This window comes from Acrocarpospora phusangensis, from assembly GCF_016862995.1.
GTDB lineage: Bacteria > Actinomycetota > Actinomycetes > Streptosporangiales > Streptosporangiaceae > Acrocarpospora > Acrocarpospora phusangensis.
Window position 1 is genome coordinate 57672 of record NZ_BOOA01000020.1, and the last position, 57459, is coordinate 115130.

The 57459-nt window shown below is 67.2% G+C and carries 51 protein-coding genes, 4 tRNA genes and 1 pseudogene (1 of these 56 cut by a window edge); 28 read left to right on the forward strand and 28 right to left on the reverse strand.

Translation table 11 applies throughout. The features are described from left to right. Both Aph01nite_RS14395 and Aph01nite_RS14400 read left to right on the forward strand, forming a co-directional pair. Positions 1 to 979: the 3' portion of a hypothetical protein gene (locus Aph01nite_RS14395; protein WP_204041366.1), read on the forward strand. Its footprint begins 386 nt before the window's first position; 979 of the gene's 1365 nt are visible here — the last part of the coding sequence; its start codon lies off the left edge, out of view; it ends in the stop codon at positions 977 to 979. 1284 nt (positions 980 to 2263) lie between these two features. Beyond that, positions 2264 to 5440, forward strand: a complete 3177-nt coding sequence (locus Aph01nite_RS14400) for a coiled-coil domain-containing protein (RefSeq protein WP_204041367.1) — start codon at positions 2264 to 2266, stop codon at positions 5438 to 5440. A gap of 161 nt (positions 5441 to 5601) precedes the next feature. On the opposite strand, the gene Aph01nite_RS14405 is transcribed toward Aph01nite_RS14400, so the two are convergent. After that, a complete protein-coding gene (locus Aph01nite_RS14405; RefSeq protein ID WP_204041368.1) occupies positions 5602 to 8109 on the reverse strand; it encodes a hypothetical protein in 2508 nt (835 codons plus the stop codon). Positions 8110 to 8623: 514 nt separating this feature from the next. Next, the gene (locus Aph01nite_RS14410; protein WP_204041369.1) at positions 8624 to 10033 is read right to left on the reverse strand and encodes a hypothetical protein; all 1410 of its coding nucleotides are present in this window, start codon (positions 10031 to 10033) and stop codon (positions 8624 to 8626) included. A 293-nt stretch (positions 10034 to 10326) separates the two neighbouring features. On the opposite strand from Aph01nite_RS14410, the gene Aph01nite_RS14415 reads away from it, so the two are divergent. The 9 genes and pseudogenes from Aph01nite_RS14415 to Aph01nite_RS14455 all read left to right on the forward strand — a co-directional run bounded on the left by Aph01nite_RS14415 (position 10327) and on the right by Aph01nite_RS14455 (position 16626). Then, complete coding sequence (locus Aph01nite_RS14415; protein WP_204041370.1) at positions 10327 to 10737, forward strand: 6-pyruvoyl trahydropterin synthase family protein; 411 nt, start codon at positions 10327 to 10329, stop codon at positions 10735 to 10737. Then, entirely contained in the window at positions 10734 to 11480 is a 747-nt protein-coding gene (locus Aph01nite_RS14420; protein WP_239161683.1) for a 7-carboxy-7-deazaguanine synthase QueE, read from the forward strand. The genes Aph01nite_RS14415 and Aph01nite_RS14420 overlap by 4 nt, the downstream gene beginning before the upstream one ends. Positions 11481 to 11531: 51 nt before the next feature. Continuing rightward, positions 11532 to 12170, forward strand: coding sequence for a GTP cyclohydrolase I (folE, locus tag Aph01nite_RS14425; RefSeq protein ID WP_204041371.1), 639 nt, complete (start codon positions 11532 to 11534; stop codon positions 12168 to 12170). Further along, entirely contained in the window at positions 12167 to 12991 is an 825-nt protein-coding gene (locus Aph01nite_RS14430) for a hypothetical protein (protein WP_204041372.1), read from the forward strand. Before folE ends, Aph01nite_RS14430 begins: the two co-directional genes overlap by 4 nt. Beyond that, positions 12988 to 14067 (forward strand): hypothetical protein, encoded by a 1080-nt coding sequence (locus tag Aph01nite_RS14435; protein WP_204041373.1) that lies wholly within the window; start codon positions 12988 to 12990, stop codon positions 14065 to 14067. The genes Aph01nite_RS14430 and Aph01nite_RS14435 overlap by 4 nt, the downstream gene beginning before the upstream one ends. Then, complete coding sequence (locus tag Aph01nite_RS14440; RefSeq protein ID WP_204041374.1) at positions 14064 to 14756, forward strand: dTMP kinase; 693 nt, start codon at positions 14064 to 14066, stop codon at positions 14754 to 14756. Before Aph01nite_RS14435 ends, Aph01nite_RS14440 begins: the two co-directional genes overlap by 4 nt. Before the next feature lie 372 nt (positions 14757 to 15128). Beyond that, positions 15129 to 15359 (forward strand): annotated as a pseudogene (locus Aph01nite_RS42620) (DUF2797 domain-containing protein); the annotation flags it as partial. A gap of 199 nt (positions 15360 to 15558) precedes the next feature. Then, entirely contained in the window at positions 15559 to 15714 is a 156-nt protein-coding gene (locus Aph01nite_RS14450; protein WP_204041375.1) for a hypothetical protein, read from the forward strand. 60 nt (positions 15715 to 15774) lie between these two features. Next, positions 15775 to 16626 carry a class I SAM-dependent methyltransferase gene (locus Aph01nite_RS14455; protein WP_204041376.1) on the forward strand — a complete coding sequence of 284 codons (852 nt, stop codon included), beginning with the start codon at positions 15775 to 15777 and terminating at the stop codon, positions 16624 to 16626. A 19-nt stretch (positions 16627 to 16645) separates the two neighbouring features. On the opposite strand, the gene Aph01nite_RS14460 is transcribed toward Aph01nite_RS14455, so the two are convergent. From Aph01nite_RS14460 to Aph01nite_RS14480, 5 genes are all read right to left on the reverse strand, one after another. Beyond that, a complete protein-coding gene (locus Aph01nite_RS14460; protein WP_239161685.1) occupies positions 16646 to 17176 on the reverse strand; it encodes an NUDIX hydrolase in 531 nt (176 codons plus the stop codon). A 210-nt stretch (positions 17177 to 17386) separates the two neighbouring features. After that, on the reverse strand, positions 17387 to 17554 hold the full coding sequence (locus tag Aph01nite_RS14465) for a hypothetical protein (RefSeq protein ID WP_204041377.1): 168 nt from the start codon (positions 17552 to 17554) through the stop codon (positions 17387 to 17389). Between the two features lie 185 nt (positions 17555 to 17739). Then, positions 17740 to 19107, reverse strand: coding sequence for a site-specific integrase (locus tag Aph01nite_RS14470; RefSeq protein ID WP_204041378.1), 1368 nt, complete (start codon positions 19105 to 19107; stop codon positions 17740 to 17742). A 223-nt stretch (positions 19108 to 19330) separates the two neighbouring features. Beyond that, a tRNA-Lys gene (locus tag Aph01nite_RS14475) sits at positions 19331 to 19405 on the reverse strand. A 75-nt stretch (positions 19406 to 19480) separates the two neighbouring features. Continuing rightward, complete coding sequence (locus tag Aph01nite_RS14480; protein WP_204041379.1) at positions 19481 to 20635, reverse strand: acyl-CoA dehydrogenase family protein; 1155 nt, start codon at positions 20633 to 20635, stop codon at positions 19481 to 19483. 85 nt (positions 20636 to 20720) lie between these two features. Here Aph01nite_RS14480 and Aph01nite_RS14485 point away from each other — a divergent pair, with 85 nt between their 5' ends. Further along, entirely contained in the window at positions 20721 to 21131 is a 411-nt protein-coding gene (locus tag Aph01nite_RS14485; RefSeq protein WP_204041380.1) for a PspC domain-containing protein, read from the forward strand. On the opposite strand, the gene Aph01nite_RS14490 is transcribed toward Aph01nite_RS14485, so the two are convergent. Beyond that, the gene (locus Aph01nite_RS14490; RefSeq protein WP_204041381.1) at positions 21128 to 22414 is read right to left on the reverse strand and encodes an MFS transporter; all 1287 of its coding nucleotides are present in this window, start codon (positions 22412 to 22414) and stop codon (positions 21128 to 21130) included. The two genes, Aph01nite_RS14485 and Aph01nite_RS14490, sit on opposite strands and share 4 nt — an antisense overlap. 94 nt (positions 22415 to 22508) lie before the next feature. Beyond that, positions 22509 to 22850: a metallopeptidase family protein gene (locus tag Aph01nite_RS14495; RefSeq protein ID WP_204041382.1), complete on the reverse strand. Its 342-nt coding sequence runs from the start codon at positions 22848 to 22850 to the stop codon at positions 22509 to 22511. Here Aph01nite_RS14495 and Aph01nite_RS14500 point away from each other — a divergent pair. The 4 genes from Aph01nite_RS14500 (at position 22762) to Aph01nite_RS14515 (ending at position 24857) form a co-directional block, all read left to right on the forward strand. Further along, positions 22762 to 24519 carry a metallophosphoesterase family protein gene (locus tag Aph01nite_RS14500; RefSeq protein WP_239161686.1) on the forward strand — a complete coding sequence of 586 codons (1758 nt, stop codon included), beginning with the start codon at positions 22762 to 22764 and terminating at the stop codon, positions 24517 to 24519. The two genes, Aph01nite_RS14495 and Aph01nite_RS14500, sit on opposite strands and share 89 nt — an antisense overlap. Further along, positions 24520 to 24592, forward strand: a tRNA-Glu gene (locus tag Aph01nite_RS14505). It abuts the gene before it with no gap. A 96-nt stretch (positions 24593 to 24688) separates the two neighbouring features. After that, positions 24689 to 24763 (forward strand) — tRNA-Asp (locus tag Aph01nite_RS14510). A 20-nt stretch (positions 24764 to 24783) separates the two neighbouring features. Then, positions 24784 to 24857 (forward strand) — tRNA-Phe (locus tag Aph01nite_RS14515). Positions 24858 to 24935: 78 nt separating this feature from the next. On the opposite strand, the gene Aph01nite_RS14520 is transcribed toward Aph01nite_RS14515, so the two are convergent. After that, positions 24936 to 25328: a tyrosine-type recombinase/integrase gene (locus tag Aph01nite_RS14520; protein WP_204041383.1), complete on the reverse strand. Its 393-nt coding sequence runs from the start codon at positions 25326 to 25328 to the stop codon at positions 24936 to 24938. A gap of 318 nt (positions 25329 to 25646) precedes the next feature. Then, positions 25647 to 26063, reverse strand: a complete 417-nt coding sequence (locus tag Aph01nite_RS14525; protein ID WP_204041384.1) for a caspase family protein — start codon at positions 26061 to 26063, stop codon at positions 25647 to 25649. Positions 26064 to 26476: 413 nt separating this feature from the next. On the opposite strand from Aph01nite_RS14525, the gene Aph01nite_RS14530 reads away from it, so the two are divergent. Beyond that, positions 26477 to 27505 (forward strand): S1 family peptidase, encoded by a 1029-nt coding sequence (locus tag Aph01nite_RS14530; protein ID WP_204041385.1) that lies wholly within the window; start codon positions 26477 to 26479, stop codon positions 27503 to 27505. 153 nt (positions 27506 to 27658) lie between these two features. On the opposite strand, the gene Aph01nite_RS14535 is transcribed toward Aph01nite_RS14530, so the two are convergent. Continuing rightward, complete coding sequence (locus tag Aph01nite_RS14535; protein ID WP_204041386.1) at positions 27659 to 27904, reverse strand: hypothetical protein; 246 nt, start codon at positions 27902 to 27904, stop codon at positions 27659 to 27661. Positions 27905 to 28147: 243 nt separating this feature from the next. Here Aph01nite_RS14535 and Aph01nite_RS14540 point away from each other — a divergent pair, with 243 nt between their 5' ends. Continuing rightward, the gene (locus Aph01nite_RS14540) at positions 28148 to 29011 is read left to right on the forward strand and encodes a hypothetical protein (RefSeq protein ID WP_204041387.1); all 864 of its coding nucleotides are present in this window, start codon (positions 28148 to 28150) and stop codon (positions 29009 to 29011) included. Positions 29012 to 29055: 44 nt separating this feature from the next. Here Aph01nite_RS14540 and Aph01nite_RS14545 read toward each other — a convergent pair whose 3' ends face one another. Then, complete coding sequence (locus Aph01nite_RS14545) at positions 29056 to 29733, reverse strand: helix-turn-helix domain-containing protein (protein WP_204041388.1); 678 nt, start codon at positions 29731 to 29733, stop codon at positions 29056 to 29058. Between the two features lie 246 nt (positions 29734 to 29979). On the opposite strand from Aph01nite_RS14545, the gene Aph01nite_RS14550 reads away from it, so the two are divergent. Further along, positions 29980 to 30600: a pentapeptide repeat-containing protein gene (locus Aph01nite_RS14550; protein ID WP_239161688.1), complete on the forward strand. Its 621-nt coding sequence runs from the start codon at positions 29980 to 29982 to the stop codon at positions 30598 to 30600. A gap of 194 nt (positions 30601 to 30794) precedes the next feature. On the opposite strand, the gene Aph01nite_RS14555 is transcribed toward Aph01nite_RS14550, so the two are convergent. After that, on the reverse strand, positions 30795 to 31439 hold the full coding sequence (locus tag Aph01nite_RS14555) for a hypothetical protein (protein WP_204041389.1): 645 nt from the start codon (positions 31437 to 31439) through the stop codon (positions 30795 to 30797). A 278-nt stretch (positions 31440 to 31717) separates the two neighbouring features. Here Aph01nite_RS14555 and Aph01nite_RS14560 point away from each other — a divergent pair, with 278 nt between their 5' ends. Genes Aph01nite_RS14560 through Aph01nite_RS14565 form a run of 3 tightly spaced genes read left to right on the forward strand, consistent with a single transcriptional unit; the run spans position 31718 to position 33804 of the window. Continuing rightward, positions 31718 to 32437, forward strand: coding sequence for a GAF and ANTAR domain-containing protein (locus Aph01nite_RS14560; RefSeq protein WP_204041390.1), 720 nt, complete (start codon positions 31718 to 31720; stop codon positions 32435 to 32437). Beyond that, positions 32412 to 32888: an STAS domain-containing protein gene (locus Aph01nite_RS41420; protein WP_239161689.1), complete on the forward strand. Its 477-nt coding sequence runs from the start codon at positions 32412 to 32414 to the stop codon at positions 32886 to 32888. Before Aph01nite_RS14560 ends, Aph01nite_RS41420 begins: the two co-directional genes overlap by 26 nt. After that, positions 32776 to 33804 (forward strand): quinone-dependent dihydroorotate dehydrogenase, encoded by a 1029-nt coding sequence (locus Aph01nite_RS14565; protein WP_307836778.1) that lies wholly within the window; start codon positions 32776 to 32778, stop codon positions 33802 to 33804. Before Aph01nite_RS41420 ends, Aph01nite_RS14565 begins: the two co-directional genes overlap by 113 nt. 1 nt (position 33805) lies before the next feature. On the opposite strand, the gene Aph01nite_RS14570 is transcribed toward Aph01nite_RS14565, so the two are convergent. From Aph01nite_RS14570 to Aph01nite_RS14585, 4 genes are all read right to left on the reverse strand, one after another. After that, positions 33806 to 34657 (reverse strand): carbohydrate ABC transporter permease, encoded by an 852-nt coding sequence (locus Aph01nite_RS14570; protein ID WP_239161690.1) that lies wholly within the window; start codon positions 34655 to 34657, stop codon positions 33806 to 33808. A 1-nt stretch (position 34658) separates the two neighbouring features. Next, positions 34659 to 35705, reverse strand: a complete 1047-nt coding sequence (locus tag Aph01nite_RS14575) for a carbohydrate ABC transporter permease (RefSeq protein ID WP_239161691.1) — start codon at positions 35703 to 35705, stop codon at positions 34659 to 34661. A gap of 68 nt (positions 35706 to 35773) precedes the next feature. Continuing rightward, entirely contained in the window at positions 35774 to 37030 is a 1257-nt protein-coding gene (locus Aph01nite_RS14580; protein WP_204041392.1) for an extracellular solute-binding protein, read from the reverse strand. A gap of 35 nt (positions 37031 to 37065) precedes the next feature. Then, the gene (locus Aph01nite_RS14585) at positions 37066 to 38079 is read right to left on the reverse strand and encodes a LacI family DNA-binding transcriptional regulator (RefSeq protein WP_204041393.1); all 1014 of its coding nucleotides are present in this window, start codon (positions 38077 to 38079) and stop codon (positions 37066 to 37068) included. Positions 38080 to 38228: 149 nt separating this feature from the next. Between Aph01nite_RS14585 and Aph01nite_RS14590 the strand changes: the two genes are divergently transcribed. Continuing rightward, a complete protein-coding gene (locus Aph01nite_RS14590; RefSeq protein ID WP_239161692.1) occupies positions 38229 to 40316 on the forward strand; it encodes an amylo-alpha-1,6-glucosidase in 2088 nt (695 codons plus the stop codon). Here the strand turns inward: Aph01nite_RS14590 and Aph01nite_RS14595 are convergent. From Aph01nite_RS14595 to Aph01nite_RS14610, 4 genes are all read right to left on the reverse strand, one after another. Next, on the reverse strand, positions 40309 to 41943 hold the full coding sequence (locus tag Aph01nite_RS14595) for a beta-N-acetylhexosaminidase (RefSeq protein WP_204041394.1): 1635 nt from the start codon (positions 41941 to 41943) through the stop codon (positions 40309 to 40311). The genes Aph01nite_RS14590 and Aph01nite_RS14595 overlap by 8 nt on opposite strands. Positions 41944 to 42082: 139 nt before the next feature. After that, positions 42083 to 42910, reverse strand: coding sequence for an N-acetylmuramoyl-L-alanine amidase (locus Aph01nite_RS14600; protein ID WP_204041395.1), 828 nt, complete (start codon positions 42908 to 42910; stop codon positions 42083 to 42085). A gap of 97 nt (positions 42911 to 43007) precedes the next feature. Beyond that, positions 43008 to 43256 carry a hypothetical protein gene (locus tag Aph01nite_RS14605; protein WP_204041396.1) on the reverse strand — a complete coding sequence of 83 codons (249 nt, stop codon included), beginning with the start codon at positions 43254 to 43256 and terminating at the stop codon, positions 43008 to 43010. Positions 43257 to 43332: 76 nt separating this feature from the next. Beyond that, a complete protein-coding gene (locus tag Aph01nite_RS14610) occupies positions 43333 to 44448 on the reverse strand; it encodes a LacI family DNA-binding transcriptional regulator (RefSeq protein WP_204041397.1) in 1116 nt (371 codons plus the stop codon). 130 nt (positions 44449 to 44578) lie between these two features. Here Aph01nite_RS14610 and Aph01nite_RS14615 point away from each other — a divergent pair, with 130 nt between their 5' ends. Beyond that, the gene (locus Aph01nite_RS14615; RefSeq protein ID WP_239161693.1) at positions 44579 to 45316 is read left to right on the forward strand and encodes a TetR/AcrR family transcriptional regulator; all 738 of its coding nucleotides are present in this window, start codon (positions 44579 to 44581) and stop codon (positions 45314 to 45316) included. A gap of 119 nt (positions 45317 to 45435) precedes the next feature. Here Aph01nite_RS14615 and bldC read toward each other — a convergent pair whose 3' ends face one another. Together bldC and Aph01nite_RS14625 are read right to left on the reverse strand one after the other, a co-directional pair. Beyond that, entirely contained in the window at positions 45436 to 45639 is a 204-nt protein-coding gene (bldC, locus tag Aph01nite_RS14620) for a developmental transcriptional regulator BldC (RefSeq protein ID WP_013133571.1), read from the reverse strand. A gap of 321 nt (positions 45640 to 45960) precedes the next feature. Further along, the gene (locus Aph01nite_RS14625) at positions 45961 to 46815 is read right to left on the reverse strand and encodes a DUF8083 family protein (protein ID WP_204041398.1); all 855 of its coding nucleotides are present in this window, start codon (positions 46813 to 46815) and stop codon (positions 45961 to 45963) included. A gap of 129 nt (positions 46816 to 46944) precedes the next feature. Here Aph01nite_RS14625 and Aph01nite_RS14630 point away from each other — a divergent pair, with 129 nt between their 5' ends. Continuing rightward, the gene (locus Aph01nite_RS14630) at positions 46945 to 48039 is read left to right on the forward strand and encodes a Leu/Phe/Val dehydrogenase (RefSeq protein WP_204041399.1); all 1095 of its coding nucleotides are present in this window, start codon (positions 46945 to 46947) and stop codon (positions 48037 to 48039) included. 151 nt (positions 48040 to 48190) lie between these two features. Next, positions 48191 to 48424 (forward strand): DUF3073 domain-containing protein, encoded by a 234-nt coding sequence (locus Aph01nite_RS14635; protein WP_204041400.1) that lies wholly within the window; start codon positions 48191 to 48193, stop codon positions 48422 to 48424. A gap of 1070 nt (positions 48425 to 49494) precedes the next feature. Here the strand turns inward: Aph01nite_RS14635 and purM are convergent. Together purM and purF are read right to left on the reverse strand one after the other, a co-directional pair. Beyond that, entirely contained in the window at positions 49495 to 50520 is a 1026-nt protein-coding gene (gene purM, locus Aph01nite_RS14640; protein WP_204041401.1) for a phosphoribosylformylglycinamidine cyclo-ligase, read from the reverse strand. Further along, positions 50517 to 51953: an amidophosphoribosyltransferase gene (gene purF, locus Aph01nite_RS14645; protein ID WP_204041402.1), complete on the reverse strand. Its 1437-nt coding sequence runs from the start codon at positions 51951 to 51953 to the stop codon at positions 50517 to 50519. The genes purM and purF overlap by 4 nt, the downstream gene beginning before the upstream one ends. A 194-nt stretch (positions 51954 to 52147) precedes the next feature. Here purF and Aph01nite_RS14650 point away from each other — a divergent pair, with 194 nt between their 5' ends. Continuing rightward, the gene (locus tag Aph01nite_RS14650) at positions 52148 to 53248 is read left to right on the forward strand and encodes a hypothetical protein (protein WP_204041403.1); all 1101 of its coding nucleotides are present in this window, start codon (positions 52148 to 52150) and stop codon (positions 53246 to 53248) included. Between the two features lie 2 nt (positions 53249 to 53250). Here Aph01nite_RS14650 and Aph01nite_RS14655 read toward each other — a convergent pair whose 3' ends face one another. Further along, positions 53251 to 53691: a sterol carrier family protein gene (locus Aph01nite_RS14655; RefSeq protein WP_204041404.1), complete on the reverse strand. Its 441-nt coding sequence runs from the start codon at positions 53689 to 53691 to the stop codon at positions 53251 to 53253. A 195-nt stretch (positions 53692 to 53886) separates the two neighbouring features. Here Aph01nite_RS14655 and Aph01nite_RS14660 point away from each other — a divergent pair, with 195 nt between their 5' ends. Further along, on the forward strand, positions 53887 to 55983 hold the full coding sequence (locus Aph01nite_RS14660) for a PhoX family protein (RefSeq protein WP_204041405.1): 2097 nt from the start codon (positions 53887 to 53889) through the stop codon (positions 55981 to 55983). Positions 55984 to 56036: 53 nt separating this feature from the next. Here Aph01nite_RS14660 and Aph01nite_RS14665 read toward each other — a convergent pair whose 3' ends face one another. Beyond that, positions 56037 to 57437, reverse strand: coding sequence for a DHA2 family efflux MFS transporter permease subunit (locus tag Aph01nite_RS14665; protein WP_204041406.1), 1401 nt, complete (start codon positions 57435 to 57437; stop codon positions 56037 to 56039). Positions 57438 to 57459: the final 22 nt, after the last annotated feature.

The following is a 57459-nucleotide window of genomic DNA, read 5'->3' on the forward strand; positions in this document are numbered from 1 at the left end:
ATATGTCATCAAACCGGCTGGATTGGTTGGTGCGCTGGCGGCCCAGCGTGTGGTTGAGCATGGTGGAATTGACGAAATGGTGTTGCTCTTAGACCGGACACGGGCTGCACTTCAAATGGACCACCCCGATCCACGAAGGGTACTCAACCACCTGCAGACATGTCGCTTCACGCTGACTGTTTTTGCAAGAGACCTACAACGTTGCGTGGCAACAGGAACTTCGGCTGAGCTCATAACTACGGGACGTCAGCACGACCACAGTGGTTACACCCAACAAGTGGCTGACCTCAACGCGCTTGTGACCTCCCGCTTTGCGGGCGTCTATGAGCTCGAGGACGCGGGCGCAGCTCTTATAGAAGCTGAACAGTTCTATCGGGCCCAGGTTCGTGCAGCCATCGGCAAGGTTCTTGCTCAGGGTGGTGCGAGTCTCAATTTCGACGTCCTGACACCACGCGAATACGAGGACGCAGCGATCACGAGCAGCCTCGATGCTCTCGCCGCAGTGGGCGCCCATCTCGTCGCGGATGCTCCAGAAATTGTGATCGATGTCAGCCTGATGATCAACGCTCTGGACCACTACCGGCCACGGTCGAAGCATCGGATTCGCCCACCTGAACCACCTGCGGGCGCTCACGACCCCGATCCAATTGCCGCAGTCGAACAAGCAGCGAGGGAGGCAAAGCGCCGTCGGCGGCTTGGCCTGGAAGCACTACTTGGCGGAAGATCCGAAGCTGATTTAACCGAGGCGATGAAGACCAGTTGGCCGGCGGCACTCCAAATACTCACGGACGCGATGGCTTTGGATTCCGACAAAGACGAGCCCTTCGTGCTGACCATCGACGAGCATCTGCTGGTCGATCGAGAGGCACCGGTTACCTACCTGCACCCTGCACGGCTGATTCGCACCGATGTGATGCCGGAAAGCTTGGAATCAAAAATCGACCAATTGAACACCACGGACGGCGGTGACCGTGACTAGCGATCAGGCCGAGGCGGCTCGGTACACCGAGTGCCCTGTGCAAGGGCAAGCCTCTGTGGGTCCTGGTGCGCTAATTCTTGCCCGTATCCGAGCAGGCGGCGATATCGAGCTGCCGAGTGACCGCTCAGCGCTGGCTCAGGCGGCCCAGGCTGCCGCCGCGTCGGACAGGCGGCTTGGTGAACTGGAGGTAGGTCCCAATCGAACGATCCTCGTCAGAGGATGGCTCGACGATGCGGCGCCCAACCCCAACCTGCACCCTTCTGCTCCAGCTCCTACCCTGTCGCCCATCTCAAACCTGGTCTGGGCAGCCTGCCTAGGCGCGGCATGGCCAGAACCAGAGTCGGATCCGTTCCCGGGGCACCCATTTTCCCGCCATTCGATCCTCACGACCTGCACTGACCTCGGCGCCGACCGAAATACCGTCGTATCGGCGTTGGACACCACGTTGCCCGGAGCTGGCCTTGTCAGGTGGAGCGGAGCTCGAGGAACGCTAGGACCAGCCGCTGCTGCTCTTCCACTGACCACGTGGGCCCAACTGCGACGGATCCATGACCGTCTGCCTCAACCGACGGATTCCGATTCCGCGTCGGCGAGTGATGAGCAGGAGACGGGCTCGCTACCTGCACTATCCGTGGCAGGCGTCCGATGGTTAACTGCCGAGGGGCGAGCGCCGGCGAGCGACTTCGACACCACGGTGCGAATGATCGTGTGCGCGTTAGATATGGCTGACGGTTCGGTTGACCGAGACGATCTGCCGATGCTCGCCGATCCGACAATCCAGTCAACGGTTGAGTCAACGCTCGCGCAATCTGGCCGAAGTCTCATTTCGCTGAGTGCGCGCGAATGGATCACCGGATATCCGGACCCGATAGCGGAGGCACTTGTCTGTGAAGGGACCGGAACCCTGCATCCCACACAGCGAGCAGTACTCGCCCTTGTACTCATTCATACGGTAGCGATTCCGCGGAGTAAGAACCCTCGCCTTGACGATAGATGGACCAGCAAGAATGGCGTCCAACTCGACAAGATAATCGCTAACCGGGCGATCAATCGCACAGCCGCCACGAACGCTTTACGCGCACTTCGTCGCGCAGGCTTCATCGCGAGCGCTCAGAGTGGTGGATACGTTCCTGGTCCTGCCCTATCTCGGCTGACCGCGAAACAACGAAACATGCTCTGGGAAGACATGATCGTACTTGGCAGGCCTCACGGCAACATGGCTCAACGCATCAGAGACGCACGCAATGACGTTACCGGAGTTAACGAGGGAGCTGGGAAGAGTCGATGACTGCGGAACTGTTGCCAGGCCTGGCCAGGCCTAAGCGTGGAGTAATTGGAACGCGCCAGCTTGTACTGATTCAGACGCTAGACATTGCACGGCTCACCAGCCATCCGGTAGGGCTGATACCCGAAACGTTTATTGCCGTTACGGGAATGGGGCCGGTCGATTCAAACGAGTCGGGAAAGACCAGCTTCCTGGCCGCAGTTGCTCTGCTACTTGGCGATCCCGAGTGGCGCGTAGGCGGTAACGGCGCCGCCGGGGTCGCGGCGTTGTTGTTTGAACCGGTCACTGCCGGAATCGCCACCGGAGCCAGTGCTGCCACCGAAGGCTATATTGCAGGAATCTTCGCTGACCCCGATCGTATCCCAGAGTCCGCGCATACGGTCTGGATGAAGATCTCCTCTAGTGCCCCCTATATTCAGGTGCGGCACGCTGCTGGAGTTCATCTGGCGAGAGGGATAGACGACCGGGAAAGGCACGCAACGGCGCCCCAAGTGTTCCGCTCTCTGGCTGGTGACGTACTGGGCGGAGGTGAATTTGCCGAAGTTCTGTACGGCCGAAGTCCTCGCGTCCTGGCGTACGTCGCTAGCCGAGGCCAAGTCCGCTCTCGCCCTTCCTTATTAAAGCTGGATGCGGGTACGTTCACACCTGAGCAAATCGGAGATTCCCTCATTGCCCTCACAGGCAGGGCGACGCTCTTCGAAAGGGATGAGGAAGACCGCCGCGGCCTCGCCGCTAAGCAAGCCGAGTTGAACACGCACAGGGAAAACGACCGGGTGTTCACGGACAAGGAAGATAAGATTCTCAGGCAAGTTGACGCGCGTGAGGATCTTCGAAATCTGATACGCAGCGCTGTCAGGCTAAGAAGCGCCAGCCTTGCCCGCTCAGTGATAGACAGCCATGCACGAGCAGAATCGGCCAAGTATCTCCACGAGAGAGATACCAAGGTTCGCAGTCGTTTGGCGAACGATGTCGAATTCCTCGCCGGGAAGCGGACGGAACTCGGCAGCATTAAAGGGCTTCAACAAGCTCTAGACAAAGCCAACGATGATTTCGAAAGGGCGGCCGGAGCCCACGAACAAAGCCTTCAAACCGATGGGCAACTTGCGCAAAAAGAGGCCGGCCTGAACGAGCAGATTGACGAGACCCGCCGTGCAGCCAACGGGTATAACCTCGCGACCGAGTTGAGTGCAAAGGACGCAATCGCCAAGAGTGAACTGCTTCTTGAAGCCGTGGGTGAAGCGAAGGGTGATCTAAAGGCCGCAACGGAGGCGCTCGGCGAGGCCCGCCAAGCAAGAGAGCAGGCTGAATCAGGACAGTTCGGTTCAGCCGGTGAGGCCATTCGCCGGCTGGAACAGGAGAATATCGAAGCCACCTCTCTTGTCGCCTCGGTTCGCCTTCATGCCTCACATCGACACACCTGGGAAGCGCGACTCGCCCCCTGGCAAGACGCCATCCTGATCGCCCGAGACGATCTGGCTTCCGCTCTACCCCTACTGCGTGACCGTCCGGGAACGATCCTGATCTCTGAACCATCTGAAGATCCGGATGGTAGTCAACGCGACAGATTGATTCTCCCAGAGGGTATAGCATCGGCTCCCGCCCGTGCTGCTCATTTCTTGAACTCTCTATGCAGTCAAGAAGCTACAGGCGAGCCAATCTTCCATGTTAAAGATGAAAGTTCCGGCATTCGCATTGTCGGTGAGTTTGAGACGCCGATTGTTGGACATGACGACTTGATAGCCCATTGGGACCGGCGAGTTGCCGATGCGACTCGAGCCCACGGCGGTTACTTGTCGGCCCTGAAGCAAGCCACCGCGCACTCAGACTTGGCGAAGTTAAATGCCGAAAGAGCTCAGGCGGCCGAGAGACTGGCCGACCTCCTGGGCAAGAAGGGAGTGGCGCAGCAACAACTCAGTGCCCACCGAACCGAAGTGATGCCATTATTGCGAGGAGCTCGTGACACGATGGCGCTCGCACTCAAAGCGGCGAATAAGGCGGTCGACGACTATACAAATTCTCTCAACGAGATCAACAGCAAACTGCTACAGGCGCAATCGGCTCTCCGTGAAAGGGATGCCGCCATCGCCAAATACGAGGCGGCCATTCGTCCCGACGATACCGTCCTAGCAGTGTGGGGGCGCGGACTTGACGCTGCGCTACGTGAGCTTGGCTGGCCCGGGCTGGAGGTCGACGAGGAGTATGACGTCCTTATCGACCAGGCTGAGCCACCTGTGCGCAGTGTCGACGGCGGGGACATAGAACGAAGAAGCGCTTCGCTGCTGCTACGAACCGCCAATGACAAACTCGTTGAGGCGGTCGCCAGATTTCGCGTATACCCAGAGGCAGGTGGAGCTCCGCCGACTGATGTCGCCGATAGCGTAGCTGCCTACTTGACGAGTCGAGACAACGCAGAAGGCCCTTCTGCCGACCTTTTGGCCAGCACGCTCGGTGTTCTCACGGGCTGGCTTGACGACTTCGCTGAGCGAGATGCATCAGCTCATGACGATGTCTTGCGCGGTCGTATGCAACGTGCGCAGGTGACAGAGTTCGCCGAGGCAAAATGCCGCGAGCTTGAAGAGGCTTTGGGGGTGACCCAAGGTGCGATCCGCCAGCGTGCATCATCAGCACTTGACCGGATCAGTCAGGCCCTTGACTCACTCAACCGCCGGGCACCTAATGGGCTGGGTGCCAGACTGGACTATTCCATCACGCCGCCGAGCGCTCCGGACAAGAAGTGGGTCTGCCAGGTCACGCCGAGATGGCGGCGAAATCCGGCGGGGCCGATGCTTGCGTACGACAACGTAACCAATACTGCACAAGAAAAACTCTTCTCAATTCACCTCGTCCTGGCAGCGTTGCTGGCAGCCCCAGACTCTCGAGGGCGAGCACTGATTCTCGATGAACTGGGCGATTCGCTAGGCTCGGAGCACCGCAGGGAAGTTCTCGATGTAATTGCCGCCGTTGCTCGCGAACACGGAATCATGATCCTTGCAACTTGCCAGGATGCAATCATGACCGAGGCTGGTCCACACTGTAGGGAGATTTTATACTTTCACTACCCATCGAAATCTGAGGCGCTGAACCGCCCAACAAGAATGTTCGGGTTCGACCACTTAGGTAATCGAGTTGAGCTGACGGCAGAGGCGCTGATGGAGGGGCGGAACTTGTTCAGCTAGAGGCGGGTTTTCAAAGCAGGAGCCGGTTCCGAATGGGGATGGGTGCGGCACACAATACCAACCCAAAGTGTCAGTTAGGTTCGATGTGATGTCCATGCGAAACAATGGCTCTGGCCGATTAAGGATGCAAGCCTGCCAGAGCTAGGGCGATGACCTCCTCATCAGCGATCTTTCGGCCAAGGAGTAAGAAGCCCGGTTTCAGCGTCAAGTTCCATATCGGTCACCGTTGCTGTGCCTAGTCCACAGATGAGGCGTGCCTGCGGAGCGGGCATAGTCCACGGGCGCTGTCTTATCTCCTGGCGTAGGGCGTCGACGCTCGCCTGTTGCCACTTCGCGTCGGTTGTTGCTAGGAGAATCTGGTCCGCTTGGATCTGCTCCGCGAGAAGCGCTCGTTTGGCGATTGCTTGTCGAAGCGTTTTTCCCTCACCGAGTGATCCAGTGCGCTTCGCCTCTGCTGTGATGATTTTCCCGTCACGGAGAGCAACCAGATCGCACTCTGCGAGGGGACCGCTGTCATCTGAGAGTTCAAGCTCTGCGGCATCGTTGTATTCACGACTGCCGCTACGCAGGTGATGGGAGAGCAGGAGCGGAATTTCCCCGTCCTGAGCGAGATGCTCGCGGACGGTTGGATGTAGGTCGTAGTACCATTGCGGCTCGTCTTCTGGCTTTCGCCAACGGGCCTGGGACAATGAATTTGCTGCGGAGCATCGGGGGCACCGGTTCATCTGTGCAAGGTCGCCGATTTCCAGGAAAGCCGGTCTCCCGCACAGTTCGCAGCCCAAGATGAGGCCACGCCGAAGAATCCCTCGTGTCAGCATTTCGTCGACCTGCTCACGAAAAACCTGAGTGGAGCCTTTGTCGGCTTCGCCGTAATGGAGCACTCCGGAGAAGGTGAGGTAGGCCTCCCATAGATGTTGGCCGGCACCTGTGGCGAGAACGTCACCGTTGGCTTCGCTTAGCGCGAGTGTGGATTTCTTTGCGGTTGGGCGAAATTTTCGCAGAACTGGCAACATCGGTCCTGCGAATTGGCTTGCGAGGGTGGCGCGATCTCCCCATAGCTGTCGCATTACTTCGACCCGGCGCCCGGCGGCTGAGAAGCGCATTCTCCGGTCGGCTTGCCTTGCCATTAGGTCGGCCCACCTGGCGAGCCCGGGAACGCGTAGTCGAGGGCGAGCCAGCCGAGAGACTGGTGACGTGCCGGCGGCGATGAAGTTGAAACGCTCTGACTCGTAGACGATGCCGTCGCGTCCGTTTCGAACCCATGTTAGGTAAGGGTCTTGGCCTTCTGCCAAGACTGCGTGACCATCGAGTCCGCGACCGCGAGGAGAAACCGTCTCGATTAGTTCGACATCGACCTGCCAGTGAAGGTTGGCCGAGCCTGCCAGTTCGGGCTGGTTGATCGCCGGGGGCGGGCAGATTACGGCCATCTCAACGTCGCCGGCCTCGTTACGTTTGATCGGGATGGCGTAGTCCTGATCGAACTGGCCGTCAACAGCCGAGTACTGCATCCTATCGGTCGGCCACGTGACAGCGCCCCCAAGCACATGCTCCTCAAACTGCTTAGCAAGCCGCTCGTGGTCGCCCTCACTCCAGAAAGTGGGCTGCCGAAGTTCGGAGAGGACCACATCAATCGATGGCGCCTCGAGTGATGTCGTCGCCACGATCACTTTCCCGCCCCGAAGGACGTGCTTGGAAAGCGTCGAACGAAGTCCAAAAATCGCCATCGACTGAACAGCATTGGAGGCCAGCCACGCGTTGGGCAACCAGATGCCTCGCCCATAAAGACGCCGGTACACATGGGCAAGTGCGAAGTCCTCCGCCGCATCGCCTACGACGACCACGACGTTCTGTTGGGGTGCGAAGCCTCGGCTGATTGACACGAGGCCGAGGCGGGACCGGGTGAAGGCCGTGTCGAGTTGTGCGGGATCCCAGCCAAGCACCAATCCTGGCTGCCATATCAACTGCGACGGTGGCGCGTTGAACCCTCCGTCAGGGGCCATCAGCCAAAGGATCAGTTGCCGGAGCGTGCTCTCATCGAGGTCATGGGTGCCACCCTGGCGTGGTTCTTCCACCGCGCCACACCGTGCGGCGGTCAGGACGCCAAGAGCATCGCCCCACCCTGCCGGGGCGCTGAGGCACGCGCCTTCAGAACTGGAGAAAAGGTCAGCGCATTTCGTGAGCCGGAAGGCGTCGCCTTCTGCGGCTAGCACGGTCACTGGTTCGTCCCAGCCGCCCCCTTCGACCCGACGGCGGTGAGGGGAGCATATGCCAGCGACCTGCTTTCGGGCCGCGGCGTCATCCGCCGACTCGACCAGACTTTCTCCGTAAGTCTGGATGAACTGGTCGCGATGCTCGCCCTCAAGAAGGACTCCGCCCTGATCTCTCAGAAGGAGTTCGCCGGGCGTCGCCTGTTCAACGAACCTGATGGTCCGCTGTAGCGCAACGACATAGTCAGGGTCGTAGGCTCTCGCTGCCGCCAAGAGTTCCGATCGGACCTGGCCGCCCTGATGGGGAATGAGGATGAACCCCTCACCACCCCACAATCTCGTGCATGCGTACAGGGCCAGGCGCGCCCAGTAATGCCACTGCACGCCCCCATCGAAGATCACTGCGACCCTCGGCGGGCGTAGCCCCATCCTCAGGGTCGCGTATCCGGGCTCATCGATCAATGGTCCCTCCCGCCTGGTCGGCTGTGCGTGTTGGTCTTCGGGCCGATAGTGTCAGGAGTCGGTCGCCATAGGGATATCGGCGGTCTGGACCAGCACCCCCTTGACTGCGACCGGCGCGAACTGCGGAGACCGGTGGTCGTCCGGAACGAGCGTGCCTAGAGTAGGCGGCGCGGAGAATGTCATAGCAAGGGTAGCCAGGGTGCTGAAGGCACAAACGAGCACAACGATCCGTTCTGGGAGGGGCCCGTCAAAGCGGCTGCCATCCTGAACGAGGTTCCTTCTGTCCTCGGTGCGTTGACCAAGGCTTGGCAGTTCAACAAGCTGTTTGGGAAGCTGCAGGCCCGCAGGCCCACTTCCTGGGGATGCATTGTGGTCAGCACATGGGCTCGGCCTGACACAGTCAGCCTTAGCGATCTTCGCCCGTCGTAGGGATGCGCGCGGCCCGTGACGTCGACCCGAAGGCCGGAGTGCGGACAACCGATGCCGGTGAGTGCCCGCCAGGAGTCCTGGACAGCTACGCGGCGGTCCCGTCGGTACGGATTGGAGCCGGAAGGGTCCGCAGGCGTTCGGCGAGTTCGGTTGCTGACGCAACTGTCGAACTGTCGAGCAGGCGTCCAAGCCGTGCCAGGCGGTCTCGGGCGGTCGCCCGAAGCCGCGCCGGCGGGATGAGATCGAGCACGCCCAGCGCGCGGTCGGCCGCCTGCTCCGGGGCGTCGCGGGCTTCGGCGAGCGCGAGGACGAGGGTCGCGGCCGCCCACGCCGGAGTCTCAGCGGGCGCAGCGGCGATGGACTCGCGAGCGACCTCGGCAGCTCGGTCGAACCGTTCGAGGGTCAGGTTGGCCTCGGCCACGTGCAGGCGATGCTCGGCACGGTCGTACCCGAAACGGCCTGGCAATTCGACGGCAGACCGCATGATCTCGTCGCTCTCGCTGACAACGTCATCGGCTTCCGACGCCAGCCTAAGGGCAGCGAGCGTGGGCAGCAGGGCCCAGCCTAGGAGTTGCGCGCGGCGCAGGCCCTCGGGGGCGTGCTGAAGGCCGTATTCGGCATGCCCGCGGGCATGCTCCCAGTCCTGCCGGGCGGTGGCGACCATGGCCAGCGCTCCGCTGGCCCATGCGGTGAGCGCCCCCTCCCGGGTGGACTCCCCAAGGGCACCCGCCAGAGTGAGGTGGGCTCGGGCCCCGGTGCGATCGTCCAAGTGGTAGGCGAGGTTGCCGAGAAGAGCTGACAGCCAGCCGACCTGCCGCCGAAGGCCTAGTGCGGTCTCGCGGTCCGCTGCGGCCACCACGGTGGAGAGCAGACTGCGGGTTCCGCGAACCTCTTCCAGCAGGATCGCCGGTGGGTGCTTGCTGTAGTTGAGGGCGTAGTGCTCCACAGCCGCTTCGGCCAGGGCGACGAGGGCCGGGGAGCCTTCCGGTGCGTCGAGGACAGCCCACTGAACGGATTCGCGGATGGCGGGCAACCCGCTGGCGGTCGTCATGGATTCCCTTCGGCCTGTAGTCGTCCCCTCGCGTTGGTGCTGACCGTAGTGCAGTGGGGGTGGGGACGCGCAGGTGCTGCACCACAGGCAGCGTGTCGCCAGGCCAAGTTGGTCGGGGCGGGCCCCGTAGACCCGGGAGATCATCAACCGGTACTCGTCGCCGGGCGCCTCCTGCCCGTGCTCGTAACGGCACAGCATGGCGGGCGTCAGACCCGGTGGCAGCAGGCCCTCGGCCCGGTAGGCGACAGCCACCTCGCGAATCACCTGGGCCCGCGACCACCCCAATGCCAGACGCCATGCCTCCAGGGCAGTGAGCTCCGGCAGCGCCGATCGAAGGGTGGTGACGATCCGCTCCTGAGTGTGCCCCTCACGCTGACACTGAGCACGGATCCGGGATGCCTCACGCTTGATCTCCGCACGACGACCTCGGGTAACTCCGCTCACTGCCGACCCCCCGCCAGGTCCCTAGGCCGCCCTGGTGCATGGACACGGGACGGACATTGCGCAGTCCAGTCAATGTTCCTACAGAACAGCGGCAATGACGGCTGGTCAGCCGCAAATGCATCGTGAGAGACAGCACCTGCCGTGCGCTGAACCCCCGCCACTCCACCCGTCGACTTCCGTCTCGGCACGACGCGGGCCCACGTCCTGCCGGATCTCGAAACCCGGCTGCCGTCCCCTGTCTGAACCCCGCCGGGGCCGCCGGAGCCGCCCGTCCCAACTCATCAAGGACAACCATGGACTTCACTTCCGTTCCGCTGCCGCTCGGTGTCTTCACCATCGGTAAGAAGTTCGGCTTCGAGGCCGGCCACCGGCTTCCGGGGCTACCGCCCGAGCACAAGTGCGCCCGCCAGCACGGCCACAGCTACGAGGTCGAGGTCGTCCTCACCGCCCCCTCCCTGCAGGAGCCCGGCTTCATCACAGACTTTGATGCGCTCGCCCCGTTCAAGAAGTTCCTGGACAGCGAACTGGACCATCACAACCTGCACGAGATCTTGCCCTTCGAGCCAACCTCGGAGCGCTTGGCCCAGTTCCTGGCCGGCTGGTTCATCCAGAACCTCCAGCCGACGATCTCCGGACGCCTGGTCTCCGTCCTCGTCCGCGAGACAGGGAGCAGTTGGGCCCGCTTCGATGTGGAGGGGCAGTGACCACGTCTGGGCCGATCACCGCTGGATCGGCGACGGGCGACGCCAGGTTTTGGCTGATCGTCGCGGAGTGCTTCGGCGTCGAGGTCCCGACTTTTCAGGGCGAAGGCCCGAGCTGCGGGCACCCTGCCCTCTTCATTCGCCTCTCTCGGTGCAACCTCACCTGCGCGAAGTGCGACACGAAGTACACCTGGGACTGGTCCCGGTTCGACCCGCACAAGGAGTCGGTGAAGCGGTCCGTGGCGGACCTGGTGGCGTGGGCCGCGTCTTCGCCGGTCGAACTGGTCGTGATCACCGGCGGTGAGCCGTTGATTCAGCAGCCGCGTCTGGTGCCTCTCGTCCGCGGTCTGCTGGCCACCGGGAAGCGGGTTGAGTTCGAGACGAACGGCACCATCGCGCCTGCCCCCGAACTGGTGGTCGACGGGGTCCGGTTCAATGTCTCGCCCAAGCTCGCCAGTTTCGGCGTGGACGAGACCAAGAGCGTTGTTTCCGCCGTACTGGAGGCGTTCGCGGCATCCGGGCGGGCGGCGTTCAAGTTTGTCGCTTCCACGATCACCGATGTCGACCGGATCGCCGAGCTTGCCGAGGTCTACCGGCTCGCGCCGGTGTGGGTGATGCCGGAGGGCACCACCGCTGAGGCGATCACCGTAACTACCCGTCTCCTGGCGGACGCGGTCGCGGCCCGGCACTGGCACTTCTCTACCCGGCTCCACGTGTTGGCCTTCGCGGACGCCCGAGGCCGCTGATCGCAGGCACCAACCTCATCCGTTCCCAGTCCCCGGAAACGAGAGAAGCCCATGACGACCTCTGTCGCCAGACCTGCGGCGGTTCCGAGCGCCGAGGTACCCGTGCCCAGCCGGCTCTCGGCGCACATCGACGCCGTCCGGGTCGCCGACCTGATCGCCCAGCTCTTGGTCGAGTTGGGCGAGGACCCCGCCCGCGAAGGGCTGATCGGCACTCCGGACCGCGTCGCGGCTTGGTGGAACGCCTTCCTATCCTCGGACGGCACCGCGTCGGCCACCCGCTTCACCGAGTCCCAGCTGAGCAGCCAGCTGGTCATCGTGGGTGGTATGAGCGTGTGGTCGCTGTGTGAGCACCACCTGCTGCCCATGAACTTGCAGGTCACCGCCGGATACGTGCCGGTTGGCGAGGTGTTGGGCCTGTCGAAGTTCGGGCGGATCGCTCGGCACTTCGCTGGTCGCCTCCAAGTTCAGGAACGCTTCACCCGCCAGGTCGCCGAGTACCTCACCAGCGTGATCGGGCGCGAGGACGTCGCCGTCGCCGTGCGCGGTGTGCACCTGTGTATGAGCATGCGCGGCGTACGGATGAAGGAGGCCAGCACCACCACCGTGCACACGGGCGGGCGCTTCGGCACCGACACCGTCCTCTCCCAGCAGTTCCTCACCGTCGCAGCCGGGCACTGGGGGACGCTGTGACGGCCACGGGCATCGACTTCTCCGTTATCGCCCCGCCCGCCTACTTGGAGAACTTCGTCGCCCAGGAGCCAGCCCGCGTCCACCATGTGGCCGCTCAGCGAGTCCTCTCCGATGAGATCTACCGGGCCTTCTTCGCCCGCGAGGCCGAGCGCGGCGCCGAGGTCATCGTCGACAACGGGCTCTTCGACCTCGGCTACGCCTTGCCCGCGACCAGCCTCGTCGTAGCCGCGCTCGCCGTGTCGGCGAGGGAGATCATCCTGCCGGACGTCATGCGGGACGGGGCGGCGACGCTGCGGGCGAGCAAGCAGGCCGCGCGAGAAATCCGGGAACTGTCCGGCGACGCCTTCCGGCTGTGCGCAGTCCTGCACGCAGCGGACGACCAGGAGTGGCTGCGCACCTACGACGCCATCGTGACCAGCGGCTGGGCCGGGGCCGTCGCCCTGCCGGCCTCACGTCGGCCGGACATCGGCGGGCAGCTGTGCCGTACCCGGTGGGCAGCGACCGCTTACCTGGAGGACCGCGGCATGGTCGACGATCTGATCGTCTACCGGCTCCTTGGCTTGGGCCGCACCGGGCACCTGGAGTTGATCGAGCAGCGCGAGCACGAGTGGATCTCCTCCGTGGACGGCGCGGCCCCGGTCATCCTCGGCGCGATGGGCATCGCCCTGTCGCACGAAGGGCCGTATGAAAAGCCCTCCACGCCTCGGATCGAGGAGCTCGGCCCGATCGCCGAGGACCGATTCGACCTGATCCGGAAGAACATCTCCGTCGTCCGAGCGGCGGCTGGCAGCACCGTGACGATCGCCGAGGAGCGCCGATGACCACCTTGCTGGCCGACCCCGCCCGGGGGCTGCTACGTGCCGCTCCGATCAACCCCTTCGGGCACACCATGGGCGGCGATCGGCTGCTGCGCTACCTGGAGATCAAGGTCCACCACCTCATCCAGGACCAGGGCTGGGACAGCATCCGTGTCCTCGGCGGCTACGACCGCACTGCGGTGATCTCCCGGCACGAGAAGAGCGGGAAGCTGTTCAACATCGAGCGGCCCACCGCCGAGGCGCACGGCCGTGACCTGGTTGTCAAGGCGTTCCCTGGCGCTGACTACGTCCAGCACTACGCGCTGATCATTGCCACGTACCTGGCCATGACCGGCCGCCCGGCTGACATCGTCACCTACCAGCCGCCTGGGCAGGAGGAATGCCGCACAGCGCTCAAAACGCTCGACCTGGAGCTCGACGGTGACCTGGTGATCGTCGGCTGGGGCCTGCAATGCCTCGCCCCCAAGGACGGGGTGTGGACTTACGGGCATGGCTATGCCTGGCAGCGGGCCGAGGTCGCTGGCCGCCGCGTGGTTTATCTCGGGTTTCTCCACAGCATCTGGGGCGACGTCGCCGGACGGGTCGTCACGCGCCTGGCCGAACTCGGCGTCGGTGACGTCGTCTACGTCGGCAAGGTCGGCTCACTGACCCCCGGCATCGAGCCCAACACGTGGCTGGCCACCGGCAACACCAGCCTGCTCGGCGGGGCGCTGGTGAGCTGGGACGACTTCTTCGGCGACTTCGCCGCCACCCAGGGCGGAGTACGGAGCGGCCTGCACGTCTCCTCGCCGTCGATCCTGCTGGAGGATCGCGACTGGCTGGCCCGGCACGCCACCTCTTATGCCTTCGTCGACCCGGAGATCGGGCGCATGGGAGTGGCGGCCTGTCAGGCGGGGATCAGATTCGGCTACCTCCACGTCATTTCCAACAACCTCGCCACGCAATACGCCGCCGACCTGTCCAATGAGCGTCAGGGCGATGTCCTGCACCGGCGCGCGGTCCTGGTTGACCGGATCCACGCCATCATCACCGGCCGCCTGACCGGAAGCGCGGCCCACACCTTGGGAGGAATCCGATGACGGCGAATGCGCCGACCACCCCCGAGCCTGGGAAGGTGATCTCCTTCGTCGGTGGCGACGGGGCCGGCAAGTCCACCCTTGCCACCCGGCTGCGCCAGGCCCTGAACGACGCGGGCCACAAGGCGATCCTCGTCAGCAAGCACAGCGCCGACGTTCCTCGGGACCCGGAGCTGTCCGCTTATCTCGACCGTCTCAACGAGCTGGTCTACCGGCGGGACGCCCGCGTCGCCAAGGCGTGCGGTGACCACTACTGGCTGTTGGCGCTGGCGTCCTGGTACACCCTGCAGGACCGGCTCGTGGTCCGGCCTGCGGTCGCTGCGGGCACCTATGTGGTGCTCGACAACGCGCACCACAAGATTCTCGCCCGGTACGCGGTCAACCCCGAGGTTCCCACTCGCCTCGCCGAACAGGTCTTCGCTCACCTGACCGAACCGGACGTGGTGTTCTTCCTGAACATCGGTGCCCGCGAAGCCCTTGCCCGCAAGGGCTCGTACACCTCCCTGGAGACCGGCCACTCCGGCGGCGACGATGAGGACTTCATCCGCTACCAGGACACCGTCCTGAACCAGATGCGTAAGCAGGCGGCGAGCGGTGCCTGGCTGTCGCTGGACGTCGCCGAGATGAACCGCGACCAGGTCTTCAAGGCCGCCTCCGCCGCGCTGGCCGACAGGTTGCATCTGGCTTTCTGACCCACCCACCGCTCCGATCGACGAGGAACGCGCATGGACCAGGCCCTGCCCACCAGCAGCATGTACGTCTGCCACGGCATCACCTGGGCGAGCAGAGACCCCCGCCTCCTGCTCGCCTCACTGCCCGACGGACCGCTCGTCCACGCCGGGATCATGGGCCAGCGTCTCGGCTATCAGGTGAGCGGTATCGGCCGGTGGTGCACCGGCCGATACCGGTTCGCCGACCGCGTCCGCGTCGAGGCCGTAGCCTGCCCAGACCGGGCCTCGGCCGAGATCGGCGGCCAGTGCGACGCCTGCGCCAGCAGGGACGAGTTCCGCTTCGCCCATCAGTTCCACTCCGGAGGCCATGTCCCCGACGCACTGGCGGCGTACATGACCCAGCCGCACTGGTTGTACCTGGCGACATTCGCTGACAGCACCACGAAAGTCGGCACTGCAGCCGATCCTCGCAAGCGCTCCCGCCTCGACGAGCAGGGTGCCCTGGTCGCCACCTACCTGGCCCAGAGTCCTGACGGCCGCGTCGTGCGGTTTCTGGAGGACGCCCTCACGCATCGCCTCGGCCTGCCGCAGACCGTGCGGGCCGCAGCCAAACTGACGGCCCTGGCGCAGCTGCGCGACCTTAGCTCGGTTCGCGCCGCCCATGAGCAGCATGTTGCCCGCGCGGCCGAAATCTTGGCCGACATGAACATTCCTGCCGTACTGGAGCCGTGGGAGCCGCCCGGCGACGGCGATCTGTTCCGCGCCCTGGGCATTGAGCGCGCCCTATACCCGCACGACACGCGAGGGCGAGCACGGACTGACAGTGCTCGCCTGTATCGGCACCCAGGTCCTCGCCTCCCTCGACGGCGACGGCGAACTGGCCTACCTGCTCGACCTCGGCGCCCTCAAGGGCCGCCGCATCACCCTCGGCGCGCAGTTCTCCTCACCGCCCGCCGCCGTGCAGTCCGCGCTCTTCTGACCTGCTCAACGCCCGGCCCGGGCTGCCGGGCCCTCTCCGCGAAGCGAGGCCACCGCACCCATGGCACCCCGGGACGCCATCCTCGGCTGGGACGAGGACACCAACGCCGAGGCGTACGAGACCTTCACCCGAGCCCACCCCATGTACGACGCCACCAGCCGCGACCTCGCCCGCCGAGCCCACCTGGCCGATGCTGGCTTGGTAGTCGACCTGTGCGGCGGCGTCGGCGCGACCGCCCGCGCGATCCTCGACCTGATCCCGGCCGGGGCCAGGGTTCTCTCCGTGGACAACGCCGCCGCGATGCAGCGCGTTGGGCGCCGCACCCTGACCGACGCCCGCCTGACCTGGATCACCGCCCCGGCCGAGCAACTCGCCGACCACGTCCCCGCCGGCGGCGCCGACGCCGTGGTGTGCAACTCGGCGATCTGGAAGACCGACACCCCTGCGGTGTTCGCAGCCGTCGCCTACATCCTGCGCTCAGGCGGACGGTTCGTCTTCAACATCGGTGGTGGCTTCGCGGGTGTGCGGCACCCCGACGAACAATCCGTCCCCACAGGGCCGTCGCTGAACTCCCTCATCCGCCAAGTCGCCGCCCGCAACGACGGATACACCCCGTCGCCTATGGCCACAGACACGTCGCCGACGCTTCCACTGGAGGCGGTGATCGAGCAATTGGCCGCGGCCGGACTGGCTGTCCTCGACACCGAGGTCACCGCGCAGCACAGCACCATGGCCGAGAAGAAGGCATGGCTGTCCATCCCCGTCTTCGCGCAGCCCGAAGGCAACTTCACCTACGCCCAGCGGATGCGGATACTCGACGCCGCCTACGCCTTGACCACCCCGGACGCCCCGACCGTGACGAGCTGGCTCGTCGTCGTCGCCCAGCAATCGGAGGCCGAGGCCACCGCATGACCACGGCGCCGCCCGGTACTCAGCGACCACCGATCGGCCGACTGGCTGCGAGGCGCCGAGCATGCAAACGGATCCGCTCGCGGTCTTCGGGGAAGATGCTCTGCCAGTCCGTGTCCAAGCAGAACCATGCTGGCGGCTGATTCTGCTCCCCGCCGAGCGGCACGTCGCGGCCGACGATCGCGGCGTAGGACAGGCCCAGCGTCGGGGACCAATCGGCCCGATAGGAACGCACCGCCACGGCTACAGGCTCGGGCAGCAGCGTGGGTCGTAGCCCGGTCTCCTCTAGACACTCGCGGACCGCCGCCGCACGCGGCCCTTCGCCCGGCTCTACCTTCCCTCCGGGCGGCACCCATCCGCGCACGCGGTGTTTAACCAGCAGTACGTGCTCGAAGGCGGGGTCGGTGACCCACACCTCGACCGCCAGCGGCTCCATAGGACGTTGGCGGGCCTCATTCAGCCACGCCCGGGCACCGTCGAACTCCAGCATGGCGAGGCGGGCATCCGCAACAACCTCGTCCAGGACCATCTGACCGGCATCACCACGACTCACCCGCCCCACCCTAGGCCGACGGACCGCTCTGACGTCGCAGAGACAAGCGGCCAGCCCTCGGTGTCGGCAGACCAATCGGCCCCTGAGACGGCTGGTCCATCTCTTCGGCCGCCTCGTGAGCCTGGGCGACCTCGGCAGCAAGGTGCGGGTCGGATAGGAGCCGGTCCAGATGGTCGTTGCCGCGCACAAAACTTGTGTTCTCCGGCTCAGTCATGGCTTCTCCTCGTAGGACGTCTCCCGTTCCCGCTGGTCGATCAGGACGTCTGCCCGGACGGCGACGCTGTTGTAGAACAGGTCGCCCAGCCTCGCTTTGTCTCCGGCACACAGCACGACGACCATCTTGCCGGTGCCGGGCGGGAACCAGCAGATCAGCCGCACCGCTACCTCCGGATGATAGGCGTGGGAGACTCGCCACAGCAGGTAGGCACCGCGACTGGCGGACCCATCGCAGCGTGGCTGTCTCCGCATCAAGGAGGCCGACCGCTTCGCCGAGGGCGTGACCCTGACAACCCCGAAGACGCGGTTATCGACGGTTCACGGCTGGTGATGACACGGAGCGGGCTCTACAGGTAGCTATCCTCTGGAGGGGTGTCGAACACGGCTTCGGCTGCGTCCACGACGGGTTGGACGGAGTCGAGGATGAGTCTGCGCTGGGCGGGTGTCTGTGATCCCGCGTATCCGGCCGTCGTTTGGTAGGACTCGTGGCCGGCCACCAGTTGCATGACGCCGGGAGCGACGCCGCCGTCTCGGAGCATGGTGATCATCGTGTGGCGGAGGGCCTGTGGTGTGATGTGTTTGGACAGGCCGCGTTGGCGGGCGAGGGTGAGGGCGGGCTGCAAGATAGTGTTGCGCTGGTTGCCGTAGTCGATGTAACAGCCCGCCACCCCCTGGAAGACCGGCTCGTCGGGCTGCTTGCCGTTCGCGTGCTGGGTCAGCAGGGTGGCGAGTTGGATGCTTATCGGGACCTGGCGGCGTTTCTTGCTCTTCGGGTACGGCTTGAGCTGCCACTCCTTGCGGCCGGTCCTCTCGTTCAGCAGCAGCGCGTACGCCTGGACGACGTGGATGACCCCTCCAGCCGGATCGAGGCCGGATACATGCAGTCCCGCGAGTTCGCCCCAGCGAAGGCCGGTTGCCATCTCGGTCACGACGAATAGCGCCGTGGCCGGATCGGTGTCGTAGACCGCCCGGAGGTAGATCTCCACCTCGGGTCCGAAGAGCACGGCCGGTGCCGCTACCGGTGTGGCGGGGAGATGGAAGCCATCACACGGGGTTGAGAACAGCAGGGGCGGTTCGCCGTCTTCGCCTTCCTGCATGGCGGCGCGGAAGACGGGTTTGATGGAGCCACGGTAGAGCTTGGCGACCGTCCCGGGGGACAGTGTTGCGGCTGCTCGTTCCTGCGGGACTGGTGAGCCTGCGGCCCGCCAGAGCCGCAGCGCCTCCGAGGACACGCGACCGGTCTTCTTGACGGGAATGTCGTTGGCGAGGGCCCATCGGCGGGCGGCCTGCTCGGGCGAGAGCGGCTTGCCCGGCTGGTGTTCGTTGCGCGCTGACGGCTTGGCGAGCATCCATTCCGCCCACTCGCGCAGGACCCGCCGGGTCACCTCGTTGAGCGGGAGGTGACCGAAGAACGGGAACACGTGCCGCTTGGCCTCGGCCAGGTAGTCGTATCGCCGAGTCGGCGAGGCCGCGGTGCGGGCGGCGTAGTTCGTCCGCGCGTACTGCTTGAACGTCGGCATGCCCGCATCGGGACAGGTGGAACCGGTCTGCTGAAGGCCGTGACAGCCCTTAGGGTAGCCTTCCGACCGGTTCTCACCGTTGTCCCCGACCAGTACCGCGAAGGACTGGGCGATCTCCTTGGTGTAGCAGGTCTCGAAGTCCTCCCGGCCGTGTCTTCCACCGCCGACCCGCCACTTGACGAGCCAGGCTTTCATTCCGTTTTCGCGGTCCGCTCGACGATTCGTGCCATGCGAGCCCCCTTGTCGTGGTGCTCGCATGGTGGCGGGATGACCCGCAGGCTGGAACGACATGACTCGCCGGCCTGGTCAAGTCCAGACGAGGGTTTGAGCGGGGGAACACGGGGGGAACATGATCAAGAACGACTCGCCCGAGATCCTGATTGATGGATCAGTAATTGGGCTTCTACCTGCGATGATGTGGTGGGGCGCCAGGGATTCGAACCCTGAACCTACGGATTAAAAGTCCGGAGCTCTGCCGTTGAGCTAGCACCCCTTGCTGTTGCAGGGTACAGCGAGTCGCAACCGCTCCGCGACGTGCTTTCCCCGTGATCCAGACTAGCGGCAAGCCTCACCGATAGGCAGGCAGACCCGTCAGAGCCTCCCCGAGAACCAGCGTGTGGATCTCCTGCGTGCCTTCGTACGTCAGCACGCTCTCCAGGTTGTTCATGTGCCTGATGACCGGATACTCCAAGGTCACCCCATTGGCCCCCAGGACGGACCGAGCCTGCCGCGCGATGTCCAGCGCGGTCCGCACGTTGGCGAGCTTGCCAAAGCTGATCTGCCGGGGCGAGAGCTCGCCCGCGTCCTTCAAGCGGCCCAAGTGCAGCGCGGTGAGACCGGCCTGACCGAGGCCGACGGCCATCCAGGCGAGCTTCTCCTGGGTGAGCTGGAAGCCTCCGATGGGCTTCCCGAACTGAACACGAGTCTTCGCGTACTCGATCGCGGCTTCCAGGCATGTACGCCCAGCCCCCACAACCCCCCACAGAATGCCGAACCGTGCCTCAGACAGGCACGAAAGTGGCCCCTTCAACCCGGTCACACCGGGGAGAACCGCGGACGCCGGCAGCCGTACGTCATCGAAGTACAGCGAAGAGGTCACCGAGGCCCTAAGGGACAGCTTGCGGTGGATCTCAGGGGCGGTGAAGCCCGGCGTCGACGTGGGGACGACGAACCCCCGAACCCCCGAATCGGTTTGAGCCCAGACGATGGCGACATCCGCGATGGAACCATTGGTGATCCACATTTTGGCGCCGTTGAGGATCCAGTCCCCGGACGGGTCCTGTTTGGCGTGGGTACGCATCCCCGCGGGATCCGACCCATGATCAGGCTCGGTCAACCCGAAGCACCCGATCGCCTCGCCGGCCGCCAGCTTCGGCAACCACTCCGATTTCTGCTCCTCCGACCCGTACTTCCAGATCGGGAACATTGCCAGCGACCCCTGAACCGACACGAACGACCGCAGCCCGGAGTCTCCGGCTTCGAGTTCACGGCAGGCCACTCCGTACGAAACCGCGTCGAGCCCGGCGCAGCCGTACCCGGACAGATGCATGCCGAGCATGCCCAGGGAGCCCAGTACGGGCGCGAGGGACGAAGCGGGAAATGTCCCTCGTTCGAACCAGTCGGCGATCTCCGGGAGCACGTGTTCCCTGACGAAACCCTGAGCGGTGTCCCGAACCATGCGCTGTTCGGGGGTCAGCTGGTCGTCCAGGTTCAGCAGGTCCATGGGGCCAGGGTATCCGGGGATCATCGGGGTTGTACCAGGGGCAATCCCGATGTGCGAATCCCGTCATAGAGGGCAGTCTGGAGCCATGAACGAGATGACGACCAACGGTTCGGTCAAGCAGCTCCGCCGTCGCAAGGACGGCAAGATGGTCGCCGGGGTTTGCTCCGGTGTCGGACACTACGTCGGGATCGACCCCAACATTCTGCGGGTCGGCCTCGCCATCGCGTCGCTCTTCGGCGGCCTGGGTGTCGGCATCTACGCGGTGGCGTGGCTGATCATCCCGGACGAGTACAAGGACGCCTCGATCGTGCAGAACCTGATCGAGAAGAACAAGGACAATCCGGTCTGGCTGGACGCGCAGGCCAAGGCTCGGGAGGGCTGGGCGAAGGCCACGCACAAGCAGGGCCAGCCGTCCTTCCCCCAGGAGCCCCAGGACCCCTACGCCCACCACCCCTACAACCAGCCCACTGCGCCCAAGGCGGACGACAAGCTCTAAGCTGCCCGAACCTTGGCGATGATCTCCGTACGGGACTCGGTCCAGGTCATGGCCAGCACGGCCGCGACGGACAGACCGGCCGCTCCGGCCAGCGCGACCACCGGCTCGGGGCCGAGTTCCTGGGCGAGCGCGCCCCCGATCAGGATGCCGACGCCCTGAGCGGCCAGCAGCCCTGACTGCACCAGCCCGAACGCCTGCCCCCGCCGCTCCGGCGGCACACACTGAACGAACGCGGCATTAGCCGCAAGCTGGTACGCCCCGCCGACGCCTGACAGAACCCAGAGAACCAGCACGATCTCCAGCGGCGGCCGCATCGCGCACAGGATCAGCGGCGCGCATGTCAGCATCGACATCCAGCCCATCGCACGCAGACGTCCCGAAGGCGTGACGAATCTGCTGAAGAGGAACGCTCCAAGCACGGTCCCCGTCGGCATCGCCGCCATCAACAGCCCGCCGATCACGGGCACGGGTAACCGCCCGTCGTCCAGCTCCGCCGCGTACGGCACCGCGATCCCCTCCGGGAGTACGTAGAAGCCGCACAACCAGGCGAACAGCACCAAGGTCCGCAGACGGCGGTCGCCGAAGACCATCCGGGCGCCGGCCCGGGTCATGGTCCACATCGACGGCAGGTTTCCGTCCGCGAGGGCGGGCGCGGGGCGGCGCCGTACCCCGGCGAGCAGGATCAGGGCGGAGCCCAGGAACGTGGCGCAGTCCAGCGCCAGCGCCCGGTACGGCCCCAGCCCGGCGATCACCGCGCCGCCGGCGGCGAAGCCCAGCATCTGGACCGCCTGGTTCGTCATGTTCTGCAGGGCGGACCCTATGACGTACCGATCGCCTTCCAGGATCTCGGGCAGCAGGGCCGCCCGCGCGGCCGAGAAGGGCGCGCTGAGCAGGACGATTAAGAAGACCAGCGTGCAGAGCACCGGGAACGGCACGCCCGGGACCGCCATGATCGCGACGAGGCCCGCGCGGATCAGGTCGCAGAGGAGCATGACGCGGCGGCGGGGGAACCGGTCGGCCAGTCCCGCGAGCAGCGGGCCGCCGATGATCGGCGGCAGGTAGGTCAGCGCGTAGACGGCCGCGGTCGCGAGCGGCGACTGCGTGCGCGTGTACACGAGCACGGCGAGGGCGACCTGGGCGAGCTGGTCGCCGAGGAGCGACATGCCCTGCCCAAGCCACAGCGCCCGGAATTCTCCGATCGCGAGGACTTCGCCGTAGGTTGCCTGGCGTTCGGGTGGACGGCGGTGCCGACCCGGTAGCCGGTCGGGCTTGGTGGCCGCCATTTCTCTCCGCTGAGCTTACAGGACTGCACCTGACAGACCGTGTTCAGTATGTCACCTACAGTGCCTACCGCGCTCGCGAATTGCAACCCCGCGACTACCATCCGAGTTCGTGCAGCCGCTCGTCGTCGATGCCGAAGTGGTGGGCGATCTCGTGCACGACGGTGATCTGCACCTCTTCGATCACATCGTCCTCGGTCTCGCAGATCTCCAGGGTCGGATTCCGGTAGATCTCGATGCGATCGGGCAGCACGCCGGAGTACCAGTCGCCGCGCTCGGTCAGCGGAATGCCGGTATAGAGGCCGAGAAGCCCCTGTTCTGGCGGATCGTCAACGACCACGACGACGATGTTGTCCATCACCTTCGCGAGTTCCGGCGGGATCGTGTCCAATGCTTCGGACACGAGCTCCTCGAATCTGTTCCGCGAGACCTCGATCACAGTGTCAAATCTACTTGGCTCCGGATTTCGGGTAGACATGAAGAACGTGGAGCTCACCAATATCGCTCGCCGCCTTGTTCGGGGCCGGACGGCGCGGATTGTGGCGATCGTCCTGGTTGCCCTGGCCGGCGCCTGGCTCGGGCTGTCCTTCGGCGCGACCACCCAGACCGCCGTGGGGCCGGCCGACATCGGCATGACCCTGCGTCCGGCCTGGGGCGGCGAAACCGTGATCGACGTACGCCCTCTTGGCACCCTCCGATTCGACAGCCACAGCGGTCCGGTACGGCTGGGCATCAGCATCGAGGCGGTCCATCCGGATGTGGCCCAGCAGATCCTGGAAAATCCCAGATGGGCTGACCGCCTACCCCAGACCATCGAGGCCGACCTGCTCCAGGGTCTCCGCGACCTGATCATCCGAGCGGTGGTCTGTGCGATTCTGGCCGGATTCCTCACCGGTCTCGTCGTCTTCCGCCGGCTCACCATGGCCGCCTGGACCAGCGGAATCGCGCTGGTCGCGGTGGTCATCCTCGGCGCAGTCTCGGCCCTCACCCTCAACCCGCGCTCAATCTCCGAGCCGAGATATACGGGTTTGCTGACAGGTGTCCCGTCTTTGGTGGGAAACGCCCGATCGATCGTCACCAAATTTTCTGAGTACCGCGGCCAGCTGGCCAAACTCGTGACGAATGTCTCACAACTCTACGAAGCGGGGTCAACCCTGCCGATCTATGAACCCGATCCCGACACCATTCGGGTTCTGCACGTCTCCGACCTGCACATCAACCCGGTCTCGTGGAATGTGATCCGCTCCCTCAAGGAGCAGTTCAAGGTCAACATGATCATCGACACGGGGGACATCAGCGACCACGGCACCAGCGCCGAGAACGGTTTCGTCGAGGAGATCGGCCGCCTGGGCGTGCCGTACGTGTTCGTTCGCGGCAACCACGACTCGCGCGAAACCGAAGAAGCCGTGGCGAAGCAGAAGAACGCCATCGTTCTCGACGGAACCTCCGCGGAGGTGAAGGGCCTGCGCATCTACGGCGTGGGGGACCCCCGCTTCACGCCCGACAAATCCGTACCGGTCGACTCGGATCCCGTCTCTCTGGCCAACCTGGGCCGTTCCCACGCCGTACGGCTGTCGCCCCCGGAATGGCCACGAAGCACCTCCACCTCCGCGCCCGACACCATTCCCGCCGACATCGTTGCCGTACACGACCCCACTGTGGGGCGCGGGTTCAGCGGCGCGGTCTCGCTCGTCCTCGCGGGACACACCCACGCCCGCGCTACCGAGATGCTCTCCACCGGAACCCGGGTGCTCATCCAGGGATCCACCGGCGCGGCCGGCCTCCGGGGGCTCGAACACGACGAGCCGACTCCCCACCAGGCCTCAGTTCTGTACTTCAGCAAGGACACTCATCGGCTCCAGGCCTGGGACGACATCACCGTCGGGGGGCTGGGGGAGCAGTGGATCCAGTGCGAACGTCATATCGAGGCCAACCCAGGTCGTACAATTTTCCCAGAGCCAGGGAACGTCCCGTCGCCATCGGGAACGATCAGTGGCACGCCGTCGCCGATCGCTTTGGCATCAAGGGCTCACGTCCCCTATGCTTCAGAGGTCTCCGACGGAAGACGGCACGGAACAGGGACGATCCCCCCGGGGACAGGCTCCTGAGCCCCCATCGTCTAGCGGCCTAGGACACCGCCCTTTCAAGGCGGCGGCACGGGTTCGAATCCCGTTGGGGGCACTGGTTTACCAGGGAAAAAGGAAGGTCGAAGACCTCCTGAGAACTGGTAAGCTAGGCAAGCCGAACAACACGGAAGCGCAAACTTCCGGACATAGAGGTCCTGTAGAGCAGTTTGGAGTGCTCGCCACCCTGTCAAGGTGGAGGTCGCGGGTTCAAGTCCCGTCAGGACCGCTCCCGACGCCAGTCGTCGAGGTCAGGTAGCTCAGTTGGTACGAGCGACCGCCTGAAAAGCGGTAGGTCGGCGGTTCGACCCCGCCCCTGACCACCTTTGTGACCAGCAAAAACGCCCGATCCAAGTTCATTGGAACGGGCGTTTCTTGTTGCTGCGTGTCTACCTGCGTGACTAAGCCTTCTTGGGTGTCCTCGGGAAGATGAGGTCCATCGCTTTCGCGCCCTCCTCAATGACTGGCCGGATTTGGTGCCGGTAGACCAGCTCCGTAACGGCTGTCCCGTTGTGCCCGACAAGGCGAGCGATGTTCTCCAAGGGCATTCCCGAGTCGGACAGGAGTGAGACTAAGGTGTGTCGCAGCTCCCGGGGCGTCCACTCCCTTCCGTTGAGTCCGGCCTTGTCGAAGATGACGCCGAGGTCCCTTTCCACGTTGTTCACGTCTAGCGGCCGGCCGGTATGGGTGCAGAACACAAGGTCGTTTTCCTGCCAGCTCTCGCCTGCCTTCTCGCGAGCCACGACCTGCCGGACATGGTGCTCTCGCAGTGCGTCCACACAGCGCAGTGGCATCGCCAGCGTTCGAGAGACTTCCTAGTCTTGGTGTCCCCGCCGTCCCCCACAGAGCGCCAGACCATGATGGAAGGCGGTATGCCGTCGTCTGGACGGCCATCCATGTCCACATGGGACCAGGCCAATGCTCGTAACTCTTCGGTCCGCGCTCCGATCAGGATGGACAGCACGACGTAGGCGTGCAGGGTGAGGGGAGCAGGAGGGAGAGGGAAGGGGACGCCCTTGGGGGTGAGGGATCAGCCTGGACGATCCAGCAGAGAAGGCAGGAAGCGGGGAGCGAACACGCCGGGGAAAGAGTTCGGGCAGCAAGCTGTTCCTTCAAGCACTGTAACAACAGTCCAGCAGCAGAACGATCTTCTGCGATCTGCTGCGGTCGATCTGCTCGTTCACGAACGCGGCGGACAGGCCGGTGGCCGCGAGCCGGTCGAGTTTGGTGGTCGGCATGGCGAAGTACAGCCGGCCGGATTCGTCCTTGACCCCATGGCAGGAAAGGTGCAGCACCAGGAGGTCGTCACGCTTCCGGTCGGCGAAGAATCCTTCGATCTCCTCGGCGACTTCGTGCGCGGGGCGATTGAACAGCTGCTGGGTGGCGAATCCACCGATCTCCGGATTCGCCAGGACCTCGGTAAGCTCCCTGCCGTCGTGCGTGGGCGACCGCAGCCGCCCCAGTGCCCCGTCCGCGTACGTGTCCGCCCCGACGATGAGCGCGTACGAACCCGGCTCACTGTCAGGCATGGCACCCAATCCCCTGAATTGGGCCAACCGAAATAAACCTCACCCATCAATCCGGGAATGCGCCCACCCCTGGAAACCGAGCCGCACGTTCTCCCACCGAGCACGACTCCTTGCCCTGAGAAGCCCTCCGATTTGTTGATCCGGGTATATAGACGCGTTTGCGCAGGTACCAGACGTACGGACAAGGTTAATCGTTTCAGCCGCGCGTCATTTTCACTCACGCCGTGGGGTCGTCGCATGGGTCGAGGAAATGGGTCGGCGCGGTTCGGTCAGGATGTGAGTCGGCAGGGGCTCGACCGTGGGCAGGGCGTCGTGATGAAAAGTCGTGATGAAAGTCGTGGTGAAAGCTGGGTGGCACCGGGTGGAACGTTGGCGTTGGAACGCGTGGAACGGTGAGGAACGCCGAAGGATACGTGAATCCTCTCTTACGACGATGGATCCGGCTGGCGGTCGCGGCCGCGACCGCCGGCTCGGTGGTGCTGACCGCGCCGCTTCCGGCCCACGCGGACCCGGATCCGGATCAGCAGATCGTTGGGGGCACGGTCGCCGACTGGGCCGACTACCCCTACCTGGTGAGACTCGACGGCTGCTCGGCCTCGCTCATCTCCCCGACCAAGGTGCTCACCGCGCAGCACTGCGTCGCCGGGCGAACCGTCCCTCCGCAGGCCACTTTCAGTAACGGCGTCACGGTCCCCACCCAGGTGTACTCGACGATGCCCGGCTACGTTGAGGACAGCCCGGGCTACGATCTGGCGGTTCTCAGCGTTCCGGCGTGGGCGACGGCGGGTGTCCCGTACGTGCCGCAGGTGGGTTCGCCGTGGCGGCCGGGGAACTACCAGCCGGGCGTGGAGGCGACGCTGGCCGGCTTCGGCCTGCCCAGTCCCGATTCCGACCCCACAGAATTCGGCACCCTGCGCGCGATCGACACGCCGATCCGCAGCGACGACGCGATGGACGACATCTACAACCCCTGGTACGGCCCGGACTGGTGGATCTCACGGTTGATGATCGGCGCGGGCGGGTCCGCGCACACCACGTGCTACGGGGACAGCGGCACGGCGCTCACGGTCAACCAGGACGGCAACCGCATCGTCCAGGTGGGTGTGCACTCCTTCGGTCTCGACTGTACGGCCGCCGCCGCGCTGATGGAGTTGTCGGGGCCGCAGCTGGCGTGGCTGGCGTCCATGGTGCCGTCGGTGCAGGACGGCTGGGGTCCGTGTACGGCACCGAACGGGCAGCCCGGTCGTCCGGACGTACGGTGGGGCCAGGGCATCCCCGAGGGGGGTTCGAGCGAGAACGGCAGGCCGTGGAGCATCCGGTGCGTGGTGCCTCAGCCGATGCCGCCTCCTCCGGTCCCCGACCCGGAGGACGATCCGCCGCCGCCCCGGGACTGTCCGCCCCGGTTCGAGCAGTCGGCACGTCCCTGCCCGAAGCCCAGATAGCCGGAGACGGCCCGCAGCGCCGATAGATGCCGGCAACCGGGTCCGACCGTCCTGATTCCGAGCGTCTCGGCTCCTGAGCGCGCCACGTTCCTTGGCCTACAGGCCGGGAGGGTGGCGCGCTCAGCTTCTTCAGGTTCACGGATCAATGAACCGCTACTCACCGCGCGGATGCGGAGCAGACCTCTCGGCGTCCTCGCGTGCCATCCGGAACTGCCGTCGGACATAGAACTGAGCCGCGGCCAATGCGCCGGCCAGCGCGAAGCTCACCGGCATGTACCACGACGCTCCGGTCAGCGGCTCGCCCACGATGACGAAGCTCAGGACAATCCAGACGAGGAACACCCCGAACAGCAGGTAATTCACCAAGAGCCAGCGCTTGCCGGAAGTCGGTTCTGTCATGATGTCGCCCCCATTCGGCACATGTGACGTCGTACTAGATCAATAAATCAGACAGACCCGATGTTGGCCATGGTTCCTTCCGGTAAACCGATATATCCGGATATGTCAGTGAAAAAGCGCACAGTCGGACCGTGGACTTTGTGGCGGCTCGGAGGTGGTCGTGGCTGCGATCCTCGGCGCATCGCATACAACCATGCCCGCGGTACGAACGCCGGGGCACCGAAACCGAAGGACCAACGCGCCATGCTTCGCAAAGCACTCATCGCCGGTCTCTCCACCGTTGCAGCGGCCGCCCTGTCTGCTGCACCGGCAAACGCGGCGTCCTACACCTACCCCGACACGCACTACGTCGAGGCGGACGAACTCGTCAGCAACCTCAACTCGATCGCCTGGCCGTCCCAGGAGACCTACAACACCTACTCCAACTCGACCCCGCTGCTCACCTGGGGCACCAACGGGACGCCCACCAGCTACCGCAACCGGAGCCGGTGCGCCTCGTTCGTGACCGAGGTGTTCAAGCACACCTTCTCCTGGGCCACGCCCAGCTACTTCCAGACGTCCTTCGGCAGCACCAGCCCGTTCGCCGCGGACTACTACAACACGATCAAGACCGCGTCGGTGTCGGACCACTTCGCCCGGATCGGGAGCGTCAGCATCCTGCGCCGGGGCGACATCATCGCCATCAAGTACAACGACGGCGGCAGCGGCGGCAGCGGCGAGGCCACCGGCCACGTCATGATCGTCCAGGACAAGCACCAGTACGACCGCGACGGCGACCCCGACACCACCGAGTGGGCCGTGCGGGTGGTCGACAGCACCAGCAACCCGCACGGCGCCGCGGAGACCGCCCAGCCCGGCTCGCCGTACCTGTCCTACCCCGACACCCGTTCGGTCCCCGTCTTCGGCTCGGCCGGCGACGACGAGGAGTACAACGGCGCCGGCCGCGGCTGGATCTTCATCCAGGTCGTGAACAACCGTGCCACCGGCTACTGGTGGGGCGCCAACGAGAACACCTTCTACTCGGTGGCCAACCGCCCGATGGCCATGGGCCGCGTCGTGGAGTCGACCTCCAGCCAGACCGACCAGGTCATGGAACTCAACCAGTAAGAAACCTGCGAAGGCCCCGGACGGTTTCGTTCCGGGGCTGGCGGTCAGCGGTCGTCGGGTGGTTCTTGTAGGTGGGGGCGGAGTTCGAAGGTTCGCCAGATTCGGCCGATCGAGGACTTCGAGAGTCCGCTGTGGCGGGCCATGGTGGCGCGGGACCAGCGGGTGGCGCTCCCGGGGGACTCCAGGAGGGTGGCCCTGACGACCTGTTCGATCTGTTCGGGGGTGATGGTCGTGGGCCGGCCGCGGCGCTGGCTGCTGAGGAGGCCGTCCAGGCGGTGGCGTACGAAGCGGTTGCGCCACTTGGAGACCGTGTCCGCGTGCACGTTCAGGTCGGCGGCGACCTCCTCGTTGGTCTTGCCCGAGGCGCAGGCCAGGATGATCGTCGACCGGAGGGGGAGCCCTTCGTAGGGATCGTCGTCGACGGTTGCCCACTCGCTGAGCTGGGCGCGTTCCTGGTCGGTCAGGTCTATGTCGATTTTGGGGCGACCGGGACGGCCGCCCTCGGTCAGGCCGTCCAGGCGGTTCCTGAGGAATCGGGTACGCCATTTGCCGACGGTCATCGAGGAGATGCCGAGGTCGGCGGCGATCCGCTCGGTCGCGGCGTGGGGCGAGGCGCAGCGCAGGATGATCTCCGCTCGCATCGCCCGCGCGGGCGACTCGTCGTCGTCGGACCACCGGGTGAGTCGCTCGCGCTCCTCGTCGGTCAGGATCAGTTCGGTCACCGGAGCCCCCCATCAGGTCGCCGGACGTATCACGTGGGTCTCCATGGACGCATTGATGCGGTCAGGACATCCAGGGCCATTCAGCGACGAGAAAACCGAGGCAGTGGTCCCCCGCCGACAAGGTCACCGGGTCGGCGAGGAGAAGTCCGGGCGGTACAGGTAAGCGAATGGGTCGAACCGCGTCCAGGCAGGCACGCCGCACCCACCGCCCGGGAAATGTCAGTCGGCGTGCGTAGGGTGGCGGGCGTGGTCGAACGAAAGCCCAAGGGCATGCCGCCGCAGGCGGATACGACGATCCGGTCGGTGAGCTGGGACGGAGACGACCTGTCCGGGCAGGAGCATCACCGGGTCGAGTTCGTCGATGTGGACATGACCGAGGCGACCAGCAGCCGGGCGGTCTTCTCCGAGTGCACCTTCCGCGGCGTGCGCTTCAACGTCTCCGCCCACACCGAGTCGGCGTTCCTCAACTGCACCTTCGTCCGCAGTTCGTTCTTCGACGCCACCTTCACCGGCTGCAAACTGGTCGGCAGCACCTTCGACGGCTGCACCTTCCCGCTCCTCAAGGTCGAAGGCGGCGACTGGTCCTTCGTCAGCCTGTTCCGCGCCGACCTCACCGGCGCCCACTTCGATGGCGTACGGCTCCGCGAAGCCGACCTCACCGACGCCATCTGCGCGCGTTCCACTTTCCACCGAGTCGACCTGTCCGGCGCGGCCCTCCGGCAGACCGACTTCACCGACGCCGACCTACGCGGCAGCGACCTGTCGTCCCTCGACCCACGCTCCGCCGTCCTCAAGGGCGCCAAGATCGACATCACCCAGGCGATCACGATAGCCACCGCATTCGGCCTGGACGTCTCACCCAGCTGAGAGCAACTCGACGCTGGTTCTCGCCGTTCTCCCAGCGCCGTTAACGCAGGTTGCGACTTCTTGCCGTCGCGACGCCAAAAGCGCCCAGAGGGTGGCGAAACGGCATGAAACTGATCGACGTTTCGAGATGTGCTGCGCGCGCGGTGGGGGACGTCCCCGCCCCCGTGAGCAGATGCATTGTAAGTATCGGTTGGTCAGGTCTGCTTTCGGCGGAATAGGACGTAGGCCAGGAGGGCGGCGACGGGGAGCAGGGTGATCAGCCACCAGGGGGAGGCGGCGCCGGTCTCCTGGGCGGCCGTGGTGGTCGTGGTCGGCTGGGGAGGGGTGGGCGTCTGGATGAGCCTGGGAGTGCCGAGAACCGGGATGAGGTCGGTGGCGGGAGTGCCGAAGATGTCCGGCTGGACGTTTTCGGTGGTCAGGGGTCCTGAGCCGGTCACCGCGCGGTTGCCGGAGCACAGCGTCGTGGACAGGGGCACGGACTCCGCGTCAGGCACGTCCCGGCCGAAGAACTCGTCCCCCGTGCGCGCGAAGATCAGATAACGGGTGCCCACCGCCAGTTCGGCCCCGCAGGACGACGAATGCTCGGACGACTTCACCTGAGTGGTCGCGGTGAGATCACCCTTGTAGACCGAGTCGACGCGCATCGTGAACACCGCGACGCTGGCGAACGGCTCACCCAGGGTCTCATGCTCGGTGACGACGCCGCTGAACACGGCGTGTGAGTCGTCCATCCGGACCTTGGGTTTCGTGGGCGCGCAGGAGCACGCGTACGCCGTACCCGGGGAGACCACGAGGAAGCCTGCGAGCAGGGTCAGCACGACGGCGAGTCGGTGGCACATGCCCAGGTAACGAATTTCCGACCCCGCGGGTTCAGATCGGATCTGGGGTTGGGCTGGTCGTGATCAAGACTGCCCACTACGCTTGGCGATCAGTGATTCCGCCGTGTGTCCGCGGGCTACTTCGTCATGGAGGTGCTCGTGCCCGGCGTTGAGTCCCAGTTTTCCCCATGTACGGCAGACAGGACTGACATGCCCGAATTCGGGCAGGTGAGATGACCTCGACGCTGTCTCTCCATTACCGCGCCGGCGCTGAGGTGAGGGTGATGAGAGGAACGAGAATGACCCGTATCGATCCAGCAGCACTGGTCGCGAGTCTGCGACGGTTGCAGCAGGCCGCTCCGGCGACCGGGATCGTGTACCACTTGGAGCGAATCGTCCAAGCTGTGGACCGGATCTTCGGGTACTCGGGAGCCGGTCTGATGTTCGCGGAGCAGGATCGCACTCTGCGGTACCTGTTCTCGACCGATGAGCCCGGGCGCAGCCTGGAACACGCGCAGGCGGCGGTCGGCACGGGTCCCTGTGTCGAGGCGTACCGGGACAACACCGCGGTGACCTCGACGGATGTCAGGAAGGACAGCCGCTGGCCGGACCTGGCGGAGTTGCTGCACCCGGACGTGCGGGCGGTCGCGGGGGTGCCGGTCCGGCTGGGCGGCGTGCCGGTGGGCACGCTCAACGTCTACCAGGACACCACCCACGAATGGGAGGAGTCCGACACCGAGGCGCTGCACGCGTACGCGCACGTGATCGAGCAGGTGCTGGCCGCGGCCATCGAGGCCGAGGAGAAGTCCCAGCTCGCCGATCAACTCCAGTACGCGCTGGACTACCGCGTCGTCATCGAACGCGCCGTCGGCTACCTGATGGGCAAACATGATCTCACCGCCACCCAGGCCTTCACCGGCCTGCGCAAACAGGCCAGGGACAGCAGGCGCAAGGTGGCCGATCTGGCCGCGGAACTCCTCGGGGAACAGGGCCGTGGAGATCCTGATCACGCGCGCTGAGCGGGTGGTCAGGCTGACTTTGATCGGGGATCTCGATTTTCTCGGCGCTCCGGCATTGCGCCGCACGATCCGCGACGCGGGTGTTTTCGGCCGGCCGGTCTCCCGCTTCGAGCGGAGCCATCTCTACCTCGATCTCGCGCGGATCGCCTTCATCGACTGCGCCGGGGCCCGGACCCTCGTCTGGGCGGCCGCGCGCATGCGCGGGCGACTCACCGTGCTCTACCCGTCCAGGCCGGTCGTGCGCCTGCTCACGCTCCTGGAGTTCGATCGTTTTCTCACCGTCGTGGAGCGGGGCGATACCCTGAACGGTGATGTACCGAATCCTGCTCACGCGAGTCCTGAGCCGTTTCGACGCCGAGACGGTTCATCATCTGACGATCCGGCTGCTCCGGATCCTGGCGCTGCTGCCGATCGGGAAGCGGATCCTCCACGGCTGGCTGGCCCCGCGTGACGAGGCCCTCCGTGTGCAGGCCTTCGGCGTGCACTTTCCGGGGCCTTTCGGGCTCGCCGCCGGGTTCGACAAGAACGCCCAATGCGTCGAACCGCTGGCCGCGCTGGGCTTCGGCCACGTCGAGGTCGGCACGATCACCGCGCACGCCCAGCCCGGCAACGCGCGCCCCCGCCTGTTCCGGCTGGTCCCCGAGCGGGCGATCATCAACCGGATGGGCTTCAACAACGAGGGCGCGGCGAAGGCGGCGAAACGGCTGAAGAAGCCGCGCAGCCTGCCGGTCGTGGTCGGCGTCAACATCGGCAAGACCAAGGTCGTGCCCGAGGACGAGGCCGCGCTCGACTATGTCGCCAGCGCCCGGCAGTTGGCCCCGCTCGCCGACTACCTGGTGGTCAACGTCAGCTCGCCGAACACGCCGGGCCTGCGCAACCTTCAGGCCGTCGAGCTGCTGCGGCCGCTGCTCACCCAGGTCAAAGACGTCGCGGGCCGTACGCCCCTGCTGGTGAAGATCGCGCCTGACCTGGCCGACGAGGACGTGGACGAGGTGGCGCAGCTCGCCGTCGAACTCCAGCTCGCCGGGATCATCGCCACCAACACCACGATCAGCCGGAAGAACGTCTCCTCGACGGAGCAGGGCGGACTGTCGGGGCGGCCGTTGAAGGAGCGTTCGCTGGAGGTGCTCCGGCGGCTGCACGCCAAGGTGGGGGACCGGCTCACGCTCGTCTCGGTCGGCGGCGTGGAGAGCGTGGACGACGTCTGGGAACGCCTCCTGGCCGGCGCCACCCTGGTCCAGGGTTACACCGGGTTCATCTACGGGGGGCCGCTGTGGCCGTCCCGGATCAACCGCCGCCTCTCCCGCCGCCTGCGCCGGCACGGGTACACGTCGATCACCCAGGTCATCGGGCGCGTCGCCGACTAGATCACCCCTTGTCCGAGCCCTCGTTGGCCCCTCGCACGAAGTAGCGCTGGAAGACGACGAAGATCACGGCCACGGGGATCGTGGCCAGGACGGCCGCGCCCAGTTTGAGCGGGTACTGGGTGCCCACGCCGAGGGAGCCCGAGACCAGGTCCGCGAGTCCTCGGGGCAGGGTGAACAGGGCGGGGTCCTGGACCGCCACCAGGCTGTGCGGGAACTCGTTCCACGTGGCCTGGAACGAGATGATCGTCAGGGTGATCAGCGCGGGCCGCGCCATCGGGAGCACGACCGACCAGAAGGTCCGGAACACCCCGGCGCCGTCGATCCGGGCGGCTTCCTCGACGCTGACCGGGATGGACTCGAAGAACTGCTTCATGATGAAGACGCCGCCCGCGTCCACGATCACCGGCAGGATCAGCGCCGTGTAGCTGTTGTAGATGCCCAGCTGGTTCAGCACCAGGAACTTCGGGATGAACAGCACCACGCCGGGCACCGCCAGGATGGCCAGAACCGCCGCGAACAGGCCGGCTCGGCCGCGGAAGCGGAGGCGGGCCAGCGCGTACCCGGCCATGGAGTTGAGCAAAAGGCGGGCGAGGGTGACCACGATCGTCACGAACACCGAGTTGCCCAGCCAGAGCGGCAGGTCCGTGCCGAGGAACACCCGCTCGTACCCGGCCGTGGAGAGCGGGTCGGGAATGGGCGACAGCGCGCTCGACACCGCGTCGGGCTCGGTCTTGAGCGAGTTGCCGATCTGGATGACGAACGGGTAGAGGAAGACCAGCGCGAAGAAGATCAGGACGCAGTAGCCCAGGAACGATGAGGCGAGCGTGCGCCCACCGGTGGTGTCGCGTGCCACCTCACACCTTCCGATCCCGCATGATCCATCGCTGGACCAGCGTCAGCACCACGATGATGGCGAACAGCACGAACGAGATCGCCGTGCCGGAGCCGTACTCGAAGCTCCGGAAGGCCGTCTGGTACGAGAGGAACGCCGGAGTGAGGGTGGTCTTGGCGGGGTTGCCCTGGCTCATCACGTAGACCTGGTCGAAGATCTGCCAGGTGGAGATCATGCCGAGGGTGAGCACCAGGAAGAGCGTGGGCTTGAGCATGGGGAGCGTCACGTACCGGAACACGCCCTTGCGGCCGGCGCCGTCGAGCTTGGCGGCCTCTTCGAGGGTGACCGGGATGTCCTGGAGGGCGGCCAGGAACATCAGCATGAACGTGCCGGAGGTCGTCCAGATCACCAGCATGATGATCGTGCTCATCGCCACGCTAGGCCCCGACAGCCAGTCCCACCAGGAGAGCCCGAAAGGCCCGGGTTCCAGCAGCGCGGCCGGGGGAGCGTCGATGTCCACCAGGCCGAGCCCGTTCAGCAGCAGGTGCAGGAGCCCGCGGGCGTCGGAGAACCACTGCGGCCCGTCCACGCCGAACAGGCCCAGCAGGTTGTTGACCGCACCCGAGTTGGCGAACACGAACAGGAAGACCACGCTGATCGCCACCGAACTGGTGACCGAGGGGAAGAAGAACGCGGCCCGGAAGAATGACTTGCCGCGCAGCAGCCGGTTGTTGACGATCAGCGCCAGGCCGAGCGCCAGCACCGTCTGGCACGGCACCACGATCACCACGTAGTAGAAGTTGTTGCGCAGGCTGGTCATGAAGTCCTGCCTGGTCAGCCCGTCCTCGGTGAACAGCCGGGTGTAGTTCTCCGCGCCCACGAAAGGCACGGTGGACCGGAACGGGCTGCCCTGCCCGTTCCAGTCGGTGAGGCTCACCCAGAGCGCCATCAGGATCGGCAGCAGCATGAACAGCCCGAGGATGACGACCACCGGCGCCACGAACAGCCAGCCCGCGAGGTTCTCCCTGGCGGCGGTGGAGAGACCCCGGCGCCGCGCGGCAACAGCCACGACGGCCTCCTTTCAAGCCCGCCCGGTACGGCACCCGCCCGCGGATGCCGTACCGGCCGGGGGTGGGGTTAGTTGCCGAGGGCTGCCGTGGTGTTCTTCTGCACCCGCTCCAGCAGGGCCTTCGGCTCGGTCGAGCCGAGCTGCTGGATGCCGGTGTCGAAGTCCGCCAGCACGCTGTCCATCTTGGGCGCGTTGACCGGGCCGTGCGCGTAGTCGGCGCCGTTCACGAAGGGCGCGTCGGCGGGGAAGGCCGCGGTGTAGGCGTCCTTGGCCGACTGGCGGGACGGCATGACACCGAACGCCTGGGCGAACGCCATCTGCTGGTCGACGGTGGTCATCGCCTCGACGAAGCTGACGGCCTGCTCCTTGTACTTGCTCTTGGCGGAGATGCCCCAGCAGTTGGTGAAGGAGAGGGTGCCCTTGCCCTTGGGCCCGGCCGGCATCTCGTGCACGGAGTACTTCACGTCGGGGAAGTCGTTGGTGAGCGCGCCCTTGATCCAGTTGCCTTCGACGGTCATGGCGGCCTTGCCCTTGCCGAAGGCCTCACCGGCCCAGCCCGAGTCCAGCTGCTTGGGCGTCTGGGCGAGCTTGTCCTGCATGAGGCTCTTGACGTAGGTGAGCGCGGCCAGGTTCTCGGGGGTGTCGGCGGTGGCGGTCTTGCCGTCCGGGCTGAGGATCCAGCCGCCCGCGCCGACCATGAAGGCGCCGACCCGGTCCCGGGTGTCGCCGAGCGCCAGCGGGGTGATGTCCTTGGCCTTCAGCTTCTCGCTGACCGTGGTGAGCTGCTCCCAGGTGGTCGGCACGTCGGCGTCGCCGAGCCCGGCCTTGGCCCACAGGTCGGAGTTGATGACCAGGGCGAGGGTGGAGAAGTCCTTGGGCGCGCAGTAGTACTTGCCGTCGTAGGTGAAGGTGTCGCGCAGGCTCTGGTAGAAGTCCGTGGGATTGGAGATCTTGTCGCCGTACGGCTCCAGCGCGCCGACGCTGGCGTAGTCGGCGAAGCGGGAGGCGTCCACGTAGAACACGTCGGGCGGGCTGTCGCCGGCGAAGGCCTGGCCGAGCTGCTGGGCCAGGTCCTGGGCGGGGGTCACGGTGGCCTTGTTGCCGGTCTTGGTGGCCCACGCGGCGGCGGCGTCGTTGACCGCCTTGGTCTCGGCCTCGCCGGAGGAACCGATCAGGATCTGCAGGTCGGCCGGGCCCGCGGAGGCCGGCGCCTGGCTGGGGGCGGCGTTGGGCTCCTCGAAACCGCTGCCGCAGGCGGCTGCCGAGAGCAGGGCGGCGGAGGCGGCGGACAGGACGACCGCCTTCCGGAGGGTGCTGCGCTTCATCGCGATGTTCCTTATCTTTCCGGGTTGTGCTGGCTTCAGGCGGACTGCCGTACGACCAGGGAGGGCGGGAGCAGGAGGTTGCCGGGCGGAGTTCCGTCGAGGGCGCGGCCGAGCAGGTCCATGCAGCGGGCCGCGGCGTCGGTCAGGGGCTGGTGCACGCTGGTCAGCCCGATCGCCTTGGCCACCGGCGTGTCGTCGAAGCCGGTCACGGCGATCCGCCGGTACGCCTCCGCGTGCCAGGCCGGATTGGGCGAGCGGGCCACGTGCAGGGCGCCGAGCGCGAGCGAGTCGCTGGCGCAGACCAGGGCGGTGATGTCGGGGTCGGCGGTGAGCAGGTCACGGGCCGCCGCCTCGCCGTCGGCGATGCCGTCGGGGGTCTCCCGGCTCAGGCCGGCCGGATCCAAACCCGCCCCCGCGAGGGCCCGCCGCCATCCCTCCCGCCGGTCGTCGCCGACTCCGGAGCCGGACGGCCAGCCGATGAAGGCGATCCGGCGGTGCCCGGCGGCCAGCAGGTGCTCCGTGGCGGCCTCGGTGCCCGCGGAGCCGTCCACGTCCACCCACGGGTGCACGTCCGCCGGCTCGCTCCACGGACGGCCGAAGGTGACGAACGGCAGCCCTCGTTCTAACAGCCAGGAGGTGCGGGCGTCCTTGTGGTGGGTGCTGGTGAGCACGAAACCATCCGGTTCGTACGCGCCGAGCAGGTCCTGGAAGGCGGCGATCTCCTTCTGGTCGTCGGCCGCCGTGTACAGCAGGAGCCGGTAGCCGGCGCCGGCGGCCGACTCGGTCAGCCCGTGCAGGAACCGGTCGAAGACCGAGCCGTTGACGCCGTCGCCGGCCGGGTCGATCCGGATGGCGATCAGCTTGGACCTGCCGGTGCGCATCTGGCGGGCCGCGAAGTTGACCCGGTACCCGAGTTCCTCGACCACCTCCAGCACCCGCTGGCGGGTCTCCGGCCGGACCACTTCGGGTGTGTTCAGCGCGTTGGAAACGGTCTGCCGCGACACCCCGGCAACCCGGGCAACGTCGGCGATCGTCACCTTATCTGCCATGAACACACCTTTCGGGGGGTTGAACGTTCAAATGGAAGTAAGGCATGATTTGATCGTTCAAGTTAAGGAATTGTTTCGCAATCTGCACCTACGGCGACCGTCTGTCAAGACCTCAGGGCGCCGGAGCGAGGTAACGAAAGGGACTACTTGTGCTTGCCTCGGCCAACCCGGAACCGCACGGCGACCATGCCGATCATGGGGATCAGCGCCTGCAACCGTTGCTGCACGACCTGGTCAGCACGGTCATGGCGCCCACCAGCGCGCTCAGCGGCGCCGACGGGCAGATCCGCCCGGCGGGGGTGCAGGGGCTCTTCCACGCCGACAGCCGCGCGCTGTCCCAGGCGGTCCTGCTGGTCGACGGCCACGAGCCGGAGGCGATCGGTTACGCCCCCGCGGGGGCGGGGCGCAGTCGGTTCACCTCGCTGGCGCGCCGGCTCGGCGACCGTACGCCGGACCCGACCGTGCGGATCGACCGGGTGCGGGAGATCGCGCCGACGGGGATGAGTGAGCGGGTGGAGATCGCGTCCACCGCGTCGATGACCGTGACGGCGACGGTGAGTGTGGCGTTGGGGTGTGATTTCGCGTCCATCGACGTGGTGAAGTCCGGTGGGGTGGGGCGGGCGGGGGACGGAGTCCGTACCGGGCCCGGGCAGGTGACGTGGCAGTCGGGAGGGATCCGGGTGGTCGCGACCGGGGCGGGGGCCTCGGTGGCGGGCGAGTCGCTGGAGTGGCAGGTCACGCTGGCGCCGCGCAGCCGGGTCGTTCTGTACTGGGACGTTCTGGTGGAGGATCCGGAGGCGGTGGTGGCCGCGCCGCGCGGGGAGCTGGAGTGGAGCGTGCCGGGCGTGACCGCTGCGGACCGGCGGCTGACCCGGATGCTCGACCAGGCCCTGGACGACCTCACCTCGCTGCGGCTGACCGAGACGGCCACGCCGGGGGACACATTCCTCGGCGCGGGCGTGCCCTGGTTCCTGACGCTGTTCGGGCGGGACAGCCTGTGGGCGGCCTCGATGATGCTGCCGCTGGGCACCGGCCTGGCCGCGGGCACGCTGCGCACGCTGGCCCGGCGGCAGGGCACGCGGCTCGACCCGGCCACCGGGGAGGCGCCCGGCAAGATCCTGCACGAGCTGCGCAGGAACGAGTTCGTGGAGCCCGCGCACAACGTGCGGCTGCCGGCGGCCTACTACGGCACCATCGACGCCACCCCGCTCTGGATCAGCCTGCTGCACGACGCCTGGCGGTGGGGCCTCGCGGAGGCCGAGGTGGCGGCGCTGCTGCCCCACCTGGAGCGGGCCCTCGGCTGGCTGCGCGACCACGCCGACCCGGACGGCGACGGATTCGTCGAATACATCGACGCCAGCGGCCAGGGCCTGGCCAACCAGGGCTGGAAGGACTCCGGCGACTCCGTGCGGTTCCGGCACGGCGGCACCGCCGAGGCGCCGATCGCCCTCGTGGAGGTCCAGGGGTACGCCTACCGGGCGGCCAGGCAGGGAGCGGCGCTGCTCGACGCGTTCGGCCGCCCGGGCGCGGCCGAGTGGCGCGAGTACGCCGCCGCGCTGGCCGAACGCTTCCGCGCCGCGTTCTGGGTGGACGGCCCCCACGGCCGCTACCCGGCCCTCGCCCTCGACCGGGACAAGCAGCCGGTGGACGCGCTGACCAGCAACATCGGCCACCTGCTCGGCACCGGCCTGCTGTCGGAGGAGGAGACGGCGCAGGTCGCGCGGCTGCTCGCCGGGCCCGCCATGGCGGCCGGGTTCGGACTGCGCACGATGTCGGCGGAGGACGGCGGCTTCAGCACGCTCTCCTACCACTGCGGGTCGATCTGGCCGCACGACACGGCCATCGTCATCGCGGGACTGGCCAGGGAGGGCTACGGGGAGCAGGCGGCGCTGCTGGCCGACGGGCTGCTCAGCGCGGCCGAGACGTTCGGCTACCGGCTGCCCGAACTGTTCGCCGGGGACGACCGGGCGAGCGTGATCAGGCCGGTGCCGTACCCGGCGGCGTGCCGGCCGCAGGCCTGGTCGGCCGCCGCCGCGGTCACCATCGCGCACGCGGCGGTCGGCCTCTACCCCGACGTGCCCGGCGGGCGCGCGGTCCTGCGGCCCCTGTCCGGGGCTCCGCTCGGGGCCGTGTCCGTACGGGGGCTGCGGATCGGGGAGGCCCGCGTCGACGTGCACGTGGACCACGACGGCAAGGCCGCCGCCACGGGACTCCCCGCGGGGATGTCGCTCAGCTGACGGTGGGCTGGACGTGGTCGGCCGAGGCCGTCGCCTCCTCCAGGCCGCGCATCACGTCGTGCACGGGGACGCGCCCGGGGCGGTGGGCCCGCCAGCCGCCGCCCCGCTGCCACGGGCGCGGTCCGTCCAGCGGCCGGTACTCCACGCCCAGCGCGTCCAGGCGGCGCAGGTGGGCGGGCAGCCGGGCCGGGAGGTCATGGGCGGGGGCGCCGGTCCAGCTGATCTCGGCCACCGCGCAGCCGCGCGGCCAGGCCCGGTAGTCGAGCGTACGGCCGTCCGGGATGCGCTCGCTCCACAGCTGGAACTGCGCGCCCACCACCTGGGCCCGCTCCTGCGGCGTCCACGTCTCGGGGACGGGCGCGAAGGCGGCGACGTCGGCGAGGGTGGTGGCGTCGCCGATGGCCAGGGGCTCGGCGCTGTCGGAGGCCTCGGCGTAGTCGAAGTAGAGCGGGAAGACCGGGGTCAGCACCACGTCGTGCCCGGCGGCGGCAGCCCTCCTGGCCACGTTCATGCCGCGCCAGGGCATGATCACCGTGTCCTGGCGCAGCCGGCCGCTGACGAACGCCTCGTCCCAGACCACGGCCCGGCTGCCCCGCTCGGCCAGCCGGTCGGCGAGGTGGCGCAGGAACCAGGCGTGCAGGTCGGCGGGCCTGTCCAGGCCCAGGTCCCGCTGGTAGGCGACGATCTCGGGGGCGGCCGCCCAGCCGTCGAGCACGCACTCGTCGCCGCCGATGTGGAAGTACGGCACCTCGCCCAGGGCGTCCATGACCTCGCCGAAGATCGTGGTGAGGAAGTCGACCGTGGGCGGCAGCGGGGAGAGCAGGGCGGGGAAGATGCCCCAGCGGTCCTCGACGTGGTGGGCTTCGGCGGGGTCGGAGCCGAGGTGGGGGTAGGCGGCGAGAATCGCGGAGGCGTGGCCGGGCACGTCGATCTCCGGGACCACGGTCACCGCCCGCGCCCGCGCGTATGCCGAAATTTCCGTCAAGTCGGTGAGGGTGTAGAAGCCGCCGTGGGGGATGTCGTCGTACTGGAGGGGCTCGTTGTAGTAGCTGGTCGTCGTCCTCGGCCGATGTGACGAAATTTCGTGCAACAGTGGGAAAGAGGGACTTTCCACGCGCCAGCCCTGGTCGTCGACGAGGTGCAGGTGCAGCCGGTTGAGCTTGTGCACCGCCATGATGTCGATCATCCGGAAGACTTCACGCTTCGGCAGGAAATGCCGGGACACGTCCAGATGCACACCCCGCCAGGCCAGCGCCGGCGCGTCCGTGATCCGGCCACAGGGGATCTCCCAGACGGTCCCCGGCAGCGGCGCGGCCCGGAACGCGTCCACCGGCAGCAGCTGCCGCAGCGTCTGCCCGGCGTAGAACGCGCCCGCCGCGTCCCCCGCGGCGATCGTCACCGACTCCTCGGTGACCGTGACGGCGTACGCCTCCGGGCCCAGGCCGGCGTCCCGGACGACGCGGACGGGGGCCGTGCCGTCCTCCGTACGGGCGAGGTCGAGGACGGCCAGCGCGAGCCGTACCGGACCGGAGAGATCCGCGGGACCGGCGACGAGCGCGCCCGCGGCGAGCGAGAAGGCGCCGGGGACCGTTTCCGTGGAACGGGGGCGGGGGAGCAGCGTGTCCATGAGCAAAGCATGCCAAAAAACGACAAATCGCTCCCGCTTGTGCGGTGCTCTTCGGCGTTTACCGATTCGATCGTGCTGAGCGATCTCGAACGACATGTCCCGTGGACCCGGCCGCGAGGTTCGCGGTCACCGCGCCGGCTCACTTCAGGTAGGTCTGGAGCCCCTTCGCCAGCGACTCCGCCAGCTTCTGCCGCCAGGCCGCGCTCTTGAGCTTCGCCGCGTCCCCGGCGTTGCGCATGTTGCCCGACTCGATGAAGATCTTCGGGACCTCGGACAGGTTCAGCCCGCCCAGATCGCTCCGGTAGTCCAGCGCCTTGGACCCGATGTACGTGGAATACGCCATCCCCGTCCCGCTGTGCATGGCGTTCCTGACGGTGATCCCCAGCCGCCTGGACTCCGCGACCACCGGATCCACCGGTCCGTTGATCTTCTTCGGCATGATCACATGGAAGCCGTGGCTCCCCGTCGCCGCGCCGTCCGCGTGAATGGAGATCGCCGCGTCCGCCTTGGCCGCGTTCCCGATCGCCGCCCGCTGCGTTATGCACGGCCCCACGCCGGTGTTGTTGCTCCTGGTCAGCTTGACTGTCGCACCCCGGGCCCGCAGGATCTTGGTCAGCCGTCGCGACACGTCCCAGTTGAACGCGGCCTCGCTGTAGCCGTCGTTGGTGGCGGTTCCCGTGGTGTCGCAGGCCTTCCACTTGGTCAGCACGTTGACCTGCTTGTTGATGATCTCGGGGTGCTTGTAGTTGCCGCCGTTGTGGCCGGGATCGATCACGATCACCTTGCCGGTGAGCGGTTTGGCGGGCGCGGCGGCCTCGCTCGCCGTGTGGGCGGGACCCTCCTTGCTCACCCGCAGCGGCGCGGCGGCTTCCGAGCTGGTCCCCGCCCCTGCGGCGCCACCGCAGGCCACAGCGCCGAATCCGCACAGGGCCAGAGTGGCGGCGGCGATCACCGGACGACGGCTCATCGCGGTTGATTCCCTTCGCAGAGGTCTGTCGACGTCCCAACCTACGCGCAGTCGGGACGTGACCAGACCGTTATGCTGCGAAAACCCGCCGTTGAAACTACCAGGCGGGCTCCACGGCCTCCTGACGGTGCAGGAGTGCCGCCAGTTCCCTGGCGTCCTCGGCGTCCAGGCCGAGCACGACGCGCGGGCGGCCCCACGGATGGTCGATCGAGTGCGCCACGTAGCTGGCGACCGATTCGAGGCTCACGTCCGCGGGACGGCCGCGAGCGGCCCGCCAGTGACCCCAGGCCCGTTCGAGCTCGGCCGCGGCGCGCTGGGCGCAGGAGACCAACTCCGGATCACGCATACATTCCCCCAGGTCGATGCGTCGGCGTCATGACGGGAGTCAACACCTTCCCGGACATGACGCCGCCGCTGTTGACCTAGCTTTGGGGGTCGCTTTGAGAGTCGCTTGGCGCGGGGCCGGTGCTGTGCCGTACGACCAGCTGGGGGGTGACCTGGCGCAGCCGGGAGGTTTTGCCCGGTTCGCAGATGCGGTCGCTGAGCAGCGCGGCGGCCGACCGGCCCATGGCGCGGCGCGGCTGGTCGACGCTGGTCAGCGAGATGTGGTGGACGGCGGCCAGGTGGGTGTTGTCGTAGCCGACCACCGACAGGTCCTCCGGCACCCGCAGGCCCAGCTCGCTGGCGGCGGTGAGCACGCCCAGCGCCACCACGTCGTTGGCCGCGAAGATCGCCGTCGGCCGCGGCTCCCGCTTGAGCAGGGCCAGCGCCGCGCGGCGGCCGCCCTCCTCGGTGAAGTCGCCGTGCTCGACCATGATGTACGGCGCGAGCGCGTGCCTGCGCATCGCCACCAGGTACCCCTCGCACCGGCACCGGGCGGCCGACGACGGCGTGCCCTCGATGTGCGCGATCCTGCGGTGGCCCAGCTCGACCAGGTGGTCGACGGCCAGCCGGGCGCCGAGCTGGTCGTCGTCCACGACGATGTCGACGCTGTCCAGCTCCACGTCACGCTCGCCGACCACCACGGTCGGCGTGTACGCGGCGGCCTCGGCCAGGGTGTCGCTGGAGGGCGCCACGCCCAGCAGCACTAACCCGTCGACGCGCAGCTCCAGGAAGGCTTCGACGGCCTCGTCCTCGAACGCCGGGTCCCAGCGTCCGCTGCCGATCAGCAGGCGCAGGCCCTCACCGTGCAGGCTCTCCTGGAGCCCGTCCAGGAACTCGGCGTAGAACGGGTTGTGCAGGTCGGCGACGAGCGCCCCGACCAGATGGGTACGGCCCTCGACCAGGCTGCGGGCCACCGCGTTCGGGCGGTACCCCAGCTCTCTGGCGGCTTGGAGGACCGCCTCCCGGCGATGCTCGCTGACATGTGGTGACCCGCGCAGAACCAGGGAGACCAGTGACTTCGATACGCCCGCGCGCTCGGCGACGTTACGAATCGTCGGTCGTGGCCGCGGGCTGAACCCGTCGGCGAGTCCGGAATCCGGTACGGGTACCGCGATGTCGTGCCGGGCAGTGGTCTGCATTGACGGTCCTGACATGGTTCTCCCCACGATGCGCGGACGTGCACCTGTCAGACAGAACGATCGAATCCCGGATAAGGTACGGGTAAATCCATCTTGATCGCTTCGGCGCGCGCTGTCAGGTAGCGACTCCGATAGTCTCGTCAGTGTGGGTGCAACTCCCCGGCCGGCCAAACCTGACGCCAATGACCGGGAAATTTCTGAAAAGTCAGACCAGCCTGAGCAACGGCCGGCACGCCGGCGGCTGAGCGTCGACCGCCGCCGCGAGGAACTCATCGCCGCCGCCCTGGAACTGTTCAGCAAGCACGACGCGGAAGACGTCTCGATCGACGACGTCGCGCTCTCGGCCGGCGCGTCCCGGGCCCTCGTCTACCACTACTTCGGCGGCAAACAGGAGCTGTACGTCGCGGCGTTGCGCAGCGCGGCCGACGAGCTGGAGGCCAGGCTCCGCCCGCAGGAGGGCGGCAGGCCCATCGATGAACTGGCCGCCGGCCTGCGGCGCTATTTCGATTTCGTCGAGGAGCACGCCGCGGGGTTCGCGGCGCTCCTCCGTGGCGGCCCGGCCGACCGCGCCGGCGAGATCGGTGAGATCGTCGACGGGGTCCGGCAGCGCCTCTTCAGATTGATCATGAACCAGATGCGGATCACCGAGCCGAGCCCGGTGTTACGCATCACGCTCCGCACCTGGATCGCGTCCGTGGAGACCGCGGGGCTCGACTGGCTGGAGCACCGGGACCTGGAGCGGGCCACGCTGGAACGGTTGCTGATGGAGCAGATGGTGGCGTTACTGGGCGTGGCCGCCGGTGATGACCCGGAGGTCGAGCGGCTCACCCGTGGGACTGACGGAGCTGACGAAGCTGACGTTCCTCAGGGGTCGGGGTCCTAGCGGGGCGGCGCCGGGCGGGCGGCGCCGGATCACCTCGGTTACCCGGTGTGATGTGGACGCGCTCACATCTCTGACGCGAGCGCGCCGTTCGTCCCCCTAGGTGCTGCGACCCCCCGCAACTACTCCGAACGCTGCTGCGGAATGCCCGCGAGCAGGGCCCGGACCTCGGTCTCCCGGTAACGCCGGTGTCCGCCGAGGGTGCGGATGGACGTCAACTTGCCCGCCTTCGCCCACCGAGTAACGGTCTTGGGGTCGACGCGGAACATGGTTGCGACCTCCGCCGGGGTGAGCAGTGGCTCGGCCTCGGGTGTACGAGCTGACATTTGTGCGGCCTCTCCTCCGTGTGGACCGGCGACAGCGATCCTGCGACTTATCTTGGCGCTTGTCACGGATGTCCCCCAATGATCCATAACGTGCGGTTTCTTGGACCATTTGCGGCATCACCCGATGTGACCATACAGCCACGTAGCGCGATTGGCGAGCCCTCTGGGCGCAACGTCTCGACCACGTGTTGATGTCACGCTCGGTGATTCTAGCGACACGTTTCGTGGTATCGCAGTGAAAACGGCAAACTACTCAGTTCGCAGTTGTCCCATCGACCAACTCATGACCCAAAGCCGCAGGTCAGTCCCACTGGTTGGGGCTCAGTTGGCTGACTCCAGACTCTGGATCGACCGCCACCGGAGGATCACTCGCTGATACATCGCGAAGGCAAGTTCTTCTTGACCGTTGTCCAAACCCGTGAGGGCGGCCGCCAATTCGGCCACGGACTGGTCCGCCTGCAGGGTCTCGTCGTCCATCAGGTGCACGAGGCCGCCGTAGTCCAGCTCCACCAGCGAGTGCGGGTGGAACTCCTCCAGCCAGCGGCCCACGTCCTCGACGTCGGTCAGCGTGTCGACCTCGCCGACATGGCGGCGGATCACCACCAGCGCGCGGGCCACCCGCTTGCGGGCCTGCGCCATCGAGGTCACGTAGAGCATGTTCCTGGCCGGGGCCATGGTGATGCCCTCGGACTCCTCGCCGCGCAGCACCAGCCAGCGCTCGGCCGAGTCGAACGGCACGAACCAGGGGGTCGGGACGTGCCAGGTGCTGGTCCTGATGTGCATGCGCAGGGACGGCTCGCCGCGCTTGAAGGCGTCGAACTCGTCGGCCGTACGCTCCGCGACCGAGGTCGGCACGAATCGGTCGGCCAGCTTCACCGGCATGCTGCCACGGAACGTGGCGAAGGCCAGCCAGGACCGCAGCCGGCTCTGCCACGGGCAGACGTAGAGCACGTCGTCGACCCGGCGCAGGTAGGCGTTGCGGCTCTCCGCGCTCGGCGCGGGGAACGGCGGCACGCGCAGGATGCGCCGGACGGACTCCTCGTGCTCGACCTCCAGCGCCCCGGCACGCCTCGGGCGCTCCGGATTCTGGGCATACCTGGCCCACGCCAGACGGTCCTGCTCCGGAAAGGCGTTCAGCGGCTCGTAGACGCGGAGGTACGCGGCGTAGGGCAGCACACCCCGAATCGTGCCATGCGAAACGAATCCGCGCAGTGTCCGCCTGCTCGCAATCCATGATCGTCGTTACCCTGGTGTGGAGATTCGCCGCAATGGGGCGGCGGACAGGGACGATCAGGAGTCACCACAGTGACCGACGTCTTCGGGCTCTCCCACCAGGAAACGAGCCGACACACCCGGCACGAGCAGGTCGTGTTCTGCGCGGACGACCGCAGTGGCCTGTACGCGATCATCGCCATCTACAGCACGGCTCTCGGGCCGGGCCTCGGTGGCACCCGTTTCTACCCGTACCAGGATGAGCAGGCGGCTTTGGCCGATGTGCTCAATCTGTCCAGGGCCATGGCGTACAAGAACGCCCTGGCCGGGCTGGACCACGGCGGCGCGAAAGCCGTGATCATCGGCGATCCCACCGCGGACAAGAGCGAGGCCCTGCTGCGGGCCTACGGCCGGTTCGTGCAGTCCCTCGGGGGGCGCTATTACACCGCCTGCGACGTGGGCACCTACAGCGAGGACATGGACATCGTGGCCCGCGAGTGCGACTTCGTGACCGGGCGCACGCTCGCCCACGGCGGCGCGGGCGACTCCTCCATCCTCACGGCATACGGCGTGTTCCAGGGCATGCGCGCCGCGGCGGCCCACCGCTACGGCGAGGCCAGCCTGCGCGGCCGGCGGGTCGGCGTGGAAGGCGTCGGCAAGGTCGGCCACCGCCTGGTCGAACACCTGCTGGCCGACGGCGCCGACGTGGTCATCTGCGACGTGAACGACCAAGCCGTCGATCGGGTACGCCTCCGCCACCCGGAGGTCGACTCCGTCGCCGACGCGGCCACCCTCGCCGCGTCCGACATCGACGTGTACGCGCCCTGCGCCCTCGGCGGCGCGCTCACCGACGACACGGTGGCCGGGCTGCGCGCCACGATCGTGTGCGGCGGGGCCAACAACCAGCTCGCCCATCCGGGTGTCGAGAAACAGCTCGCCGATCGTGGCATCCTGTACGCACCCGACTACGTGGTGAACTCGGGCGGGGTCATCCAGGTGGCCGACGAGATCGAGGGCTTCAACATGGAGCGGGCCAAAGCGAGGGCAGCTCAGATTTTCTCCACCACCCAGAAAATCTTCGCCATCGCCGACGAGGAGGGCGTTCCTCCGGCGGTCGCAGCAGATAGGCTGGCAGAGCGCAGAATGTCGGAAGTCGGGCGGCTTAGCGCCATTTGGCTGGGCCGCTGACCGCCGCCGCCCAGACGGCGTACCGAGCGGGGCGCAAAACAGGTACGGTTGTAGGCGAACGAGAGGCTGACGCCCTAAGTCAGGTGGCGTCAGTGCGTGGTGCGTTAGCGACGAGGGGTCGGGCACGACCCCGCATGAGGGGGTCGAGCCAATGGGGCGCGGCCGAGCCAAGGCCAAGCAGGTCAAGGTCGCCCGCCAGCTGAAGTACAACAGCGGCGGGACGGATCTTGAGCGCCTGCGTGCGGAGCTCGGAGTCGAGGACAACGTCGATTCCGACCGCGATGACGAGCACGACCCTTATGACGAGCTGGCTGATCGGTATGCCGATTACGCCGCCGTCGACGACGAGGACGATGGGGACGACCCACCCGGGAGCCGTCGTTGAGCGGTTCCTGACCTAGCGGAGAAATACCCGGCATGGCGTGCTATGCCGGGTATTTTCGCCGCCCTCGCACGGGGTCTGAGCGCTCCTTAAGCCGGAGCGCGTTTCGCTATGCGCCCACAAGGGCGTATGGCCAGTCCGGCCAGGTATCAGGCCACGGCGTCTCCTTCGCCTTGCCACCCGGCCTGATACGTGATCTGGTCCGCCTTAGCCAAAGGTCACCACGACCCCGCTGGCGGTGTCTGTTTTCCCACCCACCCACCCTTTCTGCCCTGCCGGGCTGGCTACCCCCTTACCCTGCCGGGCTGGCTGACCCTGTCATCGGGCACTACCTGGGCGTAGCGTTTGCGCTGGCAGCGGCTGTTCCTGCTCGCCCACCTTTGATCTTCTGGGCTGACTTGCCCTACCGGGCGTGCCCTACTTGGGTGTAGCTCCGCCGAAGGTGCCTGCCGTGTTTACGCTGGCAGTGGATATGCCCGCCACCCACTGTCCTGGCGGCCGGTCAGGGTGGGCCATCGCCTTGCAGTGCTGGATCTTGCAAAGCTTCATCCTTGACGGCTGGTCTGGCCCCATGGGGGCACATCCGGGCGGTCGGATCCTTTAGGAAATGCTGCCAGGTCACCCACCCGTGCCCAGCTTGAATCGGCCCGACGAAGCACCTTCCGCCAAAGCGCCCCTGGCAGAGCAGGCCAGTCCGGCAAGCAATCTTTGGCGGAGCCGGCCCTGCCCGACAGAGAGGATCTTGGCGGAGCCGGGCCTGCCCGGCAGGGCACAAAGGGTGGGCGGGCGGGGACAGCCGCCGCCAGCGCGGACGTGGTGAGTTTGGCCAAACCGGATCAGACCGGTAGAGGCGAAACGGCAAGGCAGATCTGCTCAGCAGGGCGGCCCCGGCGGTCCCGCCCGGCAGGGCAGAAAGGGGTGGGCGGGTGGGAAAGAGCCACTGTCAAGACAAACGCGAAACAGTGCCTGGCGGATCTCTCGGAAGCAGGGCACGCCCGGCAGGGCAGGTCACTCCGGAAGATCGAGGGTGGGCGGGTGGGAAGAGCCAGCGCGACGCGTGGGTGGGGATTTGGTTAGGAGAAGTGGGCTTTGCCGGTGCCGGGGGTGATTTCGCCGAGGATCCAGGTGGGGAGGCCTCGTTGGGTTAGGAGATTCACGGCGGTGTCGGCCTCGTCGGCGGGGACGATGGCACACATTCCGACGCCCAGGTTGAAGGTGCGGTCCATGTCGTCCTGGGAGATCCCGCCACGTTCCGCCAGCGTCGTGAAGATCGCCGGCGGCGTCCAGGATCCCCGGTTCAGGACCGCGTCAGCCGTACCAGGCAAGGACCGAGCCAGGTTCGCCGCCAGCCCACCCCCGGTGATGTGCGCGAACGCGTGAACAGTCGTCTCCCGCAGCAACGCCAGACAGTCGAGCGAGTAGATCCGGGTCGGCTCCAGCAGTTCCTCCCCAAGCGTCCGCGACAACTCAGGCAGATACCGCTCCAACCCCAGATCCGCATTTTTCAGAACATGCCGCACCAGCGAATACCCATTGGAGTGCACCCCGGAAGACGCCAACCCCAGCACGACATCCCCGACCAGAACCCGGTCAGGCCCGAGCATGGCGTCGGCTTCCACCACACCCGTCCCAGCCCCGGCGAGATCGTACTCGTCAACCCCCATGGCCCCCGGATGCTCAGCGGTCTCCCCACCCACGAGAGCACACCCCGCGAGCCGGCACCCCTCCGCGACCCCACCCACGATCTCCGCGATCCGCTCAGGAACCACTTTCCCGCAAGCGATGTAGTCCGTCATGAACAACGGCTCAGCCCCGCAGACGACCAGATCGTCCACGACCATCCCCACGAGATCGATCCCGATCGTGTCGTGTTTGTCCAGCCGCTGGGCCAGCATCACCTTCGTCCCGACCCCATCGGTCGAGGTCGCCAGCAACGGCCGCCGGTACTTCAGCAACGCCGACGCGTCGAAGAGCCCCGCGAACCCACTGGCGTCGTCCACGACCTCCGGCCGCCGGGACCTGGCGACCTTGGACTTCATCAGCTCGACCGCGCGATCGCCGGCCTCGATGTCGACACCGGCGTCAGCGTAGGAGCTCATACCTTGACCTCGAGGACGTACTTGCCGACCTGATCCTGGTCGACCGGAATGGGATAGTCGCCGTCGAAGCACGCACGGCACAGGCGGTTCGCCGGGATTGTGGTGGCCTGGGTGAGACCCTCCAGCGAGATGTAGCCCAGCGAGTCGGCGCCCAGCGAGTCGCAGATCTCGTCCACGGTGAGAGAGCCCGCGATCAGCTCGGCCCGGGTGGCGAAGTCGATGCCGTAGAAGCACGGCCAGGACACCGGCGGCGAGGAGATGCGCACGTGCACCTCGGTCGCGCCGGCCTCGCGCAGCATCTTCACGATCGCCCGCTGGGTGTTCCCGCGCACGATCGAGTCGTCCACCACGACCAGGCGTTTGCCCTGCACGATCTCCCGCAGCGGATTCAGCTTGAGCCGGATGCCCAGCTGCCGGATCGTCTGCGACGGCTGGATGAAGGTCCGCCCCACGTAGGAGTTCTTGACCAGCCCCTGCCCGTACGGAATGCCGCTCTGCTCGGCGTATCCGATCGCGGCCGGCGTGCCCGACTCGGGGGTCGGGATGACCAGGTCGGCGTCGACCGGGTGCTCCCGGGCCAGCTGGCGGCCCACCTCGACGCGGGTGGCCTGCACGCCACGCCCGGCGATCGAGGTGTCGGGGCGGGCGAGGTACACGTACTCGAACAGGCAGCCCTTGGGTTCGGCGAGGGCGAACCGGCGGGAGCGCACGCCGCGCTCGTCGATGGTGAGGAGCTCACCCGGCTCGATCTCCCGGGTGAAGACCGCGCCCACGATGTCCAGCGCGGCCGTCTCGGAGGCGACCACCCAGCCGCGCTCCAGCCGCCCGAGCACCAGCGGGCGCACGCCCTGCGGGTCCCTGGCCGCGAACAGCGTCGTCTCGTTCATGAAGACCAGCGAGTACGCGCCCCTGACCTGGGGCAGCAGCTCGGCCGCCGCGTCCTCGATGGGCCGGGAGCCGTCCTGCGCGAGCAGCGCGGTCAGCACCTCGGTGTCGGTGGTGGCCCGGGTCGCGCCGGGTGCGAGCCGGACGGCCAGTTCGCCGGTGTTGATCAGGTTGCCGTTGTGGGCCAGCGCGAGCCCGCCGACGTCGGTCGAGTTCAGCGTGGGTTGCGCGTTCTCCCAGACGCTCGAACCGGTCGTCGAGTAGCGGCAGTGCCCGATCGCCAGGTGGCCCCGGAGGGTGCCCAGCACGGATTCGTCGAACACCTGCGCGACCAGACCCATGTCCTTGTAGACCAGGATCCGGGTTCCCTCGCTTACCGCGATGCCCGCGGACTCCTGCCCGCGGTGCTGCAACGCGTACAACCCGTAGTAGGTGAGTTTGGAGACATCCTCCCCTGGCGCCCAGACGCCGAAGACGCCACACGCGTCCTTCGGGCCCTGGTCCAGCGGGTCAAGGTCATGGCTCAGATGGCCGTCGCCCTTCAGCACATGCTTGAGTCTATTTCGGCCCACCCCCTGCTCGAACCCCGGGGAGGGATGTATCTCCGCGGAGGCCAAGCCGGGTACGCATTTCCGAGTCAAAGGATCGACGGGACTTTGCCGTGTCGGCCCGGTTCGGGGGGCCCGTGGGGAGAGAGCCTGGGATCTCCGGCATGCCCAAATTCAGTCCGGGGGAGAAGACCGTGACGACACCTGAGGACCGCAGCAATCGCAGCGAGTGGCCCGACCCGCGCGACGCCTATCCGGACAAGAGGCCGCCCAATTCCTGGGAGGAACCGGACATCGACCGCCCGTGGGCGTCCCGGGACCTGCACCCTTGGGCGTACCCGCACCCTCAGGAGAGCCAGGGCGGCCAGCAGTCCCGGCCGGGGCCGGAGGAGTGGGCCTTCCCGCAGGCGAGTGAGCCGCACCGGTTCCCGTCCCCGCCGACGAGGCAGCCGACGTTCGCGCCGCACGACGCGGAGCCGGACACCAAGTCGTTCGCGGCGGGCGAACTCAGGTCTCCGTTCCCGCCGGTGCCAGCCGACGGCTCCGGTAATTCCGGTCAGTCCGCGCCGGAGCGCTGGGGTGACCGAATGCGGCAGGAAGGCCAGTCCGCGCCGGAGCGCTGGGGTGATCGCCTGCCGCCCGAGAACCCGTCCACGCCGGAGCGCCGGGATGATCGCCTGCCGCCCGCGAGCCCGGCTACGCCGGATCATCGGACCGACCCGGAGCACTGGGGTGGCCGGATGGCACACGAGGCCGGAACCCCGGGAGGCCCCGACAAGCCCCGGGAGACGCCCGGTCAGCCGCCTGTGCCCGGTCAGCCGCCTCAGCCCGAAAGCCCTTACGGCGGCGCGCCCGGGGCCTACGGCCCGCCCGGCGGCTACCAGGGCCTGCCCGGCTACCCGCCTCCGGGCGGCGGCAGCCCGTACGGCCCGGGGGGCGGCCAGTACCCGGCCACCCCGCAGCGCGGCGGCGGGCTGGGCACGGCGGCGCTGGTGCTCGGCATCGTCAGCATCGTGCTGCTGTTCCTGTGCGGCCTGGGCACGCTCACCGCGATCGCCGGCGTCATCGTCGGCATCGTCGCCATCGCCAAGCGCTCCAACAAGCCGCGCGCGATCGTCGGCCTGGTCCTCAGCATCGCCACGCTCGTGCTGGCCGCCATCCTGGCCGCCGTCCTGTGGAACTGGGTGCAGAGCAAGGGCATCGACGAGTGCTTCGACACGACTCTGCACCCGACCCAGGAGTCCGCCCAGCGCTGCCTGGAACGCAAGCTGAACACCGGCACCCTGGAAAACTGACCTCACGCCAGCGGCAGGAAACCCGACAGATCCGCGCGGGAGCCGCTGGCGGTGGCCCGGCCGTCCGCGACCGCGTCCCCCCACGCGGTCCTGCCGGTGGCCAGCTCCAGCCAGGTACGCGGATCGATCTGCACCACATTGGGCGGGGTCCCACGAGTGTGCCGGGGCCCCTCCACACACTGCACCGCCGCGTACGGCGGCACCCTGACCTCGACCGTACGCCCCGGAGCCACGGCCACCAGCTCGTCCAGCAGGTACCGGACCGCCGCCCTGGCAGCCTCCCGCAGCGGCTGCCCGCCCGCGTCGTACACCCGCAGCACCGCCGCCACGCACGCCCGCCCGGCCCCGGCCGCCGGACCCGGGTACGGCGGCTCGCCCAGCGCGCTCAGCTGGGCGTCCAGCGCGGCACGGATTCTCTCGGAGTCGAGTCTGCGGGCGGCCATCGGAACATTCTCCCGCAGGACGCCGCCTGGTGCGGATGATGCTCATGAGGCGGCTGAGATCAGCGTTCATTGTTCGGGTAAACGATGTTCACCTGTGGTTCGGCTAGCGGCCGTACCGTCCCGGCGGGGAGCACTCGCCGCGACGGGCGCGTGTTCCATCCCGCGCAGTCCCGCGCAATCCCCTTTGGAGGAGCTGTGGCGAACCCGTCACCGCGTAGAACGCTGCCGCTGCTGTCCGCCCCGCACTCGGGTGGCCGCAGCTCGCTCACTTGTGCCTTCCGTTGTGGCAACGCCTGTGCCCACGAGGTTTCCAACCCCAGTGAGAACGCCTATTTCGGCGATATCGTGACCGAGGCGATCTCCCGCCGGGGCGCGCTCCGGGCCGGAGCGCTCGGCGCGCTGGTGGTCTCGACCGGCGTGGTCGGTGTGGGCGCCGCGATGCCGGCCGCCGCCGACCCCGGCGGCACCAAGGACCACGTCCTGGGCGGCCACGGCGGCTCGGGCCACGGCAACGGCCCGAGCGGCCTGAAGTTCACCCCTGTCGCGCCGAACAAGCTTGACGCCATCACCGTGCCGGCGGGCTACGACCAGTCGGTCGTGGTGCGCTGGGGAGACCCGGTCGTGCCGGGCGCGCCCGCGTTCGACTTCGACAACCAGACGGCCGCCGCGCAGGCCAAGCAGTTCGGCTACAACTGCGACTACGTCACGCTGTTCCCGATGGGCAAGGACCGCGGGCTGCTCTGGGTCAACCACGAGTACACCGACGAAGTCCTGATGTTCCGCGGCTACGTGGACGGCAACGCCGCCCCGCTGGAGCAGATCAGGATCGCCCTGGCCGCGCACGGCGGCTCCGTGGTGGAGATCGAGCGGGCCGGCAAGACCGGCAAGTGGACGCTGGTCACCCGCGGCTCCCGCAAGTACAACCGCCGCATCACCGCCCAGACCCCCATGCGGTTCAGCGGCCCGGCCGCCGGCAGCGCGCTGCTGAAGACCGCCGGCGACCCCACCGGCCGCAACGTCAAGGGCATGCTCAACAACTGCGCCGGCGGCACCACCCCCTGGGGCACGGTGCTGACCGCCGAGGAGAACTTCAACCAGTACTTCGTCGGCGGCAACGGCGTCCCCGAGGACCAGAAGGCCAATCTGGCCCGGTACGGCGTGAGCACCACCGCCGCCATCCCCAGCGGCAGCCGCCGCTTCGACCGGGTCGAGGAGCGCTTCGACCTGGCCAAGCACCCCCACGAGATCAACCGCTTCGGCTGGATCGTGGAGATCGACCCCTTCGACCCCGACTCCGTCCCGATCAAGCGGACCGCCCTCGGCCGGATGGCCCACGAGGCGGCCACCACCACGATCGCCAAGGACGGCCGCCTGGTCGCGTACATGGGCGACGACTCGCGCTTCGAGTACATCTACAAGTTCGTCTCCAAGGACCGGTACGTCCCCGGCTTCGACCGCCACAACCGCGGCCTGCTCGACGAGGGCACGCTGTACGTGGCCAAGCTGACTGGCGACAGCCCCGCCGCCGAGATCGACGGCACCGGCAAGCTGCCCAGCGACGGCGCGTTCGACGGCTCCGGCGAGTGGATCCCGCTGGTCAGCGGCACCCGCTCGTACGTGCCCGGCATGACCGCCGAGGAGGTGCTGGTCTTCACCCGCGTGGCCGCCGACAAGGTGGGCGCCACCAAGATGGACCGCCCCGAGGACATGGAGCGCAACCCGGTCAACGGCGCCGTCTACCTGGCCCTGACCAACAACACCAACCGCACCGCCGCCCAGCTGGACGAGGCCAACCCCCGGCCGTCCAACCGGCACGGGCACATCCTGGAGATCCTGGAGTCGCGCAACGACGCGGGCGCCACCAAGTTCGCCTGGTCGCTGCCGCTGGTCGCCGGTGACCCGGCCGACCCGAGCACCTACTTCGCGGGCTTCGACAAGACCAAGGTCTCGCCGATCTCCTGCCCCGACAACCTGGCCTTCGACGCCGACGGCAACCTGTGGATCTCCACCGACGGCAACGCGCTGGGCACCAACGACGGCCTGTTCGTGATGCCGCTGGCCGGCCGGGAGCGCGGGTTCGTCCGCCAGTTCCTGACCGTGCCGTTCGGCGCGGAGACCTGCGGCCCGATGGTCACCGAGGACCAGCGCAGCGTCTTCGTGGCCGTCCAGCACCCGGGTGAGATCACCGGGGCCACTCCCGACAACCCGTCCAGCACCTGGCCCGACGGGGACCAGCCGCGGCCCGCCGTCGCGGTGGCCTGGCACAAGCAGGGCAAGAAGATCGGTTCCTGAACCACCGGAGAAACACGACGCCCCCGGGGAGAACCCCCGGGGGCGTCGTGCTGTCAGCCGACCGGTTCGAGGACGCGTTCCTCGGTGGTCTGCGTGGGGGTGCGGCGCAGGGCGTACAGGCTGACGGGGACGCCGATCAGGACGATGGCCGCGGCGATGAGCAGGGTGAACTGGTAGGCGTCCAGGAAGGCCGCCATGGTGGGGGCGGTCTGGCGGGCGTTCAGGATGGCGCCCAGGATGGTGATGCCGAGCAGGCCGAAGACCTCGCGGGAGACGTTCAGCACGCCCGAGGCCACGCCCGCCCGGCCGGTCGGCATGGTGCCCAGGATCACGTTGGTGAGGGGGACGAGGAGGCCGGCGCCCGCGCCGTACAGGAGGAACCAGGGGAGCAGGTCGAGGTAGTCGGAGCCGGCGCCGACGTTGGAGATGGCGCCGATCGCCACGGCCATCAGGGCCAGGCCGAGGGCGACCACGCGGGCCGTGCCGAACCGTTCGGCGATGCGGGGCGACACGGTCGCCAGCGCGGCCATCAGCAGGGCCATCGGGACGAATCCGGCGCCGGCCTGGGTGGGGGTGAAGCCGAGCGCGCTCTGCAGGTAGATCGCGGTGAAGAAGTAGATCCCGAAGACGCCGAACGCCCACAGGCCCATCGCGAGCAGGCCGCCGCTGAAGACGCGCTCCCGGAACAGGGACAGGTCGATCATCGGCTGGCGGGAGCGTGACTCGATCACCAGGAAGCCGATGAAGGCGATCAGCGCCACGGCGAACGCGCCCAGGATCGGGGCCGAGGACCAGCCCTCGGACTCGCCCTCGATGAGGCCGAAGGTCAGCGCGAACAGGGCCAGCGTGGAGGCGGCCAGGCCGGGCAGGTCGAGCCGGGTCGAGGTGGCCCGCGGCGTGCGCGGGAGGCGGATGTTGGTGGCGGCGAGCACGGCGGTGATCAGCCCGATCGGGAGGTTGATCAGGAAGATCCAGCCCCAGTCCACGTTCTCGCTGAGCAGGCCGCCGGTGAGCGGGCCGATGGCCAGGGCGAGGGCGCCGACGGCGCTCCAGATGCCGACGGCGGTGGCGCGCTCGCGCGGGTCGGGGAAGAGCCGGGGCAGCAGCGCGAGCGAGGCCGGGGTGAGCAGGGCCGCGCCGACGCCCTGCAGCGCGCGGGCGGCGATGAGGATCTCCTGGCCGTTCGCGAGCCCGGCCGCCGCGGAGGCCACGCTGAAGACCGCGAGCCCGGCGAAGAAGACCGTGCGCAGGCCGAACACGTCCGCCAGCCGGCCGCCGACCAGCAGCAGACCCGCGAACACCAGGATGTACGCGCTGACGATCCACTCCAGTCCGGAGATGGTCAGCCCGAGCTCCCGTTGGATAGTAGGGAGTGCGACATTGACCACATTGTTATCCAAATAGGTCATGAAGGTCGCAAGCGCCACGGCGGTGAGCGCCAGCCATCTGTTCATCCACGTCTCCTTATACGACGTA

Bases quoted from the DNA above. Each gene is read 5' to 3' on its own strand.
- Aph01nite_RS14470 (WP_204041378.1), bottom strand. From the start codon at position 19,107: ATGAAAGCCTGGCTCGTCAAGTGGCGGGTCGGCGGTGGAAGACACGGC.
- folE (WP_204041371.1), top strand. From the start codon at position 11,532: ATGACGACCTCTGTCGCCAGACCTGCGGCGGTTCCGAGCGCCGAGGTA.
- Aph01nite_RS14665 (WP_204041406.1), bottom strand. From the start codon at position 57,437: ATGAACAGATGGCTGGCGCTCACCGCCGTGGCGCTTGCGACCTTCATG.
- Aph01nite_RS14580 (WP_204041392.1), bottom strand. From the start codon at position 37,030: ATGAAGCGCAGCACCCTCCGGAAGGCGGTCGTCCTGTCCGCCGCCTCC.
- Aph01nite_RS14520 (WP_204041383.1), bottom strand. From the start codon at position 25,328: ATGCCACTGCGCTGTGTGGACGCACTGCGAGAGCACCATGTCCGGCAG.
- Aph01nite_RS14485 (WP_204041380.1), top strand. From the start codon at position 20,721: ATGAACGAGATGACGACCAACGGTTCGGTCAAGCAGCTCCGCCGTCGC.
- bldC (WP_013133571.1), bottom strand. From the start codon at position 45,639: ATGTCAGCTCGTACACCCGAGGCCGAGCCACTGCTCACCCCGGCGGAG.
- Aph01nite_RS14540 (WP_204041387.1), top strand. From the start codon at position 28,148: ATGCTTCGCAAAGCACTCATCGCCGGTCTCTCCACCGTTGCAGCGGCC.
- Aph01nite_RS14455 (WP_204041376.1), top strand. From the start codon at position 15,775: ATGGCACCCCGGGACGCCATCCTCGGCTGGGACGAGGACACCAACGCC.
- Aph01nite_RS14480 (WP_204041379.1), bottom strand. From the start codon at position 20,635: ATGGACCTGCTGAACCTGGACGACCAGCTGACCCCCGAACAGCGCATG.
- Aph01nite_RS14600 (WP_204041395.1), bottom strand. From the start codon at position 42,910: ATGAGCCGTCGTCCGGTGATCGCCGCCGCCACTCTGGCCCTGTGCGGA.
- Aph01nite_RS14555 (WP_204041389.1), bottom strand. From the start codon at position 31,439: ATGTGCCACCGACTCGCCGTCGTGCTGACCCTGCTCGCAGGCTTCCTC.
- Aph01nite_RS14585 (WP_204041393.1), bottom strand. From the start codon at position 38,079: ATGGCAGATAAGGTGACGATCGCCGACGTTGCCCGGGTTGCCGGGGTG.
- purM (WP_204041401.1), bottom strand. From the start codon at position 50,520: ATGAGCTCCTACGCTGACGCCGGTGTCGACATCGAGGCCGGCGATCGC.
- Aph01nite_RS14400 (WP_204041367.1), top strand. From the start codon at position 2,264: ATGACTGCGGAACTGTTGCCAGGCCTGGCCAGGCCTAAGCGTGGAGTA.
- Aph01nite_RS14655 (WP_204041404.1), bottom strand. From the start codon at position 53,691: ATGGCCGCCCGCAGACTCGACTCCGAGAGAATCCGTGCCGCGCTGGAC.
- Aph01nite_RS14605 (WP_204041396.1), bottom strand. From the start codon at position 43,256: ATGCGTGATCCGGAGTTGGTCTCCTGCGCCCAGCGCGCCGCGGCCGAG.
- Aph01nite_RS14525 (WP_204041384.1), bottom strand. From the start codon at position 26,063: ATGCCTGACAGTGAGCCGGGTTCGTACGCGCTCATCGTCGGGGCGGAC.
- Aph01nite_RS14415 (WP_204041370.1), top strand. From the start codon at position 10,327: ATGGACTTCACTTCCGTTCCGCTGCCGCTCGGTGTCTTCACCATCGGT.
- Aph01nite_RS14635 (WP_204041400.1), top strand. From the start codon at position 48,191: ATGGGGCGCGGCCGAGCCAAGGCCAAGCAGGTCAAGGTCGCCCGCCAG.
- Aph01nite_RS14440 (WP_204041374.1), top strand. From the start codon at position 14,064: ATGACGGCGAATGCGCCGACCACCCCCGAGCCTGGGAAGGTGATCTCC.
- Aph01nite_RS14595 (WP_204041394.1), bottom strand. From the start codon at position 41,943: ATGGACACGCTGCTCCCCCGCCCCCGTTCCACGGAAACGGTCCCCGGC.
- Aph01nite_RS14560 (WP_204041390.1), top strand. From the start codon at position 31,718: ATGACCCGTATCGATCCAGCAGCACTGGTCGCGAGTCTGCGACGGTTG.
- Aph01nite_RS14435 (WP_204041373.1), top strand. From the start codon at position 12,988: ATGACCACCTTGCTGGCCGACCCCGCCCGGGGGCTGCTACGTGCCGCT.
- Aph01nite_RS14535 (WP_204041386.1), bottom strand. From the start codon at position 27,904: ATGACAGAACCGACTTCCGGCAAGCGCTGGCTCTTGGTGAATTACCTG.
- Aph01nite_RS14610 (WP_204041397.1), bottom strand. From the start codon at position 44,448: ATGTCAGGACCGTCAATGCAGACCACTGCCCGGCACGACATCGCGGTA.
- Aph01nite_RS14490 (WP_204041381.1), bottom strand. From the start codon at position 22,414: ATGGCGGCCACCAAGCCCGACCGGCTACCGGGTCGGCACCGCCGTCCA.